Consider the following 54,221-nt stretch of genomic DNA (forward strand, 5'->3'; position numbering starts at 1 on the left):
GTATTGCATTACGCTTACCAGCGCCCCCAGTTAAATTGTAAATATAGCATCGAATTGGTCTGTGATACGACCGCCAGAAAATAGCCGTTTGTCGCCATTTCAAAAATTAATTGTACCGTATCGGTACGCCCTAACTAGGCGTCAGGCCGGAACCTTGGGCCGCGTCAGGATAGGGCCGATTCCAGCATTTTCTGACGCCTCGCCGGCAACCTCTAGGGCCTCAACCTGACAGGCCGTACGCTTAACGTACGATTTTTTCCGTTTTCTCTATCGTCCCCATCAAGGCTCTGGCCAGCACGATGCCCTTGTCGGTTTGCATGGCCAGCTCGGTCAGCAACTGGACAGCCTGCCGGTAGTGGCCAATCGTGAACGGCTGGAAGCCGAACACCGTTTGCAGCTCGACCAGGTGCTCGCGTCGGGTCTGCTCACGCTGCCCGTACTCGTCCCAGCTTTCGATGCCGACCTTGAGCTGGTTGGCGACCAGTCTCAGCAATGGCGGGAACGGTGGCTCATCAGCGCCAAGGATGACGCCGGGAAAGCGCAGGTAGCAGAGCTGCACCGCGAAGCCCAGCCGATTGGCCGGGCCGCGCCGCTGCCGGATGATGGAGAGGTCGCTTTCGCTGAACGTGTAGTGACGGATCAACTCATCCTTGGTGTCCGGCAACGCCAGCAGGCTTTCGCGCTCGGCGGCGGAGAGGATCGAACGGCGGGGCATGCGGTTTCCTTCTTCTTGAAAACGTAGGTTTGTGACAAGCCCGCCAAGGCAACCGGCGCGGCACGGGAATCAAGGCATTGCGATTCTCGAAAATAGTTCTTGAAATTCTATTCTTGATTGCATATCATCTCAACGAGTTTCGATAAGAAAGGATGCCCATGCGACCGTCTGTTGTGCTTGACATGAAGCGAAGCGCAGTGCGTGAAGCGGTAGGCCGCTTTCGCGCCGCGAACCCGCGCGTCTTCGGCTCGGTGCTGCATGGCACCGACCGGGATGGCAGCGACCTCGACCTGTTGGTCGATGCGCTGCCCGGTGCCACGTTGTTGGACTTGGGCGATTTGGAAGAAGAACTGAAATCGCTGCTCGGCGTTGACGTCGATCTGCTGACTCCCGGCGACCTGCCGCCGAAGTTCCGGGCCAAGGTGCTCGCGGAGGCGCAACCGATATGAGCGAGAACCGCCTGCCCGATTACCTCGACCACATTCAGCAGGCCGCAACCGATGCGCGCAGCTTCGTGGAAGGGATGGCCAAGGACGACTTCTTGGCCGACAAGCGCACCCAGCAGGCCGTCATCATGAGCCTGATCGTCATCGGCGAGGCGGCCACAAAGGTGATGGATGGCTACGTCGAGTTCACCCAGGCGCATGCCGACGTGCCGTGGCGCAGCATGCGCAATATGCGTAATCGCATGGCTCACGGCTATTTCGACATCAACCTCGATGTGGTGTGGGAGACGGTACAGGAATGGCTGCCGGCGTTGCTCCAGCAATTGCCCGCCGTGCGTCAGGATGCCGACGATGAAGACCGTAACGACAAAGGCATGGAGCCATGACCAATCAAGCCGCCGATGTTCGGCCCCTCTGGCGTGTTCGATCCCGCGACCTATGAGCCGCGCTCGGGCAAGACCTTCTGGATGGCCGCAACGGACGTGAGTTCGCTGGTGGGCAAGGAGGCAGCAGCCGACACGCTCATCGGCAACTGCACGACCGCACGACCAGCCTCCCGTTCAAATTCGAGTTAGAACTCATATCCAGCCTGTCTGGGGGCACTGTGAAAGAGGGATCTCCGATGACTGTTGAATCGAGAATATTTTCTGTAGCCGAGTATGTTCAGCCGTCCGAAGGCGAGCCTATTCGTTCCGTTGTGCTTGAAACCCGAGACTCAATTATCGTGGTTTGGCATGTCCATCCCGGGCAGGAAATTGCGGCTCACATTCATCCTCACGGCCAAGACACGTGGACTGTTTTGTCGGGAATGGCTGATTACTTTCAGGGCAATGGGATTGTTCGTGCCCTCAGGGAAGGTGAGATAGCCGTGGCAAGACCGGGCCAAGTGCACGGGGCGCGAAATACAGGTACCGAGCCATTTGTGTTCGTCTCGGTTGTGGCATCAGCCAATGCCGGTTTCGTATTGGCTGAGCGATAGAGCCCAATCTCTGGAGTTGGTCCAATGAGCGGTCGGGGAGATAGGTAACAGACATGCAGCGGACACGGCTGCTAAACCAGGTCGCAAACCTCCTTGCGTCGCAGCGTGCCGCAAGCGACGCGATCAATCGAATGGGGTCGGCATGAGACTGAACACCATCCAGTTCCCGACCGCGTAGCCGCCTGTCCTGCCGATCAGGTCTTGACCATCGACGCCTGGGATCAGTCCTGAATGTTCTTGGAGACCACTACGTTATGAGCCGCAGCCGCCGCAAAACACCCATCGTCGGGCACACGACCTGCGGCAGCGAGCGCGAGGACAAGAAGCTCTGGCATCAGCGCTGGCGCACCCGTGAGCGCACGGCGCTGACCAGCGCGTCGCCCGAAGCCCTGAGCGCCCATCTGCCCCTGCTGGAAAACCAGGCCAGCAGCGTCTGGTCGATGGGCAAGGATGGCCGCTCCTACTGGCCCGTCAAGCGCCAGGCCGCCACGGCGGATCGCATCGCCAATCACAAGGGACGCAACCCGCAAGAACGCGCCTCCCTGAAAAAGCGCCTGCTGCGCAAGTGGATGAGCAAATGAAGCTCTCCTTCCATCAGCACATTGCGCTGTTCTGGATGATCGGTGCTCCGGGCGTCTTCGCGCCCGTGATCGAGAACGCCAAGCGGCCCGATGCCGGCGCCGTCATGGCGTGGGGTGTCGCGATCGTGGCGGTGATGATCCTCTTCACCCCTTTGCTGCTGCGCTGTCCACCATTCCGGCGCTGGTATGGCCGGACGGATGCGCTGTCGGAGCGGCAGCGCCAGGCGCTTGCCGAGCGCGGCCTGCGCCGCTACTACCAGACCGCTTTCGATGACGGCTACGTGCCCCGCGTGATGCCCTACGTGTGGCGCATCATCTGGACGGTCGGCGGGTTGATGGCTGTGACCGCCGTACTGCCTACCAACACCGGACGGCCAGCCTTCGATGCCTTGGTGGTCTTCTCGACCTGGTATCCGATAGGCGTGATGCTGCTGGTTTTCGCGTCGAGGCCCCTTGGCCGGTTGATTCGCCAAAGAGCACAGGAGCGGCGGAAATGAGCACGTCAACCATCGAGGCGCTGGCCAGCGCCTGGGCAAGGATTGCCGAGGAAGCGGAATTCCCCGCTGACTACGAGGGGACTGCCACACCACAAGCGCATCGGGCTAGCGAAGCTATTCAGGAGCAGATTCGGGAGCGCATCGTCGCCACCAACGACATGCGGCTGTTCAGCCTGCTGCACCTGCTGGGTCAGGCGTCGCTGCGCATGGAGCAAGCGCTGTGGCCGGAGGATTACGAGCGGATGACGCGCGAGGTTGAGGAAGCCCTGCGGCAAGCCACCGACGCCAACGCCAGATCGTACACCCACGAAGAAGTGATGCAGGCGATGCAGGAACGCATCGACCGGGCGCGAGACAAGCCATGTTGATTGGCTATGCGCGCGTCTCGACGCAGGATCAGAACCTGGAGCTGCAACGCGAAGCCTTGAGCAAGGCCGGATGTAAAAAGGTCTTCGAGGACAAGGTGAGTGGCACGCGGGCAGACCGGCCTGGCTTGGCCAAGACGCTCGAAATGCTGCGCGAAGGCGATACTTTGGTCGTCTGGAAGCTCGACCGGCTGGGCCGGTCGGTCAAGCAACTGGTCGATCTGGTCGGCGATCTGCACAAGCACGGTGTCCAGTTCAGGAGCCTCACCGACTCCATCGACACCGGCACACCATCCGGGCGGTTCTTCTTCCACGTCATGGCGAGCCTTGCCGAAATGGAGCGCGAGCTGACCGTCGAGCGCACCCGCGCCGGGCTGGAAGTCGCCAAGCAGCTCGGCCGCAAAGGCGGCCGCAAGCCGAAGATGACCGACAGCAAGATCGAGTCGGCCAAGAAGCTGCTGGCCAGCGGGGTGCCGCCCAAGGACGTGGCCAAGAACCTCGGCGTGTCCATTCCGACGCTGTACCGCTGGGTGCCAGCCTCCACGCACGCTTAGCGTGCTTTATTTTCCGTTTTCTGAGACGACCCCAATAAGCGCAACGCTTGAAACGAGAGGCAGAGAGCCAGCCACCGGTAGAATCCAGGCTCTCACACCGAAGGATTCAAGCGCAGATGACTACGCATTACCGGCAGCTGACTCAGGGACAACGTTACCAGATTGAGGCTGGCTTGAGCGCCGCAGAGAGCCAGGCGAGCATTGCAAAGCGGGTCGGCGTGCATCCCTCGACGATCAGTCGCGAGGTTCGCCGCAACAGCACCCAGAATATCTACAAGGCTGTTTCTGCGGCCCATGAAAGTGATGCTCGTCGAGCGGGTGCGCGCAAGTTTTGCAAGCCGGCGACATGGCTCAGCCATCATCTCCCGGTGTGGCTCAAGCATGGCATGAGTCCGGAGCAGATCGCCCAGCGGTTGAAGCAGGAGCAGCCAAGCCGGGCGGTCAGCCATGAGTGGATTTATCGGTTCATTGCCGCCGAACAGCGCGCCGGTGGTGAGCTTTATACCTATCTGCGACATCGCCGAAAGCGCTACCGGAAACGCTATGGAAGCCACGATCGGCGCGGGCAGCTGCGTAATCGCGTGTCAATCAGTGAACGCCCAGCCGAGGTCGAAAGCCGCGAGCGCCTGGGGGACTGGGAGGGCGATACGGTACATGGACTGGGCGGTAACCTGGTGACCCTGGTTGATCGCAAAAGCGGCTATCTGAGCGCCTATCCGGTCAAGCGCAGAACGCGCCGGCAGGTAACGCGGGCGATCAATCTGATGCTTCAGGGCCATGCCGCTCACACGCTGACGCTGGATAACGGAAGGGAGTTTGCCGGGCATGAACGCATCGCGCTACGGAGCCAGTGCCAGGTCTTTTTTGCAGACCCCTATTCATCCTGGCAACGTGGCACCAATGAAAACACCAACGGTCTGCTCCGCCAGTATTTCCCCAAGGGCAGCGACTTCAGCAAGCTGACCGTCGAAGCCGTCAATCGGACAGTAGCGAGGATCAATCTACGCCCGCGCAAGCGCTTGGGCTGGAAGACGCCGTACGAAGTGCATACAGGGGTGAGCGTTGCACTTATGTGTTGAATTCAGGATACAGTGTCAGTGTTTTATGATAATCAACAACGCCTGTTTAGATGCTGGTAGATGCGAATTTTTTGGCGTACAGTCAAAATTTTCTGATGGTTGCTTAGTGTGTTGGCGCTGATGGAAAATTGACCCACCCTGCCGATTGAAATTTGACCCAGGGCGGATTGCTGATTTTGTTACCAGCAACTGTGGATAAGTCTACCAGCGCAGCTGCTGTTGCCCCCACTCCTTCGCTAGCCCAGTTCAGTTGTTTAAGACCTGCCACACGCAGCCATGTAGCAGGCCGTCGTCGCCATGAAATCAGAACGGCTCATCGTCCTCCGGTTCCTGGCCGCCCTTACGCTTTCGCTCCCGTGATTTGATCTTGGCCTGGGCCGCCAAGCTACTGTGTTGCAGGCGATAGGACTCGTTACCGGTTTCGACGATGTGGCAGTGGTGGGTCAGCCGATCCAGCAGGGCGGTGGTCATCTTGGCGTCGCCGAACACGCTCGACCATTCGGCGAAGCTCAGGTTGGTGGTGATCACCACGCTGGTGTGTTCGTACAGCTTGGATAGCAGGTGAAACAGCAACGCACCGCCGGCCTGGCTGAAGGGCAGATAACCCAGTTCGTCGAGGATGACCAGATCCATGCGCAGCAGAGCTTGGGCGATCCGCCCGGCTTTGCCGTCGTGCTTTTCGCGCTCCAGCAGATTGACCAGATCGACCGTGGAGTAGAAGCGCACGCGCTTGCCGTGCCGGGTGATGCCGGACACGGCCAGCGCAGTGGCCAGGTGGGTTTTACCGGTGCCAGGCCCACCGATCAGCACCACGTTCTGCGCGGTGTCGGTAAAGGCCAGACTGGCCAGTTCGCTGATCAAACGAGCGTCTGCGCTGGAGGCGCTGAAGTCGAAGCCGGCCAGGTCGCGGTGCATCGGCAGCTTGGCCATGTTCATCTGGTGGCTCACCGAGCGCATGGCGCGATCTGTGTGCTCTTGTTCCAGCAGGTGTTCGAGCAGCCACTTGGACGAGGCTGTGTTCGACTCACCCTGCGCAGTCAACTCCGCCCAGGCCGTGGCCATGCCGTGCAGGCGCAGCTCCTTGAGTTCCGCCATCAAATCACGCATGACCGATCTCCTCGGTCTGGCCACGCAGGCGGTCGTAGCGCGCCGTGTTAGCGACGGGGGCTTCCTTGAGCGACAAGTGGGTTTCGACGCTGGGTGGTGGTTCGGTCGCGGCCAGGCGCGCCACGACATTGAGGATGTGTTCGGCGCTCAGGCTGCCGCTTTCCAGTACCAGCTCAACAGCCACCAGCACCGCATCGAGCCCGGCGACCGGTACGGCAGCCAGAACTTGCGCCATGATCCGGTCACCGCCGGCATGACGCCCCAGACCGTGCTTAAGCTGACGCAGCGGCGCCGGCAGATCAGCAAAGGGCGCGCCGTTGCGCAGCGCACCGGGCTTGCGTTCGATCAGCGGGAGGTAGTGCTGCCAGTCATAGCTGACCTGGTCGCGATCCAGCAAGCGGACATGGCTGGCGATCAGCGCGTCGTCAGCCACCACCTCGATTCGCGTCGGATACAAACGGCTGCTGACCCACTTACCCGCATACTCACACGGCACCGAGTAGCGGTTGCGCCCGACGCTGACCAGGCAGGTGCTGGAGACCCGCGCAGGCCGCTCGACGTAACCGTCGAATGGCGCTGGCACAGGCATCAGTTCAGCGCGCTCCAACTCCAGCACTTCGGCCACACTCAGCCCGCTGTATTGAGGGTGCGTCAGCTCGTTCCAAAGCGCGCGGCAGCGCTGGCCCAGCCAGGCATTGAGTTCCTCGAAGGAGTGAAACTGGCAGTCCTGGGCGTCTAGCCAGATACGCCTGCGGCTGTCTTGCACGTTCTTTTCAACGATGCCCTTTTCCCAACCAGCGGCGACGTTGCAGAAGTCCGGATCGAACAGGTAATGCGCGCACATCACCGCAAAGCGCGCATTCACCGCCCGGCCTTTGCCCTTATTGACCTTGTCGACGGCGGTCTTCATGTTGTCGTAGATGCCCCGGCGCGGCACGCCGCCCAAGGAGCCGAACGAGCGTGTATGGGCGTCAAATAACATCTCATGGCCCTGGCTCGGATACGCCACAAGCCAGAACGCACGGCTGGCACACAGCTTCAGATGTGCCACCTGCATACGCCGGTAAATGCCGCCGACCAGCAAGCCTTCCTCGCTCCAGTCAAACTGAAACGCCTCGCCAAGAGCAAAGGTCAGCGGCACAAAGGCCTGCGACGCCTTGCCCTGTCCCCCTCGCCAGGCACGGATAAACGCGGTGAGCTGGCTGTAGCCACCGTCATAACCTTCGGCTTTGATTTGCGCCAACAGCGCCTTGGCACTGCGCCGCTGTTGCTTGGGCCGCAGCGAATCGGCTTTTAGCGCCTGCTCCAGCGTGGCGTGAAAAGGGCTGAGTTTGTTGAAGATCGCGCGGCGTTGGTAGACCGGCGGCTTGGCCTCAGGTGCTCTGACCCACTTGCGAATCGTGTTGCGCGCCAACCCGGTGCGCTTGGCTATCTCATGCAGCGACAGCTTGTCGCGGAAATACATCCGGCGAATTTTGCCCATCATTTCCATACTGATCACCCTGTGTTCTCCTGCTCAAAAATTGAGCAGAAGCAGTTGAACACCTGGGTCAGTTTTCAGTCGGCAGAACAGCCTCTACTGGGTCAGTTTTCGGTCAGCGGCAACATACAGGCCATTGGAAAGGCAAGAAACGGTCTTTCAGCGGATGAAAAAAACAACAATTTGACGATTAACCATGTTGCTGGCTTGCCACCAACACCGCTCAAGGTACGGGTGGACATTTCCCCGGAAATTTTCGAAAAGGTCGCTTTGGATGACAGTGTGTTCGTTTTCGTACAGACGCTATCGGGCTCCAAGGTACCTCTCGCTACCATACGACTTAAGGTCTCAAGTCTGCCGGCCGAGGTGGAGTTTTCAGGCGCTGATGCAATAGTTACCAGCAACACCTTATCGCAGACAGCCGCGATTCAAGTGACTGCTAGGGTCTCTAGGGGAGGGAAGAGTAGGTCGGGGGAATGGTTGGGCCGAAGCTCGACGACATTAAATTCGAAGAGCGCTAGGCTGAAGCTTACGATCAACCTTCCGGATATCTGATCGACTGCACCGCAAAGTGCTGTTGCCAGGTACTGTAAAATAGAAGAGTGAGCACTTGATTTGCTGGTGCTTTCAAACAACGGTGTTGTTTTTTTAACAGCCGAACTGGAAAGGGAGGCTGAGCTGCTCAGTGATCACTTTATCCGTTGGCTGATTTACGCCGGCATGTTCGCTACAGGCACTGAACGACAACGCAGATGGTATGGTCTGTGCGTTCTGACTCGTCAAGGATCGGCCAATGGATCGTTTGTCTAATTTGCTCTCGCGGTTCGGCGTGCGGGCCAATCTGTTCTATGACGGCGACCTATGCGGCTCTGCATCTTACGATGGCGCCGAGCGGCGAGGTTATATCCATCTGCTTCAGGCCGGCAGCGTGACGTTGCTTGGTCCCGATCGCAAGGATTTGCAGCTCACTCGCCCTAGCTTGATTTTTATGCCACGCCCCGCCAAGCATCAATTGTTTGCGGGTGAGTCCGATGGCGCAAAGTTGTTGTGTGCTTCCATGGAGTTTGAGGGCGGAATTGATAATCCTTTGTCGGCTTCATTACCGGACTGTTTGGTGCTCGCACTCGATGATCTGCCCATGCTGGCAGACACGTTGGAGTGGATGTTTGCCGAGGCGGCAAATGTGCATTGTGGAAGGGAAGCCGCGCTTGAGCGCTTATTTGAGCTCCTAATCATTCTGTTGCTCCGTTACCTGCTCGATCATCACCAGTTGCGCACCGGAATGATGGCTGGACTGGCCGACATGCGGCTTGCCCGATCGCTTTTACAGATGCACAACTCCCCGGAACATGCCTGGTCAATAGCAGAGCTGGCCAGTGAGTCAAATATGTCACGCGCTGCGTATGCCGTGCATTTCAAGAGTGTCATCGGACAGACGCCTGCTGATTATTTGTTGAGTTGGCGAGTTAGCCTGGCTCAGAAGCTGATGCGAGAAGGGCGCTCGATTACGCTGATTGCAGCTCAAGTCGGCTACGAAAGTCCTTCGGCGCTGTCTCGCGCATTTAGACGCAAGACGGGGTTGAGCCCTCGTGACTGGTTGAAAGATCTGGCGGGGGAAAATGATGGCAAAAAGGCCTAAGGCATTACTGCCTTAAGCCATTGAAAAAATTATGCATTAATTTTACGTTTTTCCAGTTCAACCAGCGAATGGCCTGCCACAAATATCGAAACAGCAAGCAACCCTAAGTCTTTAAGCAGAAACTGACCTGGCGCAACGGAAATCGCCGGAAACCCTAAACTAGGCTCAATGACGCCCGGAGTGGAAAACATAAAGCTAAGGGTTGTGAAGAACAGGCCTGCAGACAGAGCGCCTCCTACCACGGATAGTTTGGGCGACAGCATGCGGCCTGCGATCAGAGTGCCGATCGAAATCTCTAGTATGCCGAGCAGGCTGGAGAACATGTCGACCGAAAAAATGCTATACACCCATCCCAAAAGCGGGCTGTTGCTCACCAGTGGAACCAGGCCCTCGGCCTCGTAGTGGGTAAATTTCATGCCGCCGAACCAGAAGTAAATAATAGCGAGAGCCAAGTACGCGCCATAGATACCTAGCCCCATAGTTTTGGTTCCAAGCGTTAAGTGGGCCTGTACGCTGGACTTCGAGTTTTCAATGCCTATGGTTTTCATGTCTGAGCTTCCAGTAGTGAGTGAGAGTGTGTTGGCTGCCGAACGCCGTATGCGTTGGCGATGAGATGATTATGGCTGGCATCTCTAATCAAGAGGCATCAGAAAGTATTGATTTCAGTGCAGATCGTCTTGGGCGGTGCAATTCGCGATGAAGGGATCGCCGTGGAGAGCGATGAGTGCACTATTTCGATAAAGGAGTCGTTTTACATAGGTCGATGAAGCGCGTTGCGGCATCGCCTACTGTCATTTCTCAAATCTGACTATGGGGCTTGGGGCGAAGGGCGGCACTGACTAGGCTTAGAACAGCTACCAACTAGCCGCGCGGCCGCGATGCACAAAGAATGGTAACTGAGCCGTGAGTGCGGTGGGCGCCCGCATTTATTTCCAAACCCTACAGATACATCGATCTTCGACTTCAACCGGGCAGATAGCTGTTGCAGCAAGCCTATCAATCGACTTTGACGTGTTAAAGAGGATAGGTTTTCCAGGGTTGGGGAACAGCATGCCCTGCAGAACGACACACGTCACTTTTGTTAAATTAATAAGCTAGCTACCTATTGGGCATAACCTTGCAATTTGCTTCAATTTACGCACATGCACTTGCGACCTCAAAATGCAACGTAAGCCCCGAATATCTCCATTATTGTCGCCGCCAGCCTTAGTTACAGCTGCTATGATGAATGAGATCGAAAACTGAAATCCCCCACTAGAATTGTTGACTGGAGTCAAAATGAATAAAAAGCGGCCGGTTAATCTTGATATTCGAACCATTCAGCTTCCTCTCACGGCGCTTACATCGATTCTGCACCGGATTTCAGGAATTATGCTCTTTATTTTTCTGGGACTGATACTGTATATGCTGAGCAAATCGTTGGAGTCAGAAAAGGGTTTTAATGAAGTCAAGGAGATTTTTTCTTCACCTTTCGGCAAAGTTAGTTTCTGGTTGGTATACTCTTCATTTATTTATCATCTCGTAGCCGGAATTCGACACCTAGTTATGGATGTGGGTGTTGGTCATACTTTGAAAGGCAGCAATCGCGCCTCTACTATTGTTTTAGTAGTGTCGGGTGTTTTAATGGTTGCTGGCGCCGTATGGATTTGGTAGCTGTGGAGTCGTAATGCGTATTTACAAGGACTAAAAGCGTCCTTTAAAGCTAACTTACGAAAGTATTTATAATCGACGGTTCACGCTTAAACGGTTGAATCCTTTCGGGCTTCCGAATAGCTGTTAGCTGAAAGCTATCATGAGCTAAGTTTTCTGTGCATCATCAAATGTGTTAATGGGAGCGCCATAGTACTAGGTACAAATATGGCTCTAGGACAATGTTAGATGTTTTGGATTTTGAGGCGGATCGCTCTTATCGAAGATCGTCTAATTCGCTCTGAAGCGCAGGTTTTTTGAAACTATCACCTGGTTGGCACACTGTGCGAATCAACATCAGATATGAGAAAGCCAATCAGGTGAACACTACCCTCGAGGGCTCATCTGTCCAGTTAAAGCCTCGAGTCTTTCTGGGTGCGCAAAAGACAAGAAGGTTATATGGGAAAATTATGAGGCCTGGATACCATGCGTCATGGGCGTGCCGATGCTGTGAGTGACAGAGCGAGAAGCAAGTGAAAGTCCCTGAAGTAGGGGCGGGATGCGCCCGAGTGGCATTTTTTGTCTTAAGGTAGATCGCGTAGCTGTTCTTCAGAATAATCTTCAGAGCGTTGACGACAGCCATCGCTGTGCATTCCTCAAGAATAGAATGTGTCGGAAGGGTGGCGTCATTGGTGTTAGTCATCGCTTAGGATTTCTCAATCTGGCTTACACGGGCGCCTGTACCGATATCCCCGCGGATGGCGACGTATCGATGTTGAATTCCTCGCCAGACGAAGTGCAATGAGCTGCGGCTATAGGCTTGCGCAGCCTTAGATAGCCGGCCGTCGCAGGCGCGCCGGTTGGCCGGGATCTTCTTCTGCCCGTCAGGTGTCCGGTCGGAACTCCAGCACGAACGCTACGACCTTTTCGGCGGACATTTCGCACGGCTTCAACAATGTCCTATCTGATGTAACGCGGAAGAGGTTGAAGCTGACAATGTCAGTCCCGTCCAACTCCCTGGCGAACAGACTGTTGCGACGTCCGTCCCCAGATCGCCGGACGATCAAGCTGAAACGCCGGCCTTCATAAGTCCCTTCTCTGTATCCCTCCGCAAGCTTCGCGAAAGCGGCATCGAACTCGGAATGCTCCATGTCATCCATCCTTATTGATAGAACAGAGGCGCGGCGGGTGCGAGACCGCCAGTGCCGGGTCGCGCTAAGGTGCCGGGCAGATTCCTGCAGCCGACGAGGCCCGGGGTGGGCAGGATAATTGAGATGTCGGCGCCCGCATGGCTATCAGCGAAGTCGTCCGTCCAGTCTGCTAGGCAACGTCCACGCCTTTCCAGAAAGCGATGTAATCCCGGATACCCTCGGCATCCGGAGTGGGGGCGGGATAGGTCCAAGCGGCGTTCACGTTGAGCGCGTCACCCGCGCGAACATGAAAGAAGCGCGCGGCGCCTTTGATCGGACAGACAGATGTGTGCGGGCTCATCTCAAGCAGGCTCAGGTCGACTCCTGACGGTGGGAAGTAGTGATTTCCCTCGACGATGACTGTTTCGTCGCTTGTGGCGATAGTAGTGTCTTTCCAGATGGCTGAGACCAACGGACTCTCCTTTTGTATTCATCAACCGGCGAAGGCTCGCGGGCTGGCTGCCCCAAGCCGCACCTCCTCAGGTGGCAGGCGGGTTGCGCCCGAGAAGTTTGTCGAGCTCGCCTCTGACATCGAGCGCGAATAGCTCATCGGAGCCACCGATAAGGGTGCCATTGATGAAGATCTGCGGCACGGAGCTTCGCCCCGACGCTTCCGCCATGGCCTGCCGGTGAGCCGGATCCGCCTCAATATCGAGCTCCTTCCATCGCACGCCCTTTTCCTTGAGGAGCGCCTTCGCTCGGCGGCAGAACGGGCACCAATTCGTGGTGTACAGCAATACATCAGTTGTCATATTGCATCTCCGGCAGTTGCACGCGGATCGCTGTCATGGCGTTGATCTCCAATTCGCGGCGTTCAAAGATGGCGACTGCACCTTGGCCGACATCGGAGCAGATGCTGACGATTGGCCGCTATCCAGGCGACATGGCCCAAAGTGCTTTCACCGCCAGGCAGAGGCCGCACGCGCCTCCTGTAGCGCCGAGCCGATGCTCTAAGGTAACCGAGCCTCGATTGGGACGGAAGCGGTCCCGCTCGAATCGCCCATCATGCTGGTCGAGCATATCAGGACGACGGATAGTGCAGGAACTTTCAAATTGAGCTTGATGTCGAGCCAGGTATCGCGAGCGAAGGCGTTCTAGAGGCCGGGGGGTACGAAGACTGTGTTCGGCAAAACGGTTCACGTTGATCGCCAAAGCTTCCCAGGGCGCACGTCTACGATCGGCGCGACGTGAGATAGCTCGCGCCGCTAGCCCCCGTAGCGCTCCGTCTTGATGATGGAGGCGTCCAAGCCCGCCAGCAGCGCGCTATCGGTTGCGATGTTGACGAATCCGTTAGACCCGCAGACGAACACTTGCGTCGGCTTTCCCTGAAGCCTGGTTAGAATTTCTTGGACCATCATGCCGTCGATCCGTCGCGCAAAGTCCGATGCGCGAACCGGTTTCTCGCGCGTAATCGCGAGCGCCAGGACGAACGCCGGATCGCTGATTTCGATGCAATGAAGTTCTTCTGAGAAGAGAACGTCCTCGGCGGTTCGTGCGGACAGGAGCAACGCTGTCGGAACGGCTTGGGCCAATGCGCGGCGCTGCCGGATCATTGCCATCAACGGCACGAGGCCGGAGCCTCCCCCGATCAACAGAACCGGATCTATGGCAGGCTCAGGCCAAAGGAAATGGCCACCGAGCGGACCGCGAACTTCGATTTCGTCACCAATCGCCGCGATGTCGTGAAAAAACGGCGAAACTTCGGCATCCGGCATGCGCTCGATAGCTATCTCGACGATCGGGGTCGAAACTGCCGATGACGCGATCGAGTAGCTGCGCATTGCACTGTAGCCGTCGGGCGCGGTCAGCCGGATATCGACGTGCTGACCTGCGGTGTGCGCGAACGGCTTGCTCAACCGAAGGAAGAAGCTCTTGATACTCGGTGTTTGCTGGATGATGTCGTCGATCACGCATGATTGCCACGAACGGACTTGCGCTTCGTTTTCAGTCATGGGTGTATCGTTGTTCGCGCCACGGATCGCCGTAGATGTGATAGCCGTGCAGCTCCCAAAAGCCGGCCTCGTCACGCGTCGTGAATTGCAGCGCATTCACCCATTTGGCGGATTTCCAGAAGTAAAGGTGCGGCACTAGAAGACGCGCCGGCCCCCCATGATCGCGGGAAAGTGGCTTGCCCGCATAACTGAGGGCGACCATCGCTTTCCCGGAAAGCAGATCCGTCAGAGGGACGTTTGTCGAATAATTATCGTAGCAGTGCGCCAAGACGAAATCGGTAGGCCGATCAAGCTCTGCATCTGCAAGGATGTCTTCAATGAGTACACCCTCCCAAACGGTATCCAGTTTGGACCAAGAGGTGACGCAGTGAATATCCTTTGTCACCTGGGTCTTTGGTAGAGTGTTGAATTCGCCCCAATTCCACGTTTTGACGGGCTTCGGACCAATTTTGACTGTGAATTTCCAGTCGGAGGGCTCTACCCTCGGCGTAGGGCCGGCCGACAGAACAGGGAAATCCTCCACCAGATGCTGACCTGGCGGAATCCGATCGGACTGGTCGCCTGAACCGCGACCGGTGAAACCTCTGGTGACCATAGTGACCCCTCTTGCTCGATACGGCAGACCGAAGCCGGCCTTCATTTCAGTACTCTGCGTAAAGCATTTGCCCGCACATCCGCCGAATAAGCCAATCGACTAAAAATCAGATACAGATGCTCTATCATCGTAAAAAATCGCGTATCGAACATAGCGTCAGGCCAGCATGATTCCCAATACCCAATGGCTATAGGGTAGATAACCCCAAGGCTGCGTACGCTGATCTGCGGTATGCGGAGCGGAAGTTGCAGGTTCGCTCTCAAACGGATGGGCAGCGTGCAAAGCTCAAGGCTCACCAGCGCATGGTTGCCCAGTTCGCGCTCGCCGGCAGCTTGAGTATATTAAGGACGAAATGTCGATCTGATCTATTCTGGCTTCAGGAAATAGGGAAAATAAGGTCGGACGTTCGCGCACCGTCGCGACGCGCGATCATCCACTAAGCTTCTGTATCGGGGTTGGAGGATCAGATGAACGAGATCGAACGACAAGCGCCTGAGCTGCGGGTGCAAAAATGGATTGGCAAAGATGGGGAAAGTATCGCGCCGTTCAAACTGTCAGATATCGGGCCCGGCCCGAAAATCTTGTTTGCCTTCCAGCATTGGTGCCAAGGTTGCCATTTGCATGGGTTTCCGACGCTACAAAAGTTGCATGCAGCGTTGAGCTCAAAAGACGTGGGGTTCGCAGTGATCCAGACCGTCTTCGAAGGAACGCATGAGAATACCTTCGAGAAGTTGCGCGTGAACCAGCTCAAGTATGAGCTTCCTATCGTTTTCGGTCACGACGAGCAACCGACCGGCTCGCCGTTTCCAACCTTCATGGAAGACTACCGCACACGAGGAACTCCGTGGTTTACGGTTATCGACGCTGGCGGTAGCATTGTTTTCTCGGACTTCCATCTCGACGCGGAGCGACTAGTGAAGCAACTTGAGCAAGGTTAATCGTTGGAAGGTGGGCAATCATCCTGATTGCCACCCATCCCCTGATGCCCACTACAGGCGTTGCGCGCTGTAACTCTGTTGATCAGCGTGCGAAAACCCGGATCCGGATAGGAGGAGCGTCAACGATTGAATCAATCCGTTGGGAGAGGGCGGCTCCGCTCCGTCAGCTCGGCAATAGATAACCCATTCTCGCCGAGCAACTCTCTGATCCGATCGACGATATGAGCCCCTAGCGCCGCTGTCTTGGTCCCCCCCACAGATTCCCAAGATGCGAGTTCACACGCCGATACCTCGTGGTCAGCGCCGAAGTGCTTCTGTCGGTATGTCACCGCCGCCCTTCAATGATAAAGGCGCGGTAACGGGAACCGGCAAAGCGTTGAGCAGCGATGGTTTGGTAGGCGGGACTGTCATACCAGTCGCGAGCGGCCTGCATCGTCGGGAAACGCAAGATTACGGCCCCTTCGATGGGCGGCCCCTCCAAATGCTGGATCGCGCCATAAGCGGCGAGAAAGGTAACGTCGTGACCATCGAACGATGGTCCGACGCCTGCAGAATAGGTTGCGAGTGCATGTGGGTCGCTGGTTTCTTCCCGCGTAAAGACGACGAACGCTTCCATCATTAGGCCTCTCAAAGGTTGGATCTGTTGGCCATTACCACCGGTGATGGCCTCACAGTCGTCAGGCTGGCAACTGGAACCCGATTTTCATGAGTGCCTCGACGCACGCATCCTGATCCTGCTGATAGTTGCCTCCGGAGATGCCTATGCCGCCGATCAACTTCCCATCCTCCAGAATCGGATAACCGCCGCCGACAGCGACCATCCGAGGGCGATAGGCTAGCGGCGCCACTTTTGGATCGTTGGTCACATAGTCGTTCCAGACATGGGTCGGGAACCCAAACGAGGCGGAACTCCAGGCCTTGTCGATGGCAACATCGACGGTAAGGAACGGCGCATCGTCGGTGCGCTCGAACGCGCGCAGGTTACCGGTGGCGTCGACGACGGCGACGGCAGCCGGGATGCCGATGGCACGGGCCGCAGCGAGCGCCGCGTCGATGAGGGCGACTGCGGTTTCGCGGTTGATCGAGGCGGTGGCAATAGATTTGGTCATGGGATTCTCATCGCTGGGGCATAACCCGTTCGGCTTTTTGAGGTTGGACAAGATGTTTGGCGATCGCGGTCGTTAGAAGCCTTCGAGGACGATCTTGCCTTTAGCCGCGCCACTTTCGATCAGTGCATGCACCGTCTTCAGATTGGCGGCATTGATCGGCGACAGTCGCCGGGTCAGCGTCGTGCGGATTTTGCCGTCGTCAACCAGCGCTGCCATCGCATCCAGAATCTCGCCCTGCTCATTCATGTCGGGCGTGCCGTAGATCGACCGCGTGAACATCAGCTCGTGGTGGATCGACACCGCCTTGCGCTTGAAAACCATGATATCGAATGCCTTGGGATCGTCGATCAGTCCGAACCGTCCTTGTGGGGCGATCAGTTCGGCGATGTCGGCGACATGTTGCTCGGTATGTGTGGTCGAAAAGACGAAAGCGGGAGCACCGATGCCGAGTTCGGCGATCTGTGGCGCGAGCGGACGAGAATGGTCGATGACGTGGTGAGCTCCAAGCCCTCTTACCCACTCTTGGGTTTCCGGTCGAGAGGCTGTGGCGATGACGGTGAGGTCCGTGCGCTGTCGCGCGATCTGGACGGCGATCGACCCAACCCCGCCCGCGCCACCGATGATGAGGATCGCCTCCGCCGCACCGGGTACGGGCTTCGCCACGTCCAGGCGGTCGAACATCGCCTCCCAGGCCGTCAACGTCGTCAGCGGCAGCGCCGCCGCTTCCGCCCAGGAGAGCGACGCAGGTTTGTGACCGACAATCCGGGCGTCGACGAGATGGAACTCCGCATTGGTACCGGGCCGTGTGATCGATCCGGCATAATAGACCTCGTCGCCTAACTCGAACTGCGTGACGTCGGGGCCGACCTCGCGCACAATCCCGGCGGCATCCCATCCCAGCACCTTCCAATCGCCATCTGCCGGCGGCGTGCTGTTGCGGACCTTGTAGTCGACCGGGTTGACCGAGACGGCCTTCACCTCAACCAGGATATCGTATCCTGCAGCGACAGGCCGAGGCAGATTGATGTCGACCAGCGCGGCATCCGCGGCGATGGGTCCCGGAACCTTGTAACCAATGGCTTTCATAAATGTCTCCAGCTTGCTTGATCGGATGACGCGAATGCTCGTTAGTCAACTTCTTCTACATTGAGGTCCCGACTCTTGAACTGGGTCGCGGTAGCAGATTTCATCGAACACGTCGATCAACAGGCCCTTATGCTCGGTCGCCGGATCGGTGATCGCGTAGAGGGTGGAGGCGTTATCGCCATCATCACCGCTTCCGAGGCGAAACGCCGCGTCGACGCAGATGCCGCACGGACCGATGGTTGATCCTGGCTCGAGATCGACGAGATTGCTGTCCTTGACGCGCTATTCGCGGTCTTAGCCCTTGGCGATGAAGGACTGAACTGCTTGTAGAGCGTCGGTCAGCTGCTATGTCATGGACGCACCTTCATCTTGAGTTGGATTGGACAAGCTTCCGTATAAGGCCCGCTGTAACCGTCAGATGACGGCGAAGAAAACGATGGGCAGTATTCACAGCCACTTAGCCTTCTTGAAGCGCACAAATAGGAAAACGCACGATATCGCTATCACTCCGAGCACGACAAAGTATCCGTAGGCCGTGTCCAGCTCCGGCATGTGCTTAAAGTTCATGCCGTATATTCCAGCGATCGCCGTCGGGACTGCCAGTATTGCCGCCCAAGCCGCCAGCTGGCGGGTGATCACCCCCGTCCTTTGCGCTTCAAGAAGGCTGCTGGCCTCAAAGACCGTGGACAGGACAAGCAGGAGGCCGTCGACCATGGACTGCACGCGGTGGACATGGTCCGCGACGTCGTGGAAATATGGTGTCATTTCGGCGCTGATGCAGGGAAAGTGGCCGCGAACGAGCTTTCGCACCAGCTCGGCCATAGCCCCGAGCGTGCGCTGGAACCGCGTGAGTTCGGACCTTAGTTCGAAGATTCGCGCCACCTCTTCTGGCCCGAGGAAATCGTGCAGCGACCGTCGCTCCATCGCCAGGACGTCGTCCTCGATCATTTCGAAGATGGGCAGATACTGGTCGACCACGCGATGCAAGATCGCGTGCAGCACATAGTCGACACCCTTGCCGAACTGCGTCGGCGATGCCTCGAGTTGCTCCCGAAGTTTGCCCAGCGCTCCGGCATTGCCGTGCCGCACGGTGATAAGGTGATTGTGACCGGTGAAGATCGCCATCTTGCCGTAGCTGATCCGGTCGCCGACCAGCTCGGCGGTCTGCGCGACGACGTACAACTCATCGTTGTAGACCTCGAGCTTGGGCGGGCACAGCGGGTGCATCGCGTTGTCGATCGCCAACGGATGAAGATTATATGTCCTTTGGATCGCGAGTAGTTCCTCGGGGGTGGGTTCGCTAAGCGCGATCCAGCAGAAGCCCGAGCGACTCTCGCCCAACTTGACGTGCTCATCGAGCGCGATTTCGCGAACTCGCTTGCCTTCGTTGTAATAATAGGCGGCGATGATGCTCATGCTGGCCTCGCGGGAATGTGGAGGCCACGCTGGACGGCCGGTCGAGCCAGCCCGCGTCCAAGCCATGCGCGGACGTTCGAAAAGCTGCTGAGGCCAAGGATGTCACCCGCAGCGTAGAATTCCACCAGCGCATTCACCCAGCCGAGCGTCGCGATGTCCGCGATCGAATAGTCGTCGACGATCCAGTCGCGGCCTTCCAGCCGGCGATCCAGAATCCCCAGCAGACGCGTGGATTCGTCGATAAAGCGCTGTTGCGGCCGCTTGTCCTCATAGTCCTTGCCGCCAAATCGCAGGAAGAAGCCGAGCTGACCGAACATCGGCCCGATGGCCGACATCTGAAAGAACACCCACGCTAGGGTCTCGTAACGCTGGCCTGGTTCGGTGGAGATGAACTGACCCGTCTTGTCGGCCAGATAGAGGAGGATCGCACCGGATTCCCATAAGGCGATGGGTCTACCGTCAGGGCCAGCCGGATCGATGATCGCCGGTATGCGTCCGTTCGGGTTCAGCGACACGAACGCCGGATCCTTCGACTCGTTGTTCGAGATGTCGATCAGGTGGGGCTCGTACGCCAGGCCAGTCTCCTCAAGCATGATCGAGACCTTGACGCCATTGGGCGTAGGGGCTGCGTAGAGTTGCAGGCGATCGGGATGAGATGCCGGCCAGCGCTGCGTGATCGGAAAGGACGAGAGGTCTGGCATAAATCTGCGATCCTGGTGTTGCGATGGCGACTGACTGGAACGAGCCGTCACTCTGAAGTAGGGTTCGATGACCGCGTCGCTGAACGACGCGGTCACGAAGATTGCGGACCGGATCGGCGCAGTGGCAACGGCAGTGAAGCCTATTCCGCCGCGGTCCCGGCCGCTGGCTGTACGTCGTCAACCTTTTGGCGCTTCGGAAGCACCCAGCCGGGACGGACGAAGTGGCAGGTGTAGCCGCCCGGGCGCTTCTCCAGATAATCCTGGTGATCGGGCTCGGCCTCCCAGAACTCGCCGACCGGCTGGACCTCGGTCACCACTTTGCCATCCCACAGCCCCGAGGCATCCACATCGGCGATCGTATCCTCGGCGACGCGCTTCTGCTCCTCGTCGACATAATAGATGCCCGACCGGTAGGAGAGCCCACGATCATTGCCCTGGCGGTTCAGCGTCGTCGGATCGTGGATCTGGAAGAAGAATTCCAGGATGTTCCGGTAGCTCGTCACTGTCGGGTCGAAGACAATCTCGATCCCCTCGGCATGCGTGCCGTGATTACGATACGTGGCGTTCGGAATATCGCCGCCCGTGTAACCCACACGGGTCGAGATGATGCCGGGCCGCTTGCGGATCAGATCCTGCATGCCCCAGAAACATCCTCCTGCGAGAACAGCGCGCTGATGCATGTTAAGCCTCCTCTACTTGATCGAGATATTCACCGTATCCCTCGGACTCCATCTCGTCGCGCGGGATGAAGCGAAGGGACGCTGAGTTGATGCAGTACCGCAGACCGCCGCGGTCGGAAGGACCATCGGGGAACACATGGCCGAGATGACTGTCTGCGTGTACTGACCTGACCTCCGTCCGGACCATGCCGTGTGCGCTGTCCCGCACCTCGTTCACGTTTGCCGAAACGATCGGCTTGGTGAAGCTGGGCCAGCCAGTACCCGAATCGAACTTGTCCGTCGAAGCGAACAGTGGCTCTCCCGACACTATGTCGACGTAGATGCCAGGCTCCTTGTTGTCGTTGTACTCGCCCGTGAAGGGCCTTTCGGTGCCCGCCTCCTGGGTAATTCGGTGTTGCTCGGGAGTCAGGTGGTCGATTGCTGTCTGTGACTTTTCAAACTTCATTACAGTCTCCAATACTTATCTAGAGGGCCAGGCACGCTACCGCTAATTTTTTATGTCTCCTGATTTGCTCCTACAATGGTAGTGGGATGGCAAACGAGGTTTTACTAAGTGTTGGAAAATTAGAGATTTAAATTTCGCGTCTATTAGTTCTAGCGCAACTGAGTGGTTAAGCAAGTACGTAATCAGTAAATATTAAAAAAATAACACAAAAGCACGATTATATAATACCTGAATTCATACCTGAATTCATAGAATAAGCGCAACGCTTGAAACGAGAGGCAGAGAGCCAGCCACCGGTAGAATCCAGGCTCTCACACCGAAGGATTCAAGCGCAGATGACTACGCATTACCGGCAGCTGACTCAGGGACAACGTTACCAGATTGAGGCTGGCTTGAGCGCCGCAGAGAGCCAGGCGAGCATTGCAAAGCGGGTCGGCGTGCATCCCTCGACGATCAGTCGCGAGGTTCGCCGCAACAGCACCCAGAATATCTACAAGGCTGTTTCTGCGGCCCATGAAAGTGATGCTCGTCGAGCGGGTGCGCGCAAGTTTTGCAAGCCGGCGACATGGCTCAGCCATCATCTCCCGGTGTGGCTCAAGCATGGCATGAGTCCGGAGCAGATCGCCCAGCGGTTGAAGCAGGAGCAGCCAAGCCGGGCGGTCAGCCATGAGTGGATTTATCGGTTCATTGCCGCCGAACAGCGCGCCGGTGGTGAGCTTTATACCTATCTGCGACATCGCCGAAAGCGCTACCGGAAACGCTATGGAAGCCACGATCGGCGCGGGCAGCTGCGTAATCGCGTGTCAATCAGTGAACGCCCAGCCGAGGTCGAAAGCCGCGAGCGCCTGGGGGACTGGGAGGGCGATACGGTACATGGACTGGGCGGTAACCTGGTGACCCTGGTTGATCGCAAAAGCGGCTATCTGAGCGCCTATCCGGTCAAGCGCAGAACGCGCCGGCAGGTAACGCGGGCGATCAATCTGATGCTTCAGGGCCATGCCGCTCACACGCTGACGCTGGATAACGGAAGGGAGTTTGCCGGGCATGAACGCATCGCGCTACGGAGCCAGTGCCAGGTCTTTTTTGCAGACCCCTATTCATCCTGGCAACGTGGCACCAATGAAAACACCAACGGTCTGCTCCGCCAGTATTTCCCCAAGGGCAGCGACTTCAGCAAGCTGACCGTCGAAGCCGTCAATCGGACAGTAGCGAGGATCAATCTACGCCCGCGCAAGCGCTTGGGCTGGAAGACGCCGTACGAAGTGCATACAGGGGTGAGCGTTGCACTTATGTGTTGAATTCAGGAACCGCTTTTCGGATGTTTACGGTCCTTCCTGATGCTCGTTAAAGCGGTTTCATAAAACGGTGGTTTTATCGTACTCCCCAGACAGAGCGCTGGTTTGCGGGCAGGTACTGGGCTTAAGTGCGTTTACTGTTCCATTGCTCCCCGAACCCCAAGTACACCTCAACTGGACGTCAGTCGGCTCACTGGCATCGCGTCAGACTAGGGCCGCTTTCTGCATTATCTGACGCCTAAACGTCAAACTCTATGGCCTCAACCTGACAGGCCGCATGCTTAGCGTACGATTTTGTCCGTTTTCTCTACCGTCCCCTATTTCTGTGCTTTGTTTTGGAATAAGCTATTTTTATGAATTCATAATTGCGAATTCATTTTTATGAACTGCTCCCACATCCTCCCTGGATTCAGAGTGGGCGGGCAGACGTACAGGTGAGTTTCTCCAGTGGTGAAATTTTTGGTTTGCAGGGACGTGGATATCAATATATTATGAATTCACATTAATGAAATATGAATTATAAATAATGAATTACTAAATATAGGACTTACCGATGATCGTGATTATTGGTTGTAACAAAGGGGGGGCGTCGAAGACTACGACAGCTACGAATGTTGCTGTGGCCCTTGCTAAGGACGGCAAGGACGTGTGTCTGGTCGATGCTGATGCTCAACGTACGGCAGCCAAATGGCACGCGGAAAGAGAGTCTGGAGACAAGAAACCAGCGATAACACTGATCGAAAAACGAGATAACATTGCCTCAACACTGACAACGCTCGACGGAAAATTTGATTACGTGATTGTTGACGTTGCGGGTCGCAACAGTCGCGAATTGATAACGGGATTGAGTGTTGCACATGCGTGCGTTGCACCTCATCAGTGTTCTCAGTTCGATTTGGATACCCTGGAAGAGCTTCAAGAGCAAGTCATCAAGATTTGTGACCTCAATCCTGGACTTGAAGGCAATGTCTATCTCTATCAGACGATGTCCTCGACGAACCTGAAAGTGAAGCCAAAGGAGCGGGCAGAGTTTCGAAGTTATGCCGAGGAGTTTCCTCAGTTCAAAGTACTTGAAGCGGTAGGCTATCACCGCAAAGCATACAAAGACGCAGGCAGCGAAGGCCTGTCTGTTCTTGAAATTGGCAATCCTTCAGCTGCCGGTGAAGTCCGGTCGCTCGTTCAAGAGGTGTTCTATGGTTAAGGTCCGAAGCCAATCGGCTACTGGGCGTCAACAACCGACCCCGGATCAAATCGAAAAACTTGCTCAGGAGTTGGCCGACAAGCCTTTCGGTCAATCCAAGGTGAAAAGTGCTGAAATCGAGCAAAAAGCTCAGGCGATAGGCATCAGTTTGCCACCTCAAATGATTGAGAACTTGCAGGATGCGGCTTTGAAAAATAAGCGGAGCAGAGAAGGGCAGAGAACGGTCAGTGGGATCATACGTGAAGTACTTGCCAGAGAAGGATATTAATTCATAATTATGATTTATGAATTAATATTTTAACTATACAATGACGGGAGGTTTCTTAGCCGATCAGGCTAAAAATGAATTGGATTTTCTTTGCGCTCGCTGGAGCGAAAAGGGGAGTGTAAGAGGGGAGGGCGTCAGCATGGATCGACGTAAAGACAATAATCCTCATCGAACCGCCGAGGCCAAAGGCGCACAAGATGCAACCAATGGCCTGCCTTTGTGGGGGTGCCCCTACAAAGCCCCCCAGTTCAGAAACTCATGGATCAGAGGCTACAAGAAAGCAAGGCAACTCGAATTATTCTAAAATTTGAGTGTTCCTCAAGCAGTCCCCGTCAGATGGCAATCTGATCACATTCCAGCGGCGTCCAGTAGAGCGTTGCCCGACTCACCAGGGGTTCCTCCGCTCTTATAGGCGTCCAACAAGACACCCTTGGACGACCACTCAAAAACGGTGTTTTCGTTGATGTTGGGTGAAAACGGTAGGGCTGCGATCTTCGTGTAAGGGTAAGTCCAAATTTCTTTGCTGCTGACCTCGGTTTTCTTTGGTGGGTGTCCGATGGCAGCAATCACCTGCGGCTGGGTGGTTTTGCCTTTTTGGAATTGGGCCAACTGCTGTGCCGAGACTTGGGTGCCTGTCTTATAGTCGAGGGCAGAGCATCCGTGCAGTAACAGAGAAGTAGAAATGAGTAGAGCAAGAGCAATGCTTTTATTCATGAGTTATTCCTTTTGATGTGAGATCCTGGCAATAGTCTTGCTGACATATCCAGAGAGTTGGTCAGATAAACCCGCCTAATTTATTTCAGGAACATAGAACGCCCAGGTTGGCGTTGACATCAACCGCTGTGGTCGATTACTGAGAAGCTCAGTCGTTCAACTTGTAACGTCTCATTGTACTGGAAGTCCACTACGACGCCAGGGTGAATAGCTGAGTCAAGCTGATAGGTATCCCAGCCACCCATGGGGTTAATCATGCCTGGCAGGTCTAGCCGTCCTCTTGAACGCAGCGGTTCTCCCAAGATCGAATGCACCTGGCCTTTTGTCATTACCGAGGTGAAGGGCGCAGGTAGCTCACCGGTGTAAATCGGCATACCGCCAGGCATGTCCTCTTGCAGAGTGATGTGGAGAGACTCGAAACGCAGAGTCTCAGGCCAGAAGCTCATTTCGATTCCTACGACAGGCTCAATCTCTAATGAGGTGTCCCCTTCGTATAGATATTGCAGTGGAAGCTTTGGAATCGCCCCACTCTTGACCATAGAGTGGTAGTAGAGCCCCAGGCTTCTGATCCAGAGTTCTATGGTTGCGGAGTCCATTAATATTACCTATCTCTGCGACGTTAATTTTATAAATGTGATGTTTCTATGTGCATGATTTTACGAATTTTTTTTATTAGTCGTTTTTGCTAACTCGATGAGTTTGGTTAAAAATGAAGGGTTGTCAATTGTAAAAATCAGATCTTGAAGGGTAGCCCGTAACTCTAGGAGCCTTTCCCTAGAAACGTCATCATCTGTGGGGAGAATATCCATAGGTGAAGCGCCGAGTAATTTTGCAATTTTCAGTAGTTGTTCGCTGTCAGGGACATACTCGCCCCGCTCGTAGCGGCTAATAGTAGCGTTTTCACATTCCAAGGCTTCGGCCAAAACGGCTTGGGTTATTCCCTTTGCCTTTCTAAGCGCTTTGATGCGGGCGCCTATGAATTTTCTTGTAGGAGAGATCATCATTAGCGCCTAAAAATCATTGTATTTTCAGTCACCTACCTTCAAAAAAAAGGTCAATTTTTATATTTTATGCATTTATTATATTTTTTGTGGCGGGAAACGCATATAATTGTCAGGAGTGAACAGGTCGTTGCAATGAAAACACCTGTATGTATAATCAGTACTGTGTTTTTGTACATTACTATTAAGGAAAGCTACACCACATCAGACCCGTCCTGCACGGCGCGTTTGTGGCGGATCGCACCCAAAAGGGAGGGTTAAGGTATGCAAGGGTGGTTTTTGATAACGCATAATTTCCATGGTTTTCAGTTGGTTACTGAAAAACTTAAAGCGCTTGGGGTTGAGGTTTACTCTCCTACCAGGTGTGAGGTTAAAAAGCGCCGGGACTGTAACGCAGTTAGGATCACAGAAAAGCAGCTTTTTCCCGGCTATTTATTCCTGCGCTTCGACTTCGAACAGGTGCACACCACCACAATATCTGACCTGCCAGTGGTTAAGGGTTTTGTGCGTTTCGGGAACATCCCGGCTATCGTGTCAGACGCCATCATCGAGGATTTGAAGCAGTCGCTGTTGCTTCTACCTAATCAGGCGGTCACTTGCCTTGAGCTTAGAAACCTTCCGCCTGATATGCAGGGCGCATGGTCTGCCATCGTAGAAATAAAGTCAGAGTTACAACGGCAAGCAGCTTTGTTTTCTCTGCTTCAAAAAGATCATGAGCGTCTTCTGAAATTAGGCAATCTTCCTTATTCAAGAATCTGCTCTTCAATTGATAGCGACTCTTGATCTTATCCACGTAAACCTAAACATCAACTATACAAATTCCCACTGCCAGGTTTATGCCTGGTGGTGTCTTTGTGCATCCACAGGAGGTTATATGGTCCCAAATCAAATTGGGAGTCGAGCAAAAACTACAACAGTCCATGTTGGGCTTGAACGTCATGCGATTCTTACAAGTCACGCTATTGATGTGAGTTCTCAAACACGGCGTCAAATAACTGCATCGCAACTTCTAAAGTTCATGATTGATCGGTTTGCAGATCAAGCAAAGGCTGAACTGCTGAAGGAATTTAAAAACAACGAGGAGTAATAAATGTTAACTACCAGTGCCTTTTTGGCCCTGGCCCTGCAATGCGCCCCCTCGATACACCCCGCCACGTTAACTCCCATCGTCAAAACAGAATCCGCTTTTAATCCATGGGCTATCGGCGTCGTCGGCAGAGCGTTGCCACGTCAGCCGCAAAACCTGGAAGAGGCGGTGACGGCGGTGAATACGTTGGTGAAAGAGGGCGCCAATTTCAGCATTGGCCTAGGGCAGATCAACCGACAGCACTTTGATGTAGCCAAACCGGAGGTGGTGTTTGATCCCTGCACTAACTTGCGCATGACAGCCACGATCCTTGAGGGCTGCTATGCCAGCGCCGTCCCAGACGGCGGTACACAGCAGGAGGCTTTGCACAAAGCTATCTCCTGTTACTACAGCGGCAACAAACGGCGTGGCTTTCAACCAGAAGCGCAGTTTGGCGGATCGAGTCACGTACAGCGTGTGGTCGCCAATGCCGACATCACCACCGTTACGGTGCCAGCCTTGACCGGCGCCGTCAGTGCTCCACAAGTGCCGGTACAACCTGTTTCACCCCCTCCACAACCAACCTATGAAAGTTGGGACGTATTGCGCCAATACCCGCGCTATATGCCCGCTGCGCAGCCTTCTGCGTCTGATCTAAAGCCGGAACCACAGCAAGAAATCCCAAAGGAGAAAGTCGATGTTTAAAAAAGCAAACCTTCCACGCGCCGCTGTTCTGATCCTGTGCTGTATGCCCGCGCTGGCCATGGCTGACTGGCAATCTGAGCTTCAAACGTGGGGCACCAATATCCGGCTTGCGCTTTATGCCTTGGGCGGCACCTTGGGCCTCGGTTGCCTGATGTGGTCCGGTATCCAATGGATGATTGCCCGTTCAACCGGCGACCGCTCCCATACCTTCATGGACTACCTGCAACAGGTTGGCGTCCTCGTTGTGGTCGGCGGCACGATGGTGTTGGGGGCGGCTGCCTGGCAGGTCTTTGGCACTGGCACGCCTGCATAACGCCCCAGCGGAGAAACTCATGTCAGCGAACGAATCACTGAAGAAGTTGATTTTCGAGAGCTACAACGCAATGAGCAGGCCTGCCATGCAGTGGGGTATCCCCATTATGCCGATGGTGGCTTTGCTGATGGGCGGTTTGGTCTGCGGCGTGGCAGGAACTGTGCTGCTGTCTTGGGTGTGGGGTTTGTTGTTCCTGGCGCCCTTTGCGGGTGCATTAGCAGCCTTGCGCTTCATCTGCGCGGTTGATGCCCAGTACCCACGGCGTTTGTGGTGGTCCTGGCGTCGTATCCGCATGAACTGGCGGTACGGCAAGCGTTTGCTGCTCACCCCGTTTAATCCCAATTGGAGCCAATTCTATGGCAAACGATTCGCACAACGCCGGTTTCATCCGGCGCCAAGTCATGAAGTACATGCCCCCCGAGGTCAAAGTGCCGCTGCTGGGGTATCCCGTCCACGAGAACATGGTGACATTGCCCGGTAATCGGCTGGTCAGCCTGATCAGGCTCAAAGGTGTTTCCCACGAAACGCAGAGTGATGAAGATCTCAAACAATGGTTCTTCAAACTCAACCGCTACTTCGTGGCATTAGGGAAAAAGGAAGGCAAGAACCTGATGTTGCAAAGCTATGTGACCAAAACGGGCATCGAGCTTAATACTGAATACGACCTGCCTTTACCTGCGCTGCAAGATTTTGTCGATGCCTACACCGCTCCTTTTCGGGACGGCACCTTTCGCCAGGTCGGCTATAGCCTAGCTCTTGTTCTCAAATACCGTGACCTCGATGACGGTATTCGGCGGATGAAAGAGCTACTGACTATTTCCAAAACCAGTCTGGCGATGTACGACCCGGCCATCATGGCCTTGGAAGAAAACGAACAGGGCGCGCTGTACTCGCAGGTTGGGCGGTTTTTAAGCCTGTTAATCAACGGTCATGAACAAGACGTGCTGGTCAGTGATACGCGACTGGGTGATGCCGTCATCGACAGCGTGACCAGCTTTGGCGAATACGACTTTATCGAAAATCGGCCTAACCGGGGAGGGCGCCGTTTTGCCACCACCTATGACCTACGTGATTACCCTGGGGGTGGTTCACGTCCTGGCATGTGGGATGAGGCCATTGAGCAGCAGTTTGAATTCACCCTGGTGCAGTCGTTTTTGTTTGAAGACCGTAACCGGGCCAAAAAAGAGTTCAACAAGCACATTGCCGACCTTGGGTCGGTTGAAGGCGAAACAAGGCAGACGGACGAGCTGGAAAACGCCATTGAAGAAGTGACCCAGGGTGAAAAAGCATTTGGCCGTTACCACGCGTCCCTGATCGTCTACGGCAACACCCCGGATGAGGCCATTGATAATGGCTCGAAAATGGAATCGGTGTTCACCGTTCACGACACGGCCTTCGTGCGCTCGACCATGACCAACGTTGACACCTGGTATACGCAGTTCCCAGGGGTGACCGAGGCGCTGTATCCCATGATGAAGTCCACGGAGAACTTCGCATGTGGCTTTTCCCTGCATGCCACCCCGACCGGCAAGGCCAGGGGCAACCCTGTAGGCGACGGAACTGGGTTAATCCCCATGCGGACTGTCAACGACTCGTTGTTCGTTCTGAATGCGCACGACAGCCCTCCAGGGCAAAACAACTTGGGTGAAAAACTGCCGGGGCATTTGTCGCTCACCGGCCAAACGGGGGTGGGTAAAACAACTTTTCTCGCCACGTTGTTGGTGTTTTTCAGTCGGTTTAAGCCAATGATTTTTGGCATCGACTACGACGAATCGCTGAAAAATCTGTTGGGGGCGCTGGGTACGCACTATTACACCCTGTCACCAGGAGAGTTCACGGGCATTAACCCTTTCCAGTTTGAGGACAGCAAGGGACTGCGCCAGTTTCTGTACGACCAGGTACTGAGCTGCGCGGGGGGTAAAGACAAAACTGACGAGGACGAAGAGCGTGAGATTCAGGATTCCATCGAGGCGGTGATGCAGCACAAAAACGTGCACTTTCGGGGCATGTCGTTGTTGCTGCAAAACATCACGCCACGGGGCGGCAATTGCCTGCATACCCGCTTGTCAAAATGGTGCCGCCTGGCCGGTGGCCGTGAGGGGCAATACGCGTGGGTGCTGGACTCTCCGAAAAATCTGTTCAACCCGCAAAGCTATCAACGGTTGGCATTCGACTGCACACGGGTTCTTAAAAAAGAGTACGCGAGCAAGCACCCGGAAGTGATGGAGGTATTGCTCAATACCTTGTTTTACATGAAGCGTGCGATGCACCAGTCCAGGCCAGGCAGTCTGTTAATTAACACCATGGCCGAGTACTGGGTGCCGCTGTCCTTTGAAAGCACGGCGGATGCCATTAAGGAAATTTTGAAAAGCGGTCGAAAGCGCGGCGAAATCCTGATGATGGATACGCAGAACCCCGAGGATGCCTTGGCAACACCCTATGCTGCCGATGTAATACAGCAGGTCGTTACCGCGATATGGCTTCCAAACTTCAAGGCAGATCGTGCTGGCTATGCCCGTTTTGGTGTCAGGGACAAGGTGTTTGATGCCGTGGTTGACATGAACACGCTCAGTCGTGAAATGGTGGTTCAGCAGGGGCACAACGCGGTGAAGTTGAAGCTGGTTCTGGACGATCACTTGAAATACTGGCTGCCGTTGCTTTCCACGACCGACCACAATGCCGCCGTAGCCCAGCAGGTGCGCCAGTTACTCGGCACTACCGATCCAAAGGTGTGGGTGCCTGCCTTTTTAATGGCGGAACATGTTCGTTTGTTCCTGAACACCACCGATGCCAATGAATGGATTCCGGCTTACCAGCAAGCCGTGCATATCAGTCAGACCCTCAATACCACCGACGCTCGTCTCTGGATGCCGGTCTTTAAAAAGCAAAGAGCAGCCGACCTACTGCCGCTCTAATACCGAGGCAAATACCATGAAGAAGACAATCATCGCGACGGCGATAAGTGCCGCGCTGCTGACGGCTGCGCTCCCGACTTATGCGGCAGTGCCTGGCATTCCAACGCTTGACGGCACCACGGCGCTGCTTTTGACAAATAACGCCCTGCAACAAGCCCAACAAGCCATGGATGCTTTGAAAACTGCCAAGGATGGGATCAGCCAAGCTAAATCTCAGTACGACAACTTCAAAAGCATCGCAACAGGGAATGACAAACTTGGCGACTTTCTGAATAACCCGGCGCTTAACAAGGTTTTGCCAATGGGTGAATGGGCTGATGTTTATGGGACGGTCCAGGACATAGCTCGTCTGCGGGAGCGCTATGGGCTGAAATCGGATAATGTCAGTGTTCAGGCCAAGTTCGACAGATTGTTGGCCGCCGCTGATGCGCTGGAGCGAAATTACGATGCCAGCACTGAACGGGTAAGGAACGCCGAGCAGTTAAGGGGCCGGTTGAACGTGGTTCTAACGCCACAGCAAAAGGAGGACTTGCAGTTGCGCTATCAACAGGAGCTGTTGGAGCAACAAAACCAACAGATGCGCATGGCAAATATGCAGATGTTGATGGAGCAACAAGAAAAAATGGAAAACAATAAACGAGCACAGGCATTTAGCGATTATATGTTAGGAAAGTCAAAAGTCTTACCGAAATACGATTAATCCAATAACGGGTATTTAGCTATAAAAGCAGGTGGGTGACTTATGTTGAAAAAAACAAGCCTAGTGTTTGGTATGGTTATTTTTACGTTGATGATGTCGGGTTGCAATGGAGGGAAAGGCGATGATTTTGTCGGGCGCTGGAGTAGTGGTAATCATGCAAGCAAGGGGCTTGCGCCGCCAAGCTATTATATAAACATAAAAAAAGATAAGGAGGTTTTTCATGTGGATGTTGAAACTACCATGGTCGATTTTTTAGAAGGTGGGCGTAAAACGACAAATAAGAAATACGAAGGTAAAGCTGAGTCTGATACTGTTTTAAGCATGATGAACGGTTTATTAACGATGAGACTGCAAGGTGACCGTATGTTTTTCGGTAATGATGAGTATGTAAAATTAAAATGACGGAGACAATATGGACTTTACGAATATAGCTCATACGCTATTTGAGTCCGTTGATGCCGCCCTTAAAAGCACCTTGGCTACAGGCACGGCCAAGGTGATGCTGGGTGTGGGTGCGTTATTCGGGACCATGTGGTTAATCCACTTCACGCTTCGAAATATTCAATGGCTCTACCGAGGAATGAATGTTGCTTTTGAAGAGGTTGTCCGCGAAATCGCCAAAATGGCATTTATTGCGTTTTGTGCGTTCAACGTGACTTGGTACATACAAACCATTGTTCCGTTTGTCAGCGGTTTACCTAATTGGATGGGAGGCGTCCTATCAGGCCAGGAAGGAGACCAAACCAACCAGATAGATACAATGGTGTTGGCATATATCGATAACTTAAAAGCCTTTTATGACGCAATGTCATTCAATATTTTCACTACGAGCTTGAAGGATATCTGGCTAAGTATTCAGGGCTTGGTATTTTATTTGTTAGGGGGTATTCCATTCATATTAACTGCTGTCGGTACACTTTTTGTACTTAAAGTGGCCACGACGGTCCTATTGGCGGTTGGCCCTATATTTATTGCATTTCTGTTGTTTGATCAAACTAGACAATGGTTCTGGGGGTGGGTATCTGCAATAGGCGGATTTATGCTGACTCAGGTGCTATTTTCAATAATTCTTGCCATGGAAATTAATTTTATCAATACACAGATAATTAAGGATGGGGTAATAAATACCAGCTTGGCGGGGAATATCGGCATGCTTGTTGTATTCGCTACGTTCACGCTGTTAGCGACCGAGCTACCAGGTTATGCCGCGTCTATCATGGGCGGGACTCCAACGGGAGGTGCTAGAGGACTTGGAGGGCTTATCGGTAGAGCCTCTGGATTTAACACGGCAAGACAAATGGCTGGTGGTGTCGCAAAGCTTTTAGCCAAACGCCGCAACAACATTAAGTAACTTTGTATTCCATCGCTTGCTCAAGCGATAGCAACTCCCTTCTGATTCTTTCGTTTTAAAAAGGTAATCACTATGAATTGCAAACTCGCAATAAGCGGGCTGCTTTGTGCTGTCCTGCTGTTGGGGTGCAGCTCTGCCCCCAAGTTAGCCGAAGCCTCCGGCCCATGGACTGATCTAAATGCACCGGCCAGAGCAAAAGACGTTAAAGCCACAGCAGTCGGGGGGCAGCATGAATCTTCGAAAAAATAAAAGGAATCGCCAACAAGTCATCGAACAAGAGCAGCACCTTGCCGCTCAGGTCAGCATCGATGCAGCAGCAGCAAGGAATATCAGCCTGTCTGAGCAGGCGTATATCCATGCGGCCCGTTGGTTTGAAAGTAATTTGGCAGCGGACCATCAGCGCAGTGCGCGTACCTGGAAACGCCTAGCAGGGTTTTTCGGGGTATTGGCGTTTATGTCCGTGGGTGCTGTTCTCGGGTTGACCCCGCTTAAAACGGTAGAAACGTACCTGGTGCGGGTTGATAACAGTTCCGGCTTTACCGATGTGGTTAAACCAATCAGCCAGGTTAAGTCGTCCGAACAGATCGACGATGAATACTGGCTGGCTACTTATGTGCGTTTTCGTGAGAGTTACAACTTTTCGAACAACGATGCCCAGTTTTCGATGGTCGAGTTGCTGTCCTATGGCACCACGTTTGCCGAGTACCGTAACTTCCAATTGTCTTCCAAGGGCTATCTGGCTGTGTTGGGCAACAACCGGCAAATCAAAACCGAGATCAACAACATCACGTTCCTCACCCGTGAAAACGCAAAGGGCACCGCCCAAGTACGTCTTACCAAAACAGTGCTCGACCGTAACGGCATGCCAGATCCAGAGGTCAAGCCTGCGGTTTGGTTGTCGACAATCAGTTACGACTACAAGAACCCGACAAAAAAACGTGGTGATCAATGGCTTAACCCGCGAGGGTTTGGCGCTCTGTCCTATTCGCCAACCCAGGAAGTCGGGGCGGGGGTGAGTCATGAAAAATAAATCCATGACGGTTTTTGTGGCCTTGTTCCTTTCGGTCAGCGTGCAACATGCATTCGCTGAAAAAATGGGGGAGGGGTCTTACCAGGATCGACGGGTACAAACCGCGTTCTATACCCCGGACAACGTATTTCGCATTCAAGCGGTGGTCGGGCGTACTTCACTGGTGCAGTTCCCAGCCCATGAAACGGTGTATGAGGATTCCGGCCTGATTGTGGCGGGCGATCCCACTGCGTGGTCCATAGGCGCCAACAAAGCGGGCAACATCGTGGCGATTAAGCCGACCACGGATCAGGAGCCCAATACCAACCTGATTATTAACACCAACCGTCATACCTACCTGCTGGAGCTGAAACTGGTTAAGCAGGTGGCCGACATGACCTATGCACTGCGGTTCACCTATCCAGATCCGCCGAAAAAACCGCAGGCCACTCGCGACTTTAATCCTGACCCATGTCCAGGACCGATCAACACGTTCCAGGTACGCGGTGATAAGGCGATTTCGCCAGCGGAAGGTTGGGACAACGGCACCTTTACCTGTTTTCGGTTTGTGACCAATGCACCACGTCCGGTGGTGTACCAGGTGTTGCCCGATGGCACCGAGACACTGGTCAACGTGCGCAACGTGCAAAACATCATGGTGGTGCATGGCGTCAGCCAGTTGTTCCGTTTTCGGCTTAACAGCTTGGTACTGGAGGCGAGAACCCGGCAACAGGTGGGTGGCTTTTACAACTACAACGGCACCACCACGGGGGAGATTCGAGAGGTGAAGCATGCAGAACAATGACAGTAATGACGGCCATGTCATCCAGGGCGGCGAGTTGTCTGGTGATGAAGTCCAAAAACACGCCCAGGATACCCCGGCGGGCACCACTCCAGAATCGGCAGAAACCAACGAGCTGCCACCCGTGCAATCCGATAAGGCCCGTGGTTCGTTCGACCTACTGAAAAAGCGTGCAGGAGGGGGGCAGTCCAAAAAAGCGTTGTACCTCTCCATTGCCGGTGTAGTGCTGGTGTTCCTTTTGATATTAGTCGGGGGCTGGTGGTGGGTCATTTCAACAATGAAAGAAGGCTCCACCGACATTGATGAAAGCACGGTCAAGGCCGATGCCACGCTCGACAAGGACGCGGGCAACGACACCAGCATGAAACAACTGAAAGAGGAAAAACTCAGGCAAATGCAGGCCGAGGAAGACCAAAAGGCCAAGGATGCAGAAGCGTTAAGGCTCGCTCAAGAAAAAGCCAATAAAGGCACCGAGTCAGGAGCCAATTCGGGTAACGCGACAGCCGGTGCCAATACATCCTCTCAAGGCGATACCAAAGATGTGCCTCAGACACCCGCCCAACGCAAGTTGGCTGGAGGCGTTGTGGTGACACCGTTGGTTCAGGATGCCTCGGGCTACGGTTCGTCGGTTAGCGGGGCGTCAGGCCCAGCAACAGTCACGCCGTTGGCCGGTGGCACTGAAAGTACTCCTGACGTGGCTCAGACGGGCTTGGGGGGTGGCTTGGGCGGTGGTTCGTCATCGCGGGGGAGTTTAAGCAACTTGTCGGGTACCAGCTTCTCACCAGGCAAGGCAGTGCTGGCCCCATCGCGTAAATACCTGCTGTCACACAACACCTACACCCGTTGCGTGTTGTACACCGAGATCGTGACTGATCAACCCTCGTTGATTGAGTGCCCATTGACCGAACCTTTGTATTCGGCGGACGGCTCAACCGTGCTTGCTGATGCTGGTGACCGTTTGTTCGGTGAGCAAAGCGTCGAAGTCAGGCCTGGCCAGGTGCGTGTGTTCACCTCCTGGACTGAACTTGAGACTCAATCGGGTGTGCGGGCCAATCTTGCCAGTTTAGGCGCTGGCCCGATGGGTGCCAGTGGTACAGAAGCCTGGATCGACAATCACTACATGCAGCGCTTTGGCGGCGCGGTAATGCTGTCCTTTATCCAGGATGCATTAGAAGCGGCCAAAAACACGACGCAGAAAAGCAGTGGCGGCTACACGGTGAATAACAGCGAGCAAAACACGGAAAACATGGCCAATAAGGCGCTGGAAAGCACGATAGGCATAAAGCCCACCGCGCACATTCTGCCGGGTACGGTCATGACGGTGATTGTGGCCCGTGACATCGACTTTTCATCGGTTTTTGAGAACCGCTAACAATGAGGTAATACCTATGACAAACCCAAATGACGAACAACAAGTACCAGGTGCTGAGCAGGATGAGGACGACAACATCCTCATCGAATCCACGTTGGTGCTGGATTTTCTCGATCAGTCAGGAGTGACCGAACGGCTTAACCGGCCTGGCACCACGGATGTGGCGATTAACCGGCCTTTGGAGATGTGGGTGGATACACCCACGGGCTGGCAGCAGGAGGCCGCGCCTTGGTTGACCTACAACCTGTGCTGGAGATTGGCCAACAGCCTGGCCGCGCTTAACCACCGCGAATTGGCGGCTAAGACACCGATTCACACGGTTGAGCTACCTGGTGGTGAGCGGGGCCAGATCGTCATGGCTCCGGCGTGTGAAAAGGGCACGTTGTCCATGACCTTTCGTAAGCCGTCGATTGAACGCTTCACGCTTCAAGATTACATCGACAGCGGACGGTTTGATGGTGCCCAGGCCATCGCAGCCCCTGTGACGGACTTGACCGGCTGGCAGCATGAAATGGTCACGGCGCACAACGAACGCAACTGGGGTTGGTTTTTTCCGCTGGCCGTCGAACACCGGCAAAACATCATCATTTTCGGTGGGCCTGGCTCCGGCAAAACGACCTTCGGTAAATCCTTGATGGACCTGTTTCCGGTCAATCGACGGATGATCACCATCCAGGAGGTCAGTGAATTGCAGCTTCCTTATCACCCCAACCATGTTCACTTGTTTTACGGCGCTGTGGTGGCACCTAAAGCCCTGGTGGCCAGCTCGTTGCGGATGAAGCCTGACCATCTGTTTCTAGCTGAGCTAACCGGTGATGAGGTGTGGCACTTCATCGAGATTTTGAACACTGGCACCAAGGGCACTGTGACCACGGCTCACGCCAACGACAGCGAGGCGGGCTATGCCCGTGTCTGCGGACTGGTGAAGCAGTCGGAGGTAGGCAAGGGGCTGGATTATGACTACATCGAGCGCCTGGTCAGGACTTCATTTGACGTGGTGGTGTACATGGAAGGCACCCACATTAAAGAGGTGCATTACGAGCCAAAACACAAACTGGCTTTGCTCAATGGCAAGGCGATTTAGGAGGCGTTATGTGGTGGAAAATAACCCTGCTGGTTCTGGTGTTGATGATGGTGTGTTTTGTTGGTGGGCTGTATGCCGGTGGTGCCTTGTTCTTGAAGCTGACGGCGGGCAATGCCACAGCAGGACTGACGTGGCACACCCTATGGGATGCTCGACACTTGGCGCTCAACGACCGTCGATTGCTGTACCTACCATGGTCTTGGTGTGTGACCGCAGCTATCACTTTTTTGCCGGTTGGAATCACGCTGATGGTTTTCTTCTTCCGGCTCAACCCGACCAGCTCACTGCACGGCGATGCTCGGTTTGCTAACGCCAGAGAGTTGCGTCAGTTCGAATACAAAGGCGAATACCACAACACCAGCAAATAATAATTTATGGAGAGATAGAGCAATGTGTGAAAACCATTCACATCACGCTAAAAAGGGGAGGGAGCATGTCTAAAAATCTTGTGTATAGCCCAAGTAACCCACAAAAGCGCATCGAAGAATACCCCGCCTTCCTGATCGGCAAGCACCCCACCAAAGACGCGTTTTTGGCCAGTTATGGCCAGCAGTTCGTGATGTTGGCCGCACCTCCCGGAACCGGCAAAGGGGTGGGAGAGGTTATTCCTAATGCGCTTAGCTACCCCGATTCAATGGTGATCAACGATCCCAAATTTGAAAACTGGGAGATCACTTCGGGTTTTAGAGCTTTTGCGGGCCACAAGGTGTTCCGCTTTTCACCCGAACGCCTAGAAACACACCGTTGGAATCCGCTGTCGCAGATCAGCAATGATCCGCTTTACCGGCTGGGTGAAATTCGAACCTTGGCCAGCGTGTTGTTTGTGTCGAGCAACGAAAAGAACCAGGAGTGGTACACCAAGGCCAGCAACGTATTTACCGCCATTTTGTTGTACTTAATGGAAACACCGTCGATGCCTCGAACGCTGCCGCAGGCCTACGAGGTTGCATCGTTAGGTTCTGCAATGGGGGCATGGGCTCAGCAGGTCATTAACGAGCGCAGCAGTGGGCCTGAAGCGTTGTCCTCTGAGACTTTGCGAGAACTGAACGGCGTATTCGAAGCGTCAAAGAACAAAAGCAGTGGCTGGTCCACCACGGCGGATATCGTGCGCGATGTTCTGTCGATCTATGCAGAGAAAACCGTGGCTTGGGCGCTGTCGGGTGACGATATCGACTTCGCCAAGGCCAGGCAGGAAAAGACCACGATCTACTTCAGCATGTCCGAAGAATCGCTGAAGAAGTTCGGCCCTTTGATGAATCTGTTTTTTACCCAAGCAATCCGACAGAACTCAAAGCCCCTGCCGGAGCATGGCGGACATTGTGCAGATGGCACCCTTAAATATAAGTATCAGCTCGCGTTGCTCATGGACGAGTTTGCAATCATGGGCCGGATGGAAATTATGGAAACCGCGCCTGCGCTGACCCGTGGTGCAGGCCTACGGTATTTCATCATCTTTCAGGGTAAGGACCAGATCCGGGCCACCTACGGTACGGAGAAGGGCAACGCCATCATGAAGGCCTTCCACATCGAGATTGTCTTTGCACCTGGTGACATTGACCTGGCCAAGGAGTACAGCGCACGACTGGGTAACACCACAGTCAGGGTGCAAACCCAATCCTTGGGCAAGCGCAAGGTGGGTGATCGCAACCAAACGGACAACTACAGCGAGCAAGCCAGACCGTTGATGCTTCCTCAAGATATCAATGAAATGCCTTATGACCATCAACTGATGTTCATCCAGGGCACGAAAGCCACCGCGCCGATGAAGATCAGGGCACGGAAGATTTTTTACTACGAGGACGATGTTTTAAGGGGGCGAGCCAATATGAAGCCTCCGACCTTGCCAGTTGGGGATGCAACCAAAATCGACGCATTGACCGTACCTGTGCGGATGGTTGAGGCCAAAGCCGCTGTCGCAGCCCCTCATGATGCGCAAATGAAAGAGGAACAACATAAACGCGACATGCCACAGAGCAAGCAATAACCCCTTTCTGCATGATCAGGCGCAACTCTGCGCATACAAACAAAGGATGAAATCATGAAAACCACCGTACTCGCGGCGGGCCAATTGTGCCTGGCTGCTCACAAAGCTGTGCCTGCTAAAAAACGCACACAGGGTTCACGCATTCGCCAATACCTGACTACAGCGCTGCTCTCATTGGCCGTTTTCACCACGTCACCGGCCTTTGCCAAGGACCCCTGCAAAACCGTGCTGTGCATGTTTGGCAAATTCACAGGCAATAGCGGCGGAAGCGAATGCAGCAGTGCTGAAAAGGACTACTTCAGTATCCAGATCAAGAAGAAAGGAAAGATTAGGTGGGACAAGACAGCCACGGCCCGAGGGCAGTTTCTAAATAGTTGTCCTGCCGCCGATCAGGGCATTAACAAAAAGATTAACGATAAGTTCGGCAAGGTGTTTGGTTAACTAATTTCGAATGAATTATTTAATTAACTGCTTCCTATCAGGGGTTTAAACATGAGAGTTTTTATTGCCGAAAAACCAGGCTTGGGTAAGGTTATTGCCGAAGCCTTGGGCAATCCGCAAAACAAAGGTGGGTTTTTCCAGTGCGGTTCGGATGTTGTGACCTGGTGCATTGGGCACCTGCTGGAACTGGCGCCGCCCGAGGTGCATAACCCGGCCTATGAGAAGTGGAACGCCACGGATTTGCCGCTCAAACTGCGTCCAGTGAAGTACCAGCCGATTGCACGCACCCATGACCAGCTCAAGGTAGTAGGGGGGCTGATTGGGCAAGCGTCAGAGATCGTTCACGCTGGCGACCCTGACGACGAGGGCCAGTTGTTGGTGGACGAGGTATTGGAATATTTCGGCAATACCAGTCCAGTAAAGCGTGTGCTGATCAACGACCTTAATGTCAATACGGCACTTAAAGCCTTGGCAAACCTCAAGGACAACCGTGAGTTTTTCGGTCTGTACCAAAAGGCCCTGGCGCGCAGCATTGGTGACCAGCTTTACGGGTTCAATATGACGCGGGCCTGCACGTTGGCAGCGCGGGCCAGGGGGGTTAAAACGGTGTTGTCGGTCGGGCGAGTACAGACCCCTATCCTGGGCTTGATCGTGAACCGCTACCTGGCGAACAAGAACCATGCCGCCGCCAACTTCTATGCGGTCAACGCCAATTTGGCTGTTGGCGGTCGGGTCAGCGCGAAATTTGTGGTCCCGGATGATGCGCCGGCAGACGACAAAAACCGGATCATCGACGAGTCATATGCCCAGGCCATTGCGACCGCGTGTCATCAAGCGCCTGCGATCGTCACTCGGGCTCAAGTGGTCGAAAAACAGGAGCTTGCCCCCCTGCCATTTGACCTGCTGATGCTGCAAGCAGAGATCAGCAAGGAACATGGAATTACGTCTGAAAAGACGTTGGCCATCACCCAGTCACTGCGTGACAACCACAAGGCCATTACCTACAACCGTTCAGATTGCAGTTATCTGTCCGAGGAACAGTTTTCGGATGCGCCACAAACCCTGGCGATATTGGCCCAGGTGCTGCCGGATTTTGCCGTCGTTTTTGCTCAGGTAGATCCGCAACGCAAGAGCCGTGCATTCAACGACAGCAAGGTTTCGGCGCACACCGCGATTATTCCGACCGGCACCAAAGTGGATATCGCCAAACTGTCAGCGGACGAAAAGGCTGTTTACCTGGCCATCGTGAAGCGTTACCTGGTGCAGTTCATGCCAGCCAAAGGCTACCTGGCAGCTGAGGTGCTATTTGAGGTTGCCGGTCATACCTTTGTCGCCCGTTCCAACAAGACGACTCAGGCTGGCTGGACAGCGCTCATCGGCACCAGTGCCGACGATGAAGACGACTCCACGGAAACTGACGAAGGCCCCCAGTTCGACGCTCTGTCGGCTTTAAAAGCTTCTGAAAACGGCGTGTGCGAGTCCGTCACCATTTCAAAAGAGAAAACCCGTCCACTGCCGATCTACACCGAGGCCGAGTTGCTTAAAGATTTGAAGCGGGTGGCCAAGTACGTGGTTGACCCGCGAATCAAGCAACTGTTGTTGGACCGTGACAAGGGCAAGACCGGCGAAAACGGCGGTATTGGCACCCCAGCCACCCGTGGATCAATGCTGACCAAGCTACAAGAGCGTGGTTTCTATGAGGTGGTGAAGAAGAAATTCATCCCGACCTCGTTGGGCCTGGAGTTCATTGCCGCTTTGCCTGCTATCGCAACCACGCCGGACATGACTGCCCTTTGGCATGAACAGCAACAGATGATCGAGGCCGGGGAGCTGACGGTAGACGCGTTCCTGGACGAACTGGAGAGGTTTATCGCGCACCAGGTGGGAACGGTGGATTTGGGCAACGTGCAGGCCCTGGTCAAGGACGCCCCGCCAGAACTCAACGCGAAATGCCCAATGTGCGGTGGTGAGTTGGCCGTAACGTCCAGGGTGATTGCATGCCGAGGATGCCAATTCCGACTGTACCCCGAAATTAGCGGTAAAAACCTGACCTTCGGCCAGATCGAAACCCTGCTGACGAAGGGTAAAACCGGTGTTCTAAAGGGGTTTAAGAGCAAGGCGGGCAAGACGTTCGACGCTGCGCTGCGCCTGGATGCTGAAGCCAAGGTACAGATGGTTTTTAACCGCTAAAAGCCAGTATTGGCTCACCTTCAATTACCCCCCCACCTGCAGGATGAAATTATGAAAACTTACATGGCCTTCGCGGCGTCCGCGTTGATGCTGCTGTCTCTGGGCGGCTGCGCATCGCAATCACAGATAGAACAACAAACCGCGCAACTTGCCGCGATCAATGTGTCTTTGGTGCAGATCCAGGCAAATCAAGCTGAATCGGTTTCCTTGCAGAAGCACCAAATCGCTCTGCAAGTGCTATCAAACGGCTTGCAGGCTGATCAAAAAAACGCTCATCCACAGCAGAAGTGGAAGGAGTGAGCATGTCAGCTGATGCCCTGAAACAACAGGCTCTAAAGATTGTAGAGGTTGAGCAGGACTCGCTTGCCCAGGCGTATCAAGAGCAGCAGCGTTTACTGGGCCACGAATACAGTTACTTCGATGCCCTGGACATGATTATCGGAGAGGCATCGCAAAATCCGGCCCATTTCATTAATGAACAACTCCCGGCGCTACGCGACCTCGCCGGGCAACAGGGCGACACCCTTTTTGAAGTCGAATATTGAGAGGATAACGTGATGCGTGGAGTTAACCGAGTGACCTTGCTTGGCACCTGCGGGCAGGACCCGGAAGTGCGGTACATGCCCAACGGTACGTGCGTGACCAACCTCAGTCTTGCCACCAGTGAGCAGTGGACTGACAAGCAAACCGGCCAGAAGGTTGAAAAAACTGAATGGCACCGGGTATCGCTGTTCGGCAAGGTCGCTGAAATCGCTGGCGAATACCTGCATAAAGGGTCGCGGGTCTACATCGAGGGCAAGCTACAAACCCGAAGCTGGGAGAAGGATGGCATTAAGCGTTACACCACGGAAATCGTCGTGGACATGCAGGGCACCCTGCAACTGTTGGATGCAAAGCCTGCCGAGCAAGAAGCGCGGGGACCACAGCAGCCTGACAATGCAGAAAAGAGCGAGAAAGCCCCAGGTAAGGGCAAGGCAAAGCCTGCTGCTAACAAGCCTGCACAGCCAGCCCCACAGGCCTCCGATGATGATAGTTATGACCCAGACGTTCCGTTCTGAGTCTGGGAGACTGGTTTACAATGGATAAGGCAGAGGCGGAACGGGTCGTTGAATCGACTCTGAAAGAGCTTGGCCTGATTGATTGGGTCAGAGTGCTTTTATTTACCGACACGAAGGAATACATAGATGCCATCGAAAAAGCCGTTGGACAATCGCTCGACAGAACAGCCCGTGAACGACTCGAAGGCGTCCAAGCTGCGTACCTTCCCGTTGGACAAGCAATCTGCGTTGTGGCTTCTCAATCACGGGACGAGGCCACTTTGCACCGATGTGTTAAGCACGAAGGACTCGGCCACTACGGAATAAACACCTTCAGGCCTGATGAAAAGCGGTTGGTGCTGGATACGATCATGAACTCGCGTGATGAATCCAGCGCGGTGGATACGCCGTTTATCGACAATGTCCATACGCTGAAAGATTTATGGCGTGCGGTTGAATCGACCTATCCAGAAAACTCCCCACAGATGAACGCCGAAGAGGTGTTTGCGTTTGTGGCTGAACATGCCAGTGGTGATGTTTCACGAATCAGCCACGGGGCCGACACTCTTGACGAGTTACTGGCTGAACAGTCACGGATGACTTTGAGCCTGGCGCAGTTACGCGATATTACCGAAAACGTGGCCGCAGGCATCAAACTGGGGATACGAGAGCCACAGACGGAGCCCCAGCAGAACGATGCTCAATATCGTAAGGATGTCTGCTACTGGGGGCAGGAAGATCAGGCCCTGGATCAAGACGAAGAATATGGGCCTGAGATGGACTGACGTTTATATCTGCGCTGGTCTGTAACACCACTCCCCATGAAACGTCAGGTGCCGCGCTCCCGGCTCGTCGTAACGGCTTTATCGTTGCGGCGAACGGAAGCACGGGCGCAGCGCACACTTGACGATACCTCGACCACCCAAAGCCTTGCTCTGGAGTGTGGGGTAGCTTCACCACCCCGCGCTCCTGAGCCCAACGCGGCAGTTGCGGGATAACAAGGGCAGCGCCCTTGGTTTTAGATAGCCCCTTCACCCATTTTTCAGCCTGGACATACGCGTCCGGCATTCGGCTGCGTTTGTGAATGCATGCGTGTGTACATCCGTTAAATTTCAATTAAGGATATTTATTATGAAAGTAGCCGTGCTTAATTATACTGGTACTGTAGGTAAAACTACCGTTGCTGCACACTTGCTGTCTCCACGCATGAACGGGGCCCCTATTTATGCCATTGAATCAATTAATGAGACGGCGGAAGGAATCGGCCTGGATGTTGAAAAGTTGCGCGGAGATATGTTTCGCGAACTTTTGCAGAAAGTCATGCTTGCAGATAGCGCAATCATCGACGTGGGCGCTTCTAATGTCGAAGATTTTATGGTCAATCTTGAAGGGTTTGAAGAGGCTCATGAAGATATTGACTATTATATTATTCCTGTCACAAGTGGCACAAAAGAACAGATTGAGTCGGTGCGTATGATCGAAAGTTTGACGGCAATTGGTATTCCTTTCGAAAAAATAAAGGTTTTATTTAACCGTGTTCAACGAGACGTAGAAAGCGAATTTCCAATTATTCAGAACTTTCACGGACAAAATAAAACGTTCTCTCTCAATAATCGGTGTGCGATTTACGAAACTGAATTATTTGATGCGTTGTCGATTCGTCGCATGTCTCTACAGGGACTAATGGCTGATGGAATTGACTATAAGACATTGCTCAAGGATAAGACGGCAGATGCAGAGGATCGTGCGCGGTGGTCAGATATGTATGGCCTAAAACTATTGTGCAAAGGTGTGAATCGGAAGCTTGATGCTGTTTATGATGCACTATTCACTTGAGGATACGCCATGATTGATGAAACGGCTCCACCTAGAACAGCACGCGATGCGTTGATGATTGAGTTACTAAGCGACCTTGGGAACGTTCACGACGATATCAAGGCCATACCGGAACTGCTGAAACTGTCAATTTCAGACTCTTTAGAAATTATTGCTATTGCTGTAGCTGATGCAGAATCAACCGCTCAGAAACTTCAAGATGCTACCAAGGAAGCCATTCAAACTACGGCAACACGCGTTGCGTTTGAAGCGGGGTCAGAGCTTTCTGGTGCTATACATGTGAGTTTAGAACGCACGATTGATCCTGCGCTTCATAAAGCCTCAATCAAAGTTGAGGAACTGGAGAAAAGGATCAAAGGCCTTTCTGGAAGTATTCGGGACGCACATGCTACACGCATGAACTATATAATGTTGGTCGGCTTTGTGTTTGCCATGGTGCTGACATTGTGTGGCATGACCTGGCTAACCATTATCTCTAAACAAAATGATGAAACCAATAAATGGTTTTATGATGAGTACAAGGCGCAAAGAGATATTATCAATAGCCTACCTGCCGATGTTAAAAGTAAATTTGTAAAGCCTCGTTAGATAACTGCCCTAAGCGGGCAGTTTCTAAGTCATGACTTGTTATTTTTTTATTACGGGCTTAGATAACGCTACCCAGTCGTGTGGCTGATTTCTAATTTCTCGAAAATCTGCGGGTGTCATTGCTTTGCGTGGTGATGACACGGTTTTTTCCAGTAGCGGTTTGGCCGAAGTCTCGCTTTTTATAGCATCGACATGATGCTCAATTGCATGACCTTTGGTAGTGACGTTAGAGCGCTTAGCCTTACGAATTCGATACAGCGCCTTATCGAACATTTTAAGGCTCATCGTAAAGCCGTCTTGGTGAAGGGCATCTAAAACCGCTCTTCGACTCACGCCACTCTGTAGGGCCATTTCTACATCGGCATACACGTCCCGCAGGCGGTCAGTTTCAGATCGGCTGTCATGCATCCCCGCCATTTTCTGCAAGGTTTCGCTTAGAGACAGTTTTGTCATGGTGAAACTAGACCTCTTGGAGGATTCGTGGGGTATTCCAGGAGTATTTCCGGGGTAGTCCAGTGTACACCGGGGGTATTTTTGGGGCAAATGTGGGGTATAGCTGGGGTGCTTTAGGGGTATTTCTGGGGTGTACTGAAAATTCGGAATCAAAAGACAGGCACGTTACCGATTGTTTACAAAAGAGCTTCGCCTTTTATAAACATCGTCCGCGCCAAAGGGGAAACCCCTTTGAAACCCCGCAGAGCGGGAGAGCTGTTGTCTTTTGTTGGTTGTCATTGTTGGTTGTTGTTGGTGGGGTGATGCCATGGCTAAAAAGGTCAACAAGGAGCGCATCGTGTCCTTCCGGTTGACGGAGGAACAGTACGCGCCCTTTGCGGAAATCATCGAAAAGGCGGATATCAGCCAGAGCCGATTTTTTCGCGATATGACTCTCAATAAATCTCCTGTCTTCAAGGAGTCCTCAAAAAACTACGAACACTTGCTGTTCTTATATAGCAAGTCCAGTAATAACCTTAACCAGCTCTCGCACAAGGTTAATAGTGCGTATCGAAAGTCTGGCATTATATCTGAGTCATTATACATTAAAGTGTTGCACGAACTTGCACTTATTCGTGAGCTTTTAAGCGCGGGGGTGAGCCATGTTGATTAGGGTAAGCGGATATAACACTGGTGCGCAAGAATATCTGGAGGAAGGAAATAAGGCCGGGAGAGAGTTTAGCCGTGACGAGCTGGACGAGCGGGTAATTCTGGATGGTGATTTAGATTTGACCCGTATGGTTTATGAAAGTATCGAGGACAAGGGGCAGAATCGGTACTTATCATTCACCTTGGCTTTTCGTGAAGATGAAGTTTCTTACGATACGTTGCAAGAAATCACACAAGAATTTAAGCAGTTTATGATGTATGCGTATAAAGAAGATGAGTTCAATTTTTACGCAGAGGCGCATTTGCCAAAGATCAAAACAATAAAGGATAAAGCTACTGGGGATATGATTGAGCGTAAACCACATATCCATATCATCATTCCTCGCAAAAATATGCTTAGCGGTAACGAAGCAAACCCCGTTGGTATGCATGAAGGAAATGTTAAGTACCTTGAGGCGTTTCAAGAATACATTAATCAAAAGTACGAGCTGTCCTCGCCACGTGAAAATGTACGTGCCGATATTAAGGATGCCGCCAGCGTGTTATCCCGTTACAAGGCTGACGATTTTTATGGAAAAAATCGCGACTTTAAACAAGACCTGGTTAAGCAGGTTATTGAATGTGGTGTAGTAACCCGCCCGGACTTTTACGCACTTGTTGCTGAACACGGTGAAACACGGATTCGCAACGAAGGTAAGGACAGCGAATACATCGCGGTCAAGCTTCCTGGTGACGCGAAGTTTACTAACCTGAAAGACACCATCTTTCAGGACGACTTTATTGTCAGACGTGAATTAAAAAAACCTCCGCTGGATAAAAAGGTTATCCAGGACCGCTTATTAGCCTGGCCTCAACGGGCCAAGGAAATTAAGTACATCAGCAAGGCCACTCCGGCCTTTCGCAAGCTCTACACCGCGTCATCCCCGGATGAGCGACTTCGGCTACTGGCCGAGCGCGAGCGGACGTTCTATCAGACCTATGGAGATCGCTATGGCAGCTTATACGCTCCCGAACGGGAGAGAGATCAGCAGCGAAGTACTGTTGAAACTGAAAGTCGAGGAACTGCCCGCCCTGCCCCTGGCGTGCAAGACGTGTCCGTCAGCGATGTGGCAGATCACGGGCAAGCCGGACGCGCCGGAGTCAGTGACGGTGCGGTGCTATTGCCAGGTGATGCACAGCTTCACCTGGGACAGCCGCAATCGGGAGGAGATTCTAGACTGCGACCACCTATACGAGCCGGAGGACGAGGAGGAGGACGGGGATCAGAGGGGCCAGGGCGACGACAGCAGCATGCCAGCCTTCCTCAGACAGCAGATGGAGCAGCGCGAAAGACAAGAGCAGGAGGAACAAGCCGACAACCCAAGCGAAGTAGAACCGTAACACCGCTCCACCCTCGCAACCCCCACCGCGTCACCACCATTTCCGATATCGAAGCCCGCAGCCAACGGTTGTTTGGTCCGCTTAAAAGAGCAGTGGATTCGGAACTGATTATTAAACAAGCCAAACATAAGCCCATCGCAATTAACCGTGAGGCCTCTACGGTCGCGGCTTATTTCAACCGTCAGATAGAAAGTAATCAACTACTGCCCCCGCAACGCAAAGCGATGCGCCGGGTTAATAAACAATTTTTCGAATTAAGACGTTCGCTGTTCTCAGATGAACGATTGACGCGACAAGACAAAACGCAACTTGTTTCGGTGTTGACGTTTGAGCGATTGAAAGCGCGTGAAGCAATTAAACATCCCACCCAAAATATCGAGGTTAACTTTATGGGCAGTGCAGAGATTCGCAGTCTTATTGAAGAAGAAAAAGAAGACCCAGGCTATTCCATCAGTGGTCCCAAGGGGCCGAAGCCAGTTGGCATGCGTGAGCAAGTTCGGCGGATCGTCGATAACTTGGGTAAGCAGCTAGACCCGGAGACAACTAAAACCCGCGAACGCGAATTGAGTGCCAAGGACATTTACACCAAGAAAGCCAAGTTCAGTCAAAACGTGCATTACCTGGATAAGAAAAATGACAAAGTGTTGTTTGTGGACACCGGCAAGGCCATTTCTCTGCGCCGTACCGGTATCACGGAGTCAGGTGTGGCCGTGGCGTTGAAGCTGGCCCAGGAGCGCTTTGGTAGCACGCTGACCATTACCGGCAGCGCTGAATTTAAGCACCTGGTGGTCGAGGCTGCGGCCAAGAGCGGCATGGAGGTGCATTTTACAGATAAGGACATGAACCAGAGCCTGGCGGCACGTCGTGCCGAACTTGAAATTGAGCGTGATGGTCAAGGCATTGCGCCGGGTGCGCCAGAGCCAAGCGCTGAAGCGACCCAGGAGGCCCCTGCCCCGCTGGACTTTGTGCATAACGGCCAACCGGCGACCCTGGACCTTAATCGTTATCCAGCACAGCCAGAGGCTGTTGCTCCAGAGCAAAGCCCGAGCGAACTGGTGCAACGCGAGGCTGCATGGCGTAAGTCGATGCAAATGCCTGGAAGCGGCCCGATGTCCGAGGCTGATGTGCGTTCCTCGGACACGGTGATGGGACTACGGGGAGAGGATCACGCCATTTGGTTGGTGGCCACCAACGATAAAACGCCTGATGCCTTGGCCATGATCAGTTCCTACATGGAAAACGACAGTTACCGCGAGGCTTTCAAGGGGGCTATCGAAGACTTCTATGCGAAATCGCAAAGCTCACCAGAGTCCATCAAGGCCCTGGACGAAGCGACAGATTTTGTTGTGCCGTTGGTTAACGACATTGAAAGCAAAAAGCACGCCGCGTTGTTGGCAGCAGACGGCAAGCCGGACGTGGCCAAGCCAGTAAACGACCGGAAAGTCATCCAGGGAGAACTCATCGATCATGGCGCAGCGCCGTACCAGAACAAGCCAGATAAAGAACAAAGCTACTTCGTCACCGTGAAAACCGACTCGGGCAACAGGACCCTGTGGGGCGCTGGCCTGGCTGACGCAATGGAACAGATACAGCTCAAACAGGGCGACCGCGTGCGGATCGAGGACAAAGGCACGGTGCCGGTCACGCTGCAACTACAACAGGCAGACGGAACCATGACCGAAAAGCCTGGCTATCGCCGCGAATGGGCTGTCGAGCTGGAGACAGTAGCGAAGGATGGACCATCCGTGACGAACGCAGCGCCTGCGGTCGAGCGTTCGACGGGGCTACTGAACTTTACCCACATGGGCCAACCGGCGTCCTTGGGCTTGGACCAACCGGCGGCGGAGTCTCTTACACAGTCTGAACCTGAGCAGGACCACGGGCCAGAAATGGGCTGATTGACGGGCGTGGCCATCCCCCAAGCGGGGGATGGTTTTGGGTTGGCCAACGTGGAGACAGCACTATGAAAGCAGCAGATTTGCAGGTCAAAACCGCTCTAATCAGGGCCGGTTATGAAGACCGCCCAATGGAGTGTCGCGGGGCGTTGTACGAGACGCTGGAGCAGATATTACGGGAAGACCCACAGGGCAATGACGACCTGGTGGACGGGCTACGTTCGATTCTCAGTGAGGCTAACAAACGTGAAGGATTGGCCGAGCTGGAGAACGCTCGATTGCATCACCCGTTTATTAAGGCGTGTCCTGAATGCGATCAGAAACCCGATGTGGGGCCAGGTCATCGATCCAGCACGGGAGAGGTCGTGGTGATTTGCACGTCCTGCATGACGCCGGAGGACGGCGTGGTCATGCAGGGCGGCAAGACGCTGCTCGATGCCATCGAGCGCTGGAACAGTGACGATTGGATCGCACCGGTGTTGAAGGACAGTCCACGCGGGAGTTTTTTGCTGTGAGGTTTACAAGGAACTGTGCGGGTGTAACCGCTTGTTCTGCCGACAGTTAAGCACAGCGAATAACCACGCATTAAGGGAAGCCGAACGAGGGAGCCTCATGCTACTATCCGCCGAAGTGTTTTTGACAGGGTTTGACCGATGTAGATTCACAAACAGCAGAAACCAAAAAGCCCCGGTTGGCGCCGGGGCTTTTTGGACAATCCAGAACAGGTCAATTTCTTTGCTAGAAGCCTGTTCTCTCTCTCAAAACGTGAGCCAATTATGGCGTTCACTGCGGCTTCGTGCAAGCAGTAAAACGTGATAAGGGCTCACCGCTGATTGGCGGACTTATGGAACGAGTATCCCAAGTGGTTGCGCACGTCGTTGATGGTGGCAACAGACATAAGAAAACAGATACTTATGCAGTAAACATCATCCTTTACCCGACTCGCGGCAGTGACTGCCCAGGGGGTAAGGGATGGTGAAGAAACCCCTCAGAGCCGTCCGGCTCGCCCCTTCTGATCCCCATTCCGCACTGCGTAGACCTGCCAGGGTGATGCCTGCACGTCGAGCGGACCCGCTTCGCCTCACACCTGAGCAACTGAAAAACCCGTTGATTCGTGCTGCAAAGGAGCGTCTTGGCAACATTGAGCGCTACCGAGGGAAGTACCTGCGCCGCCTGGACAGCGTTAATGGCGACCGGCGTACCCGCGTGGAGGTGTTTCGGGCCATCGAGCGCGTAACTGAACAGACACTGGTCCGCTTGGACCTGGCCACGAGTGTTTTGGGTTACCTGGACGACAAGAGCGGCGAGTTTGTTCTTAATACCCAACGGGGTATCGCGGAGGACTCGTCTATTTCGGCACCGATCCTGTGTCGGATGTTTAAAACCCTGGATGCAGCGGATTACGTGTATCGCCGGATCGAGCGTGTGCGCCTGGACGAAAAGGACGAAAACGGTCTGCACCTTGTGCGTACGCGGGTATTGGTGCGCTTTACCAAGCTTTTCTGGAATGACCTTGGGCTGCGTTACGTGTACGAGCGGGTGCAAAAGGCCGCGAAGAAGCGCCGTGAAGCGCAGTTGCGTGCGTTGGCCCAGCGCCGGTTGGCGGATATGGAGCGTCACTCCCTGGAGCTGCACCGGCGCGAGGTGTCACGTCAACGCTGGCAGGACCAGGAGGCCCGCAAGGTGATGGGTGACCGGGCGGTTAACCTGCCAACCGCCCCTACTAAGGTCAAGGCTGACGCGCCTCAGCGTGCCACAGGCAATGATGTGCTGACGGCACTGAACCGGCTATTGGCCAACAAGCCCACCGGCAGCGGTTAATCCCCCATTTTAAAATTGAATCCGCTCACGCGGAGGCATTGTCACGCCTGCGATTTGGCAAATGGGCGGTCCCGGCCGTAGAACCGGAACCGGAGGGAGGAAAACGACGTGTTTTGGCTGGGTGTGCGCCCTGCCCCGGGTTTTGCCGTCCGTTAGCCAAAAGCCTTTAGGATTAAATGGAATTTTATACCCCCGTCAGTTTCCCCCTCCGGGTAAAACAGTGACTTTCGAGGTGTAAACCCCTCTCTAATAATGCCCGCGCACTGTCGTGCCTACGGCACGGCGCGGTATAAACCCTCACAACCGTGCAACAGCCTGTCTAAGCGGCCCAGGGCGATAAAACCGCCCTGCCCTGGCCTTCCGGCCACCCTTCGGGCGCTAAGACCCGGATAAATCGCCCCAGGACGGCAAGCCGCCCTGCGCCTCAACCGGGCGCGTGTGCGCGCAGGCTTATCTGACGGATTGAAAACGCGAATGCTGCCACTTGCCTTCAATGAAGGCATGCATTTTGCTATTTGTGTTGCTCCCGGTAATTCCCAGGGTGTTTGCGTCTGATCGCCAAGCTTCCATAGAATGGATTTCGACTACTAATTGCTATGGTGGCTCTCAGTGCTTTCCAACCCACCTCGGCGTAAAAACAAGCACCAACAGGAGTGGTAATTTGAACAATCGACGTAATGATTCGGGTGAGCTGGTATTGGTGGGTATCGCAATCGTAGTGATTGTCGTGGGCCTATTGATATGGAAGTTCTCAAAGGCTGTCGGCCTCGACTTTTCAGCCGCTGGCAAGCTCCTGCTAGGTCTGATAATGGGTATTGCGATCTTGGGTGCAGGGTGGTGGCAAGAAAATAATTACGGGGAGATCCTGACGGTCAAAAATGTACTTCCTGCATCACTAGCTGTTGTCTGGTTGGGTTTTTGGCCTGCGTTGCAACAATGGGGCAGCGTAGGACTGTTCTTCCAGGGTGTGGGGCAATTAGAAGTAGAGTGGTGGGCTAATTGGGTCACTCGCTGGGGCGTGTTGCTCATCATCGTTCTGGGCGGCTATTCCTACGTATACAGTACCAGGGACAGTTACTAGTTTTTGGTCGGCCCATTAAGTCGATTGCAGTGGTTGCAATGGCTCAAAAGGGTGGCTCTTTATAATGTGGCTCTTTAGGTGTCATTTTCCGAAGACGACTGCACCACTCCGCTGGGGGAATTCGTCGTAGTGCACACGACTGTTGATCTGTCCCTGCTCAATAGTTGTGTGCACGATCTTCGTCTCTGCTCAAAACTCCTCTGTACCATCGTCGCATCGACCTCGGCTATGTACGAAACCGATCGGTTACGGACACCTATCGAACCGCATGTACTTAAATAAGCATTTTATTGTTTCGGACATGACATATAATAAGTACACCCATTTCGTACAGGTCGGCGATTTCCAAAAATGTCACGCACCTTCATCTATGGTCGCGTCAGCACGGCTGACCAGAATACCGACAACCAGATTCGAGAGATTGAAGCCGCAGGCTTCTCAGTAAATCAGCGCCGCATCGTGACCGAAAGCATCAGCGGTAGCATCGCGGCCAGTGAGCGTCCTCAGTTTGCCCGGTTGCTTGACCGGCTGGAGCCCGGTGATGTGCTCATCGTGACCAAGCTGGACCGGCTCGGTCGCAATGCCATGGATGTCCGCGCAACGGTTGAGCGATTGGCCGCCGAGAGTGTCCGCGTCCACTGCCTGGCGCTCGGCGGGGTCGATCTGACCAGCGCCGCCGGAAAGATGACCATGAGCGTGTTGAGTGCGGTGGCTGAGTTTGAACGCGACTTGCTGATCGAGCGAACCCAGGCAGGCATTGCGCGTGCGCGCGCGGAAGGCAAGGCGCTTGGCCGCCCCCCAGCGTTGACAAAGGTGCAGCAGGCCGAAGCCATGCAACGCCTTGCGGCTGGCGAATCGGTTGCGAAGGTGGCGCGCGACTACGGCACCACCCGGCAGTCCATCATGCGAGTGCGGGAAAAACTGGGCAGGGGCAGTGCAGGCGCCTCCTGATAAATGGTGCAGTCGTCTTCTGAAAATGACACTGGCCATTGTTCGCGGTCATGCTCCACCTGTCGCAGTATTTGTCGCAAGTAAAGTAACACCTGCGACAGAAATATGCGACACTTATGGAGCAGAAAAATCGGGGAACGGTTCCATGTCGCACGACTTAGGATATTTGCGACACCTGTATTGATCGCTCCTAGCAACGGAAAGTGCACTTAAGCCCAGAGCCTGCCCCGCAACAATCTGCTACCTTCCCGTTTCAACTGGCTGGTTGGTCAGATATCAATGGGAAGGGATGATGAAAGCAAGCTTAAAGATTTGGCTGGCAATAGGATTATTGGGGACTCTTACTGGTTGCTCGAGCATGGCCCCTCAACCCTATCGACCAGTTCCTGATGGAGTTTCCATAATTCCTAGTCCAAACGGGAGCTTTCAGGTCGATAGGGTCGTAGTAAAGCGAGCGGTAGCTAAGCCATCCGCAGACACTCTCCAATTCTGTTTTGCTCAGAACATCCCAGGGATCAACGGTACTCCCTTATCAAACTCAGTAAAGACCAAGATTACCGCTCAGGGAAAAGACCAAGTTTCATTCATCGTTCCTATGACGATGGGAACGCCCCTTAGCTACGAAATCATCTTCTCGGTGACCGCTAGTCATGATTCGGGAAATTTGGCTTTCGACTTTACGAATCTAAAGATTAGGGGTACGTGGAGCGCCAATGAGGCGCCACTGCCTGGATCCCAGGAAGCTAATCAATATGTAGATAGTGCCTTGGCAAAACTAAATAAAGTAAGCGACAACGTAGCGAACTGCTTAGTTACAGAGGGATAGTTAAGATAGTTTCCATCTGACCAAACGATCGGATGTGAATAGAGCTAAAGATCATTATTGGCAGTGAAACGTGACGAGTATTAAAAATTTAATACTCGTCACTACAGCCAT

The 54,221-nt window shown here is 54.2% G+C and carries 65 protein-coding genes and 1 pseudogene; 46 read left to right on the plus strand and 20 right to left on the minus strand.

Translation table 11 applies throughout. The features are described 5' to 3' along the window. Nucleotides 1–247: 247 nt before the first annotated feature. Nucleotides 248–715, minus strand: a pseudogene (locus tag JFT44_RS25260) (DUF4158 domain-containing protein); the annotation flags it as partial. A 158-nt stretch (nt 716–873) separates the two neighbouring features. Here JFT44_RS25260 and JFT44_RS25265 point away from each other — a divergent pair. From JFT44_RS25265 to JFT44_RS25300, 8 genes are all read left to right on the plus strand, one after another. Then, nucleotides 874–1,164 (plus strand): nucleotidyltransferase family protein, encoded by a 291-nt coding sequence (locus tag JFT44_RS25265; RefSeq protein ID WP_001247892.1) that lies wholly within the window; start codon nt 874–876, stop codon nt 1,162–1,164. Then, on the plus strand, nt 1,161–1,547 hold the full coding sequence (locus JFT44_RS25270; protein WP_003100872.1) for a DUF86 domain-containing protein: 387 nt from the start codon (nt 1,161–1,163) through the stop codon (nt 1,545–1,547). The genes JFT44_RS25265 and JFT44_RS25270 overlap by 4 nt, the downstream gene beginning before the upstream one ends. Nucleotides 1,548–1,783: 236 nt before the next feature. Further along, a complete protein-coding gene (locus JFT44_RS25275; RefSeq protein WP_003465043.1) occupies nt 1,784–2,140 on the plus strand; it encodes a cupin domain-containing protein in 357 nt (118 codons plus the stop codon). Between the two features lie 254 nt (nt 2,141–2,394). Then, complete coding sequence (locus JFT44_RS25280; protein ID WP_003100858.1) at nt 2,395–2,721, plus strand: hypothetical protein; 327 nt, start codon at nt 2,395–2,397, stop codon at nt 2,719–2,721. Beyond that, a complete protein-coding gene (locus JFT44_RS25285; RefSeq protein ID WP_003100856.1) occupies nt 2,718–3,218 on the plus strand; it encodes a hypothetical protein in 501 nt (166 codons plus the stop codon). Before JFT44_RS25280 ends, JFT44_RS25285 begins: the two co-directional genes overlap by 4 nt. Next, entirely contained in the window at nt 3,215–3,586 is a 372-nt protein-coding gene (locus tag JFT44_RS25290) for a hypothetical protein (RefSeq protein ID WP_003100853.1), read from the plus strand. The genes JFT44_RS25285 and JFT44_RS25290 overlap by 4 nt, the downstream gene beginning before the upstream one ends. Then, nucleotides 3,580–4,137, plus strand: coding sequence for a recombinase family protein (locus tag JFT44_RS25295; RefSeq protein WP_003100847.1), 558 nt, complete (start codon nt 3,580–3,582; stop codon nt 4,135–4,137). The genes JFT44_RS25290 and JFT44_RS25295 overlap by 7 nt, the downstream gene beginning before the upstream one ends. 116 nt (nt 4,138–4,253) lie before the next feature. Next, nucleotides 4,254–5,216 (plus strand): IS30-like element ISPpu17 family transposase, encoded by a 963-nt coding sequence (locus tag JFT44_RS25300; RefSeq protein ID WP_004577240.1) that lies wholly within the window; start codon nt 4,254–4,256, stop codon nt 5,214–5,216. 303 nt (nt 5,217–5,519) lie between these two features. Here JFT44_RS25300 and istB read toward each other — a convergent pair whose 3' ends face one another. Continuing rightward, nucleotides 5,520–6,323: an IS21-like element ISPst3 family helper ATPase IstB gene (gene istB / locus JFT44_RS25305; RefSeq protein ID WP_010454871.1), complete on the minus strand. Its 804-nt coding sequence runs from the start codon at nt 6,321–6,323 to the stop codon at nt 5,520–5,522. Next, the gene (gene istA / locus JFT44_RS25310; protein ID WP_024012635.1) at nt 6,316–7,815 is read right to left on the minus strand and encodes an IS21-like element ISPst3 family transposase; all 1,500 of its coding nucleotides are present in this window, start codon (nt 7,813–7,815) and stop codon (nt 6,316–6,318) included. The genes istB and istA overlap by 8 nt, the downstream gene beginning before the upstream one ends. Before the next feature lie 781 nt (nt 7,816–8,596). Here istA and JFT44_RS25315 point away from each other — a divergent pair. Beyond that, entirely contained in the window at nt 8,597–9,442 is an 846-nt protein-coding gene (locus tag JFT44_RS25315; protein ID WP_003464995.1) for an AraC family transcriptional regulator, read from the plus strand. Between the two features lie 29 nt (nt 9,443–9,471). Here the strand turns inward: JFT44_RS25315 and JFT44_RS25320 are convergent, their stop codons facing one another. Further along, complete coding sequence (locus JFT44_RS25320) at nt 9,472–9,990, minus strand: YkgB family protein (RefSeq protein ID WP_003464991.1); 519 nt, start codon at nt 9,988–9,990, stop codon at nt 9,472–9,474. Between the two features lie 730 nt (nt 9,991–10,720). On the opposite strand from JFT44_RS25320, the gene sdhC reads away from it, so the two are divergent. Further along, the gene (gene sdhC, locus JFT44_RS25325; RefSeq protein WP_005005993.1) at nt 10,721–11,095 is read left to right on the plus strand and encodes a succinate dehydrogenase, cytochrome b556 subunit; all 375 of its coding nucleotides are present in this window, start codon (nt 10,721–10,723) and stop codon (nt 11,093–11,095) included. Nucleotides 11,096–11,955: 860 nt separating this feature from the next. Here sdhC and JFT44_RS25330 read toward each other — a convergent pair. The 5 genes from JFT44_RS25330 to JFT44_RS25350 form a co-directional block, all read right to left on the minus strand. Next, nucleotides 11,956–12,222: a hypothetical protein gene (locus JFT44_RS25330; RefSeq protein ID WP_003464988.1), complete on the minus strand. Its 267-nt coding sequence runs from the start codon at nt 12,220–12,222 to the stop codon at nt 11,956–11,958. Between the two features lie 169 nt (nt 12,223–12,391). Next, nucleotides 12,392–12,673: a DUF427 domain-containing protein gene (locus JFT44_RS25335; RefSeq protein ID WP_003464986.1), complete on the minus strand. Its 282-nt coding sequence runs from the start codon at nt 12,671–12,673 to the stop codon at nt 12,392–12,394. Between the two features lie 67 nt (nt 12,674–12,740). Next, nucleotides 12,741–13,013 (minus strand): glutaredoxin 3, encoded by a 273-nt coding sequence (gene grxC, locus JFT44_RS25340; protein WP_005005995.1) that lies wholly within the window; start codon nt 13,011–13,013, stop codon nt 12,741–12,743. A gap of 453 nt (nt 13,014–13,466) precedes the next feature. Next, nucleotides 13,467–14,213 (minus strand): ferredoxin reductase, encoded by a 747-nt coding sequence (locus tag JFT44_RS25345; RefSeq protein ID WP_002118292.1) that lies wholly within the window; start codon nt 14,211–14,213, stop codon nt 13,467–13,469. Further along, complete coding sequence (locus JFT44_RS25350) at nt 14,206–14,808, minus strand: sulfite oxidase-like oxidoreductase (protein ID WP_003464980.1); 603 nt, start codon at nt 14,806–14,808, stop codon at nt 14,206–14,208. Before JFT44_RS25350 ends, JFT44_RS25345 begins: the two co-directional genes overlap by 8 nt. Nucleotides 14,809–15,275: 467 nt before the next feature. Here JFT44_RS25350 and JFT44_RS25355 point away from each other — a divergent pair, with 467 nt between their 5' ends. Beyond that, nucleotides 15,276–15,746, plus strand: a complete 471-nt coding sequence (locus JFT44_RS25355; RefSeq protein ID WP_003464979.1) for a hypothetical protein — start codon at nt 15,276–15,278, stop codon at nt 15,744–15,746. A gap of 325 nt (nt 15,747–16,071) precedes the next feature. Here the strand turns inward: JFT44_RS25355 and JFT44_RS25360 are convergent, their stop codons facing one another. The 3 genes from JFT44_RS25360 to JFT44_RS25370 all read right to left on the minus strand — a co-directional run bounded on the left by JFT44_RS25360 (nt 16,072) and on the right by JFT44_RS25370 (nt 17,941). Beyond that, nucleotides 16,072–16,365 carry a DUF1330 domain-containing protein gene (locus tag JFT44_RS25360; protein ID WP_010591688.1) on the minus strand — a complete coding sequence of 98 codons (294 nt, stop codon included), beginning with the start codon at nt 16,363–16,365 and terminating at the stop codon, nt 16,072–16,074. A gap of 58 nt (nt 16,366–16,423) precedes the next feature. Continuing rightward, entirely contained in the window at nt 16,424–16,855 is a 432-nt protein-coding gene (locus tag JFT44_RS25365; protein ID WP_005006001.1) for a heme-binding protein, read from the minus strand. A 72-nt stretch (nt 16,856–16,927) separates the two neighbouring features. Further along, nucleotides 16,928–17,941, minus strand: a complete 1,014-nt coding sequence (locus JFT44_RS25370; RefSeq protein ID WP_002118279.1) for a zinc-binding alcohol dehydrogenase family protein — start codon at nt 17,939–17,941, stop codon at nt 16,928–16,930. Between the two features lie 75 nt (nt 17,942–18,016). Here JFT44_RS25370 and JFT44_RS25375 point away from each other — a divergent pair, with 75 nt between their 5' ends. Continuing rightward, on the plus strand, nt 18,017–18,184 hold the full coding sequence (locus JFT44_RS25375; protein WP_016487060.1) for a hypothetical protein: 168 nt from the start codon (nt 18,017–18,019) through the stop codon (nt 18,182–18,184). 204 nt (nt 18,185–18,388) lie between these two features. Here JFT44_RS25375 and JFT44_RS25380 read toward each other — a convergent pair whose 3' ends face one another. From JFT44_RS25380 to msrB, 4 genes are all read right to left on the minus strand, one after another. Then, complete coding sequence (locus JFT44_RS25380; protein ID WP_003464971.1) at nt 18,389–19,357, minus strand: magnesium and cobalt transport protein CorA; 969 nt, start codon at nt 19,355–19,357, stop codon at nt 18,389–18,391. Continuing rightward, nucleotides 19,354–20,058 (minus strand): glutathione S-transferase N-terminal domain-containing protein, encoded by a 705-nt coding sequence (locus tag JFT44_RS25385; RefSeq protein WP_003464969.1) that lies wholly within the window; start codon nt 20,056–20,058, stop codon nt 19,354–19,356. The genes JFT44_RS25380 and JFT44_RS25385 overlap by 4 nt, the downstream gene beginning before the upstream one ends. A 140-nt stretch (nt 20,059–20,198) precedes the next feature. After that, complete coding sequence (msrA, locus tag JFT44_RS25390) at nt 20,199–20,738, minus strand: peptide-methionine (S)-S-oxide reductase MsrA (RefSeq protein ID WP_003464967.1); 540 nt, start codon at nt 20,736–20,738, stop codon at nt 20,199–20,201. A 1-nt stretch (nt 20,739) separates the two neighbouring features. After that, nucleotides 20,740–21,183: a peptide-methionine (R)-S-oxide reductase MsrB gene (gene msrB / locus JFT44_RS25395; RefSeq protein WP_003464965.1), complete on the minus strand. Its 444-nt coding sequence runs from the start codon at nt 21,181–21,183 to the stop codon at nt 20,740–20,742. Between the two features lie 335 nt (nt 21,184–21,518). On the opposite strand from msrB, the gene JFT44_RS25400 reads away from it, so the two are divergent. The 4 genes from JFT44_RS25400 to JFT44_RS25415 all read left to right on the plus strand — a co-directional run bounded on the left by JFT44_RS25400 (nt 21,519) and on the right by JFT44_RS25415 (nt 24,251). Beyond that, entirely contained in the window at nt 21,519–22,481 is a 963-nt protein-coding gene (locus JFT44_RS25400) for an IS30-like element ISPpu17 family transposase (RefSeq protein ID WP_004577240.1), read from the plus strand. A gap of 550 nt (nt 22,482–23,031) precedes the next feature. After that, the gene (locus JFT44_RS25405; protein ID WP_198831354.1) at nt 23,032–23,679 is read left to right on the plus strand and encodes an AAA family ATPase; all 648 of its coding nucleotides are present in this window, start codon (nt 23,032–23,034) and stop codon (nt 23,677–23,679) included. Next, entirely contained in the window at nt 23,672–23,947 is a 276-nt protein-coding gene (locus JFT44_RS25410) for a hypothetical protein (RefSeq protein WP_198831355.1), read from the plus strand. The genes JFT44_RS25405 and JFT44_RS25410 overlap by 8 nt, the downstream gene beginning before the upstream one ends. Before the next feature lie 139 nt (nt 23,948–24,086). Continuing rightward, on the plus strand, nt 24,087–24,251 hold the full coding sequence (locus JFT44_RS25415; RefSeq protein WP_198831356.1) for a CrpP family ICE-associated protein: 165 nt from the start codon (nt 24,087–24,089) through the stop codon (nt 24,249–24,251). Nucleotides 24,252–24,295: 44 nt separating this feature from the next. Here the strand turns inward: JFT44_RS25415 and JFT44_RS25420 are convergent, their stop codons facing one another. From JFT44_RS25420 to JFT44_RS25430, 3 genes are all read right to left on the minus strand, one after another. Continuing rightward, entirely contained in the window at nt 24,296–24,661 is a 366-nt protein-coding gene (locus tag JFT44_RS25420; protein WP_198831357.1) for a hypothetical protein, read from the minus strand. A gap of 119 nt (nt 24,662–24,780) precedes the next feature. Then, nucleotides 24,781–25,257 carry a DUF6392 family protein gene (locus JFT44_RS25425; RefSeq protein WP_198831358.1) on the minus strand — a complete coding sequence of 159 codons (477 nt, stop codon included), beginning with the start codon at nt 25,255–25,257 and terminating at the stop codon, nt 24,781–24,783. Between the two features lie 60 nt (nt 25,258–25,317). Continuing rightward, nucleotides 25,318–25,662 carry a helix-turn-helix domain-containing protein gene (locus tag JFT44_RS25430; RefSeq protein ID WP_198831359.1) on the minus strand — a complete coding sequence of 115 codons (345 nt, stop codon included), beginning with the start codon at nt 25,660–25,662 and terminating at the stop codon, nt 25,318–25,320. Between the two features lie 264 nt (nt 25,663–25,926). Here JFT44_RS25430 and JFT44_RS25435 point away from each other — a divergent pair, with 264 nt between their 5' ends. The 23 genes from JFT44_RS25435 to JFT44_RS25545 all read left to right on the plus strand — a co-directional run bounded on the left by JFT44_RS25435 (nt 25,927) and on the right by JFT44_RS25545 (nt 45,055). Further along, nucleotides 25,927–26,445: a transcription termination/antitermination NusG family protein gene (locus JFT44_RS25435; RefSeq protein ID WP_198831360.1), complete on the plus strand. Its 519-nt coding sequence runs from the start codon at nt 25,927–25,929 to the stop codon at nt 26,443–26,445. Nucleotides 26,446–26,536: 91 nt separating this feature from the next. Next, nucleotides 26,537–26,749, plus strand: a complete 213-nt coding sequence (locus JFT44_RS25440) for a hypothetical protein (RefSeq protein ID WP_198831361.1) — start codon at nt 26,537–26,539, stop codon at nt 26,747–26,749. Between the two features lie 3 nt (nt 26,750–26,752). After that, on the plus strand, nt 26,753–27,433 hold the full coding sequence (locus JFT44_RS25445) for a lytic transglycosylase domain-containing protein (RefSeq protein ID WP_198831362.1): 681 nt from the start codon (nt 26,753–26,755) through the stop codon (nt 27,431–27,433). Continuing rightward, nucleotides 27,426–27,746: a conjugal transfer protein gene (locus tag JFT44_RS25450; RefSeq protein ID WP_198831363.1), complete on the plus strand. Its 321-nt coding sequence runs from the start codon at nt 27,426–27,428 to the stop codon at nt 27,744–27,746. Before JFT44_RS25445 ends, JFT44_RS25450 begins: the two co-directional genes overlap by 8 nt. 19 nt (nt 27,747–27,765) lie before the next feature. Beyond that, entirely contained in the window at nt 27,766–28,227 is a 462-nt protein-coding gene (locus JFT44_RS25455; RefSeq protein WP_198831364.1) for a VirB3 family type IV secretion system protein, read from the plus strand. After that, complete coding sequence (locus tag JFT44_RS25460; RefSeq protein WP_374068296.1) at nt 28,148–30,661, plus strand: VirB4 family type IV secretion system protein; 2,514 nt, start codon at nt 28,148–28,150, stop codon at nt 30,659–30,661. Before JFT44_RS25455 ends, JFT44_RS25460 begins: the two co-directional genes overlap by 80 nt. A gap of 16 nt (nt 30,662–30,677) precedes the next feature. After that, nucleotides 30,678–31,361, plus strand: a complete 684-nt coding sequence (gene virB5, locus JFT44_RS25465) for a P-type DNA transfer protein VirB5 (protein WP_198831365.1) — start codon at nt 30,678–30,680, stop codon at nt 31,359–31,361. 42 nt (nt 31,362–31,403) lie between these two features. Then, entirely contained in the window at nt 31,404–31,763 is a 360-nt protein-coding gene (locus JFT44_RS25470) for a hypothetical protein (protein ID WP_233098429.1), read from the plus strand. A 10-nt stretch (nt 31,764–31,773) separates the two neighbouring features. Further along, nucleotides 31,774–32,712 carry a type IV secretion system protein gene (locus JFT44_RS25475; protein WP_198831366.1) on the plus strand — a complete coding sequence of 313 codons (939 nt, stop codon included), beginning with the start codon at nt 31,774–31,776 and terminating at the stop codon, nt 32,710–32,712. 229 nt (nt 32,713–32,941) lie between these two features. Then, on the plus strand, nt 32,942–33,742 hold the full coding sequence (locus tag JFT44_RS25480) for a type IV secretion system protein (RefSeq protein ID WP_198831367.1): 801 nt from the start codon (nt 32,942–32,944) through the stop codon (nt 33,740–33,742). Beyond that, nucleotides 33,732–34,526 carry a TrbG/VirB9 family P-type conjugative transfer protein gene (locus tag JFT44_RS25485; RefSeq protein WP_198831368.1) on the plus strand — a complete coding sequence of 265 codons (795 nt, stop codon included), beginning with the start codon at nt 33,732–33,734 and terminating at the stop codon, nt 34,524–34,526. The genes JFT44_RS25480 and JFT44_RS25485 overlap by 11 nt, the downstream gene beginning before the upstream one ends. Next, nucleotides 34,513–35,895 carry a TrbI/VirB10 family protein gene (locus JFT44_RS25490; RefSeq protein ID WP_198831369.1) on the plus strand — a complete coding sequence of 461 codons (1,383 nt, stop codon included), beginning with the start codon at nt 34,513–34,515 and terminating at the stop codon, nt 35,893–35,895. Before JFT44_RS25485 ends, JFT44_RS25490 begins: the two co-directional genes overlap by 14 nt. 16 nt (nt 35,896–35,911) lie before the next feature. Further along, nucleotides 35,912–36,979 carry a P-type DNA transfer ATPase VirB11 gene (virB11, locus tag JFT44_RS25495; protein WP_198831370.1) on the plus strand — a complete coding sequence of 356 codons (1,068 nt, stop codon included), beginning with the start codon at nt 35,912–35,914 and terminating at the stop codon, nt 36,977–36,979. 8 nt (nt 36,980–36,987) lie between these two features. Then, a complete protein-coding gene (locus JFT44_RS25500) occupies nt 36,988–37,347 on the plus strand; it encodes a hypothetical protein (RefSeq protein ID WP_198831371.1) in 360 nt (119 codons plus the stop codon). A gap of 65 nt (nt 37,348–37,412) precedes the next feature. Beyond that, nucleotides 37,413–38,963 (plus strand): type IV secretory system conjugative DNA transfer family protein, encoded by a 1,551-nt coding sequence (locus JFT44_RS25505; RefSeq protein ID WP_198831372.1) that lies wholly within the window; start codon nt 37,413–37,415, stop codon nt 38,961–38,963. Nucleotides 38,964–39,017: 54 nt separating this feature from the next. Beyond that, nucleotides 39,018–39,404, plus strand: coding sequence for a TrbM/KikA/MpfK family conjugal transfer protein (locus JFT44_RS25510; protein ID WP_198831373.1), 387 nt, complete (start codon nt 39,018–39,020; stop codon nt 39,402–39,404). A gap of 51 nt (nt 39,405–39,455) precedes the next feature. Further along, on the plus strand, nt 39,456–41,594 hold the full coding sequence (locus JFT44_RS25515) for a type IA DNA topoisomerase (RefSeq protein WP_198831374.1): 2,139 nt from the start codon (nt 39,456–39,458) through the stop codon (nt 41,592–41,594). Nucleotides 41,595–41,645: 51 nt separating this feature from the next. Further along, the gene (locus tag JFT44_RS25520; protein WP_198831375.1) at nt 41,646–41,894 is read left to right on the plus strand and encodes a hypothetical protein; all 249 of its coding nucleotides are present in this window, start codon (nt 41,646–41,648) and stop codon (nt 41,892–41,894) included. 2 nt (nt 41,895–41,896) lie between these two features. Further along, a complete protein-coding gene (locus tag JFT44_RS25525) occupies nt 41,897–42,139 on the plus strand; it encodes a hypothetical protein (RefSeq protein ID WP_198831376.1) in 243 nt (80 codons plus the stop codon). A 9-nt stretch (nt 42,140–42,148) separates the two neighbouring features. Further along, on the plus strand, nt 42,149–42,652 hold the full coding sequence (ssb, locus tag JFT44_RS25530) for a single-stranded DNA-binding protein (RefSeq protein ID WP_307830583.1): 504 nt from the start codon (nt 42,149–42,151) through the stop codon (nt 42,650–42,652). A gap of 20 nt (nt 42,653–42,672) precedes the next feature. Beyond that, nucleotides 42,673–43,416 (plus strand): hypothetical protein, encoded by a 744-nt coding sequence (locus JFT44_RS25535; protein ID WP_198831378.1) that lies wholly within the window; start codon nt 42,673–42,675, stop codon nt 43,414–43,416. Between the two features lie 346 nt (nt 43,417–43,762). Next, nucleotides 43,763–44,467 carry a StbB family protein gene (gene stbB, locus JFT44_RS25540; RefSeq protein ID WP_198831379.1) on the plus strand — a complete coding sequence of 235 codons (705 nt, stop codon included), beginning with the start codon at nt 43,763–43,765 and terminating at the stop codon, nt 44,465–44,467. Between the two features lie 9 nt (nt 44,468–44,476). After that, complete coding sequence (locus tag JFT44_RS25545) at nt 44,477–45,055, plus strand: hypothetical protein (protein WP_198831380.1); 579 nt, start codon at nt 44,477–44,479, stop codon at nt 45,053–45,055. Nucleotides 45,056–45,094: 39 nt separating this feature from the next. On the opposite strand, the gene JFT44_RS25550 is transcribed toward JFT44_RS25545, so the two are convergent. Beyond that, entirely contained in the window at nt 45,095–45,508 is a 414-nt protein-coding gene (locus JFT44_RS25550) for a hypothetical protein (RefSeq protein ID WP_198831381.1), read from the minus strand. A gap of 307 nt (nt 45,509–45,815) precedes the next feature. On the opposite strand from JFT44_RS25550, the gene JFT44_RS25555 reads away from it, so the two are divergent. From JFT44_RS25555 to JFT44_RS25580, 7 genes are all read left to right on the plus strand, one after another. Beyond that, nucleotides 45,816–46,160, plus strand: coding sequence for a molybdopterin-guanine dinucleotide biosynthesis protein MobC (locus JFT44_RS25555; RefSeq protein WP_198831382.1), 345 nt, complete (start codon nt 45,816–45,818; stop codon nt 46,158–46,160). Nucleotides 46,161–47,146: 986 nt separating this feature from the next. After that, nucleotides 47,147–47,536, plus strand: coding sequence for a hypothetical protein (locus JFT44_RS28810; protein WP_233098430.1), 390 nt, complete (start codon nt 47,147–47,149; stop codon nt 47,534–47,536). A 482-nt stretch (nt 47,537–48,018) separates the two neighbouring features. Further along, the gene (locus tag JFT44_RS28815; RefSeq protein ID WP_233098432.1) at nt 48,019–49,434 is read left to right on the plus strand and encodes an LPD7 domain-containing protein; all 1,416 of its coding nucleotides are present in this window, start codon (nt 48,019–48,021) and stop codon (nt 49,432–49,434) included. A gap of 65 nt (nt 49,435–49,499) precedes the next feature. Next, on the plus strand, nt 49,500–49,946 hold the full coding sequence (locus JFT44_RS25565) for a hypothetical protein (RefSeq protein ID WP_198831384.1): 447 nt from the start codon (nt 49,500–49,502) through the stop codon (nt 49,944–49,946). A gap of 535 nt (nt 49,947–50,481) precedes the next feature. After that, nucleotides 50,482–51,252 carry a hypothetical protein gene (locus tag JFT44_RS25570; RefSeq protein ID WP_198831385.1) on the plus strand — a complete coding sequence of 257 codons (771 nt, stop codon included), beginning with the start codon at nt 50,482–50,484 and terminating at the stop codon, nt 51,250–51,252. Nucleotides 51,253–51,913: 661 nt separating this feature from the next. After that, complete coding sequence (locus JFT44_RS25575; protein ID WP_198831386.1) at nt 51,914–52,333, plus strand: hypothetical protein; 420 nt, start codon at nt 51,914–51,916, stop codon at nt 52,331–52,333. Nucleotides 52,334–52,684: 351 nt separating this feature from the next. Next, nucleotides 52,685–53,284, plus strand: coding sequence for a recombinase family protein (locus JFT44_RS25580; protein ID WP_198831387.1), 600 nt, complete (start codon nt 52,685–52,687; stop codon nt 53,282–53,284). Nucleotides 53,285–54,221 lie beyond the last annotated feature (937 nt).

Source organism: Pseudomonas sp. MF5691 (assembly GCF_016405645.1).
Classification (GTDB): Bacteria; Pseudomonadota; Gammaproteobacteria; order Pseudomonadales; family Pseudomonadaceae; genus Aquipseudomonas; species Aquipseudomonas shahriarae.

Excerpts from the sequence above, each read along its gene's own strand:
- JFT44_RS25345 (WP_002118292.1), bottom strand. The coding sequence starts at position 14,213 with ATGACTGAAAACGAAGCGCAAGTCCGTTCGTGGCAATCATGCGTGATC.
- JFT44_RS25460 (WP_374068296.1), top strand. The coding sequence starts at position 28,148 with ATGAAGTACATGCCCCCCGAGGTCAAAGTGCCGCTGCTGGGGTATCCC.
- JFT44_RS25445 (WP_198831362.1), top strand. The coding sequence starts at position 26,753 with ATGTTAACTACCAGTGCCTTTTTGGCCCTGGCCCTGCAATGCGCCCCC.
- sdhC (WP_005005993.1), top strand. The coding sequence starts at position 10,721 with ATGAATAAAAAGCGGCCGGTTAATCTTGATATTCGAACCATTCAGCTT.
- grxC (WP_005005995.1), bottom strand. The coding sequence starts at position 13,013 with ATGACAACTGATGTATTGCTGTACACCACGAATTGGTGCCCGTTCTGC.
- JFT44_RS25455 (WP_198831364.1), top strand. The coding sequence starts at position 27,766 with ATGTCAGCGAACGAATCACTGAAGAAGTTGATTTTCGAGAGCTACAAC.
- JFT44_RS25365 (WP_005006001.1), bottom strand. The coding sequence starts at position 16,855 with ATGACCAAATCTATTGCCACCGCCTCGATCAACCGCGAAACCGCAGTC.
- msrA (WP_003464967.1), bottom strand. The coding sequence starts at position 20,738 with ATGCATCAGCGCGCTGTTCTCGCAGGAGGATGTTTCTGGGGCATGCAG.
- JFT44_RS25435 (WP_198831360.1), top strand. The coding sequence starts at position 25,927 with ATGCAAGGGTGGTTTTTGATAACGCATAATTTCCATGGTTTTCAGTTG.
- JFT44_RS25480 (WP_198831367.1), top strand. The coding sequence starts at position 32,942 with ATGAATCTTCGAAAAAATAAAAGGAATCGCCAACAAGTCATCGAACAA.
- JFT44_RS25405 (WP_198831354.1), top strand. The coding sequence starts at position 23,032 with ATGATCGTGATTATTGGTTGTAACAAAGGGGGGGCGTCGAAGACTACG.
- JFT44_RS28810 (WP_233098430.1), top strand. The coding sequence starts at position 47,147 with ATGGCAGCTTATACGCTCCCGAACGGGAGAGAGATCAGCAGCGAAGTA.
- JFT44_RS25350 (WP_003464980.1), bottom strand. The coding sequence starts at position 14,808 with ATGGTCACCAGAGGTTTCACCGGTCGCGGTTCAGGCGACCAGTCCGAT.
- JFT44_RS25400 (WP_004577240.1), top strand. The coding sequence starts at position 21,519 with ATGACTACGCATTACCGGCAGCTGACTCAGGGACAACGTTACCAGATT.
- JFT44_RS25290 (WP_003100853.1), top strand. The coding sequence starts at position 3,215 with ATGAGCACGTCAACCATCGAGGCGCTGGCCAGCGCCTGGGCAAGGATT.
- JFT44_RS25415 (WP_198831356.1), top strand. The coding sequence starts at position 24,087 with ATGGATCGACGTAAAGACAATAATCCTCATCGAACCGCCGAGGCCAAA.
- JFT44_RS25510 (WP_198831373.1), top strand. The coding sequence starts at position 39,018 with ATGAAAACCACCGTACTCGCGGCGGGCCAATTGTGCCTGGCTGCTCAC.
- JFT44_RS25475 (WP_198831366.1), top strand. The coding sequence starts at position 31,774 with ATGGACTTTACGAATATAGCTCATACGCTATTTGAGTCCGTTGATGCC.
- JFT44_RS25450 (WP_198831363.1), top strand. The coding sequence starts at position 27,426 with ATGTTTAAAAAAGCAAACCTTCCACGCGCCGCTGTTCTGATCCTGTGC.
- JFT44_RS25550 (WP_198831381.1), bottom strand. The coding sequence starts at position 45,508 with ATGACAAAACTGTCTCTAAGCGAAACCTTGCAGAAAATGGCGGGGATG.
- stbB (WP_198831379.1), top strand. The coding sequence starts at position 43,763 with ATGAAAGTAGCCGTGCTTAATTATACTGGTACTGTAGGTAAAACTACC.
- virB11 (WP_198831370.1), top strand. The coding sequence starts at position 35,912 with ATGACAAACCCAAATGACGAACAACAAGTACCAGGTGCTGAGCAGGAT.
- JFT44_RS25425 (WP_198831358.1), bottom strand. The coding sequence starts at position 25,257 with ATGGACTCCGCAACCATAGAACTCTGGATCAGAAGCCTGGGGCTCTAC.
- JFT44_RS25580 (WP_198831387.1), top strand. The coding sequence starts at position 52,685 with ATGTCACGCACCTTCATCTATGGTCGCGTCAGCACGGCTGACCAGAAT.
- JFT44_RS25295 (WP_003100847.1), top strand. The coding sequence starts at position 3,580 with ATGTTGATTGGCTATGCGCGCGTCTCGACGCAGGATCAGAACCTGGAG.
- JFT44_RS25525 (WP_198831376.1), top strand. The coding sequence starts at position 41,897 with ATGTCAGCTGATGCCCTGAAACAACAGGCTCTAAAGATTGTAGAGGTT.
- JFT44_RS25485 (WP_198831368.1), top strand. The coding sequence starts at position 33,732 with ATGAAAAATAAATCCATGACGGTTTTTGTGGCCTTGTTCCTTTCGGTC.
- JFT44_RS25270 (WP_003100872.1), top strand. The coding sequence starts at position 1,161 with ATGAGCGAGAACCGCCTGCCCGATTACCTCGACCACATTCAGCAGGCC.
- JFT44_RS25545 (WP_198831380.1), top strand. The coding sequence starts at position 44,477 with ATGATTGATGAAACGGCTCCACCTAGAACAGCACGCGATGCGTTGATG.
- JFT44_RS25430 (WP_198831359.1), bottom strand. The coding sequence starts at position 25,662 with ATGATCTCTCCTACAAGAAAATTCATAGGCGCCCGCATCAAAGCGCTT.
- JFT44_RS25285 (WP_003100856.1), top strand. The coding sequence starts at position 2,718 with ATGAAGCTCTCCTTCCATCAGCACATTGCGCTGTTCTGGATGATCGGT.
- JFT44_RS25470 (WP_233098429.1), top strand. The coding sequence starts at position 31,404 with ATGTTGAAAAAAACAAGCCTAGTGTTTGGTATGGTTATTTTTACGTTG.
- JFT44_RS25515 (WP_198831374.1), top strand. The coding sequence starts at position 39,456 with ATGAGAGTTTTTATTGCCGAAAAACCAGGCTTGGGTAAGGTTATTGCC.
- JFT44_RS25280 (WP_003100858.1), top strand. The coding sequence starts at position 2,395 with ATGAGCCGCAGCCGCCGCAAAACACCCATCGTCGGGCACACGACCTGC.
- JFT44_RS25410 (WP_198831355.1), top strand. The coding sequence starts at position 23,672 with ATGGTTAAGGTCCGAAGCCAATCGGCTACTGGGCGTCAACAACCGACC.
- JFT44_RS28815 (WP_233098432.1), top strand. The coding sequence starts at position 48,019 with ATGCGTGAGCAAGTTCGGCGGATCGTCGATAACTTGGGTAAGCAGCTA.
- JFT44_RS25265 (WP_001247892.1), top strand. The coding sequence starts at position 874 with ATGCGACCGTCTGTTGTGCTTGACATGAAGCGAAGCGCAGTGCGTGAA.
- JFT44_RS25420 (WP_198831357.1), bottom strand. The coding sequence starts at position 24,661 with ATGAATAAAAGCATTGCTCTTGCTCTACTCATTTCTACTTCTCTGTTA.
- JFT44_RS25300 (WP_004577240.1), top strand. The coding sequence starts at position 4,254 with ATGACTACGCATTACCGGCAGCTGACTCAGGGACAACGTTACCAGATT.
- JFT44_RS25370 (WP_002118279.1), bottom strand. The coding sequence starts at position 17,941 with ATGAAAGCCATTGGTTACAAGGTTCCGGGACCCATCGCCGCGGATGCC.
- JFT44_RS25570 (WP_198831385.1), top strand. The coding sequence starts at position 50,482 with ATGCCTGCACGTCGAGCGGACCCGCTTCGCCTCACACCTGAGCAACTG.
- JFT44_RS25360 (WP_010591688.1), bottom strand. The coding sequence starts at position 16,365 with ATGATGGAAGCGTTCGTCGTCTTTACGCGGGAAGAAACCAGCGACCCA.
- JFT44_RS25520 (WP_198831375.1), top strand. The coding sequence starts at position 41,646 with ATGAAAACTTACATGGCCTTCGCGGCGTCCGCGTTGATGCTGCTGTCT.
- JFT44_RS25330 (WP_003464988.1), bottom strand. The coding sequence starts at position 12,222 with ATGGAGCATTCCGAGTTCGATGCCGCTTTCGCGAAGCTTGCGGAGGGA.
- JFT44_RS25320 (WP_003464991.1), bottom strand. The coding sequence starts at position 9,990 with ATGAAAACCATAGGCATTGAAAACTCGAAGTCCAGCGTACAGGCCCAC.
- istB (WP_010454871.1), bottom strand. The coding sequence starts at position 6,323 with ATGCGTGATTTGATGGCGGAACTCAAGGAGCTGCGCCTGCACGGCATG.
- JFT44_RS25440 (WP_198831361.1), top strand. The coding sequence starts at position 26,537 with ATGGTCCCAAATCAAATTGGGAGTCGAGCAAAAACTACAACAGTCCAT.
- JFT44_RS25355 (WP_003464979.1), top strand. The coding sequence starts at position 15,276 with ATGAACGAGATCGAACGACAAGCGCCTGAGCTGCGGGTGCAAAAATGG.
- JFT44_RS25565 (WP_198831384.1), top strand. The coding sequence starts at position 49,500 with ATGAAAGCAGCAGATTTGCAGGTCAAAACCGCTCTAATCAGGGCCGGT.
- JFT44_RS25500 (WP_198831371.1), top strand. The coding sequence starts at position 36,988 with ATGTGGTGGAAAATAACCCTGCTGGTTCTGGTGTTGATGATGGTGTGT.
- JFT44_RS25385 (WP_003464969.1), bottom strand. The coding sequence starts at position 20,058 with ATGCCAGACCTCTCGTCCTTTCCGATCACGCAGCGCTGGCCGGCATCT.
- JFT44_RS25380 (WP_003464971.1), bottom strand. The coding sequence starts at position 19,357 with ATGAGCATCATCGCCGCCTATTATTACAACGAAGGCAAGCGAGTTCGC.
- JFT44_RS25490 (WP_198831369.1), top strand. The coding sequence starts at position 34,513 with ATGCAGAACAATGACAGTAATGACGGCCATGTCATCCAGGGCGGCGAG.
- JFT44_RS25315 (WP_003464995.1), top strand. The coding sequence starts at position 8,597 with ATGGATCGTTTGTCTAATTTGCTCTCGCGGTTCGGCGTGCGGGCCAAT.
- JFT44_RS25275 (WP_003465043.1), top strand. The coding sequence starts at position 1,784 with ATGACTGTTGAATCGAGAATATTTTCTGTAGCCGAGTATGTTCAGCCG.
- JFT44_RS25535 (WP_198831378.1), top strand. The coding sequence starts at position 42,673 with ATGGATAAGGCAGAGGCGGAACGGGTCGTTGAATCGACTCTGAAAGAG.
- msrB (WP_003464965.1), bottom strand. The coding sequence starts at position 21,183 with ATGAAGTTTGAAAAGTCACAGACAGCAATCGACCACCTGACTCCCGAG.
- JFT44_RS25555 (WP_198831382.1), top strand. The coding sequence starts at position 45,816 with ATGGCTAAAAAGGTCAACAAGGAGCGCATCGTGTCCTTCCGGTTGACG.
- JFT44_RS25505 (WP_198831372.1), top strand. The coding sequence starts at position 37,413 with ATGTCTAAAAATCTTGTGTATAGCCCAAGTAACCCACAAAAGCGCATC.
- virB5 (WP_198831365.1), top strand. The coding sequence starts at position 30,678 with ATGAAGAAGACAATCATCGCGACGGCGATAAGTGCCGCGCTGCTGACG.
- istA (WP_024012635.1), bottom strand. The coding sequence starts at position 7,815 with ATGGAAATGATGGGCAAAATTCGCCGGATGTATTTCCGCGACAAGCTG.